Consider the following 56,586-nt stretch of genomic DNA (forward strand, 5'->3'; position numbering starts at 1 on the left):
ATGGACGGGGCCGACAGCAGGATGTCGTTGACGAAGCGGACCACGGTGCCGGCCTTGCGGGCGTTGCCGTACTCGGCCAGCCAGGTGCCGGCCAGCACGCCCAGCGGGGTGCCGATGCCGATCGCCAGCGCGCACATCACGGCACTGCCGAAGAAGGCGTTGGCGAGGCCGCCTTCCTGCATCGGCGGCGGCGTCATCTTGGTGAAGAGATCCCAGTTGATGCCGGCCAGGCCCTTGGAGGCCAGGGTGAACAGGATCCAGCCCAGGAAGAACAGGCCGAACAGCGCAGTGGCGCAGGAGGCGGTGATCGCAACGACATTGCCGATGCGGCGGCGCAGGTACAACGAATCAGCGGTGGTGGACATCAGTTGCCCTCCTTGCGGGACAGGCGCATCAACATCAGGCGGGCGATGGCCAGCACCACGAAGGTGACGATGAACAGAACGAAGCCGAGCAGCAGCAGGGCCGAGCGGTAGGTTTCAGTGGCTTCGCCGAAATCGTTGGCGATCAGCGCGGCGATGGTGGTGCCCGGTTCCAGCAGCGACGGCGACAGGCGCACGCTGTTGCCGATCACGAAGGCCACCGCCATCGTCTCGCCCAGGGCGCGGCCGAGGCCGAGGAAAATGCCGCCGATCACCGCCGAGCGGGTGTAGGGCAGCACGATGTCCCAGCTCACTTCCCACTTGGTGGAACCCAGCGCATAGGCCGATTCCTTCAGGCGGGTCGGCACGGTCAGGAACACTTCGCGCATCACCGAGGAGATGAACGGAATGACCATGATGGCCAGCACGAAACCGGCGGTGAGCATGCCGATGCCGAGCGGCGGGCCCTGGAACATCGGGCCGATGATCGGCCATTCGCCCAGGGTTTCGTTGAGGAACGGGGTGACGTACTCGGTCATCACCGGCACCAGCACGAACAGGCCCCACATGCCGTAGATGATCGAGGGAATGCCGGCCAGCAGTTCGATGGCGGTACCGACCGGGCCACGCAGCCAGCGCGGGGCGACTTCGGTGAGGAAGAAGGCGATGCCGAAGCTGACCGGCACGGCGATGACCATCGCGATGAGCGCGGTGACCAGGGTGCCGTAGATCGGGGCGAGGGCGCCGAACTTGTTTTCGACCGGATTCCAGTCGGCGGAGAAGAAGAAGCTCAGGCCCTGCATCTGCAGGGCATGGCGGCCGCCCCACAGCATCGACAGCGCGGCGCAGGCCAGGGCGATCAGGACGAAGATGACGGTGCCGACCAGCACCCATCGGAACAGTTTGTCGTTGCGGGCATCACGCGCATCACGCGTGGACGGGGCGGCTACAGGCTGGGCGATGGCATTCATGGGGACGGCAGGGCCAGGAAGGGGCGGGGCGGCACGGCGTGGAAGCGGCGGTGCCCGCGCGGGGCGGGCACCGTCGTGTCCATCACTTCAGGTCGGACGCCCAGTAGGCCTCGATCTGCTTGACCAGTTCGGCCGGCAGCGGCACGTAGTGCAGCTCGTTGGCCTGGGCCTGGCCGTTTTCGAAGGCCCACTTGAAGAAGGCCAGGGTGTCCTGGTTGCGCTTGGCGTCCTTCGGCTGCTTCTGCATGAGCATGAAGTTGGTGGCGGTGATCGGCCACGCCTGCTCGCCCGGGGCGTTGGTGATGACCAGGTTGAAGTCCTTGGCGCTGGCCCAGTCGGCGCTGGCGGCCGCAGCGGCGAAGGTTTCCGCGCTCGGCTCGACCCAGTTGCCGGCGGCGTTCTGCATGGCGGTGTACGGCATGCCGTTCTGCAGCGCGTAGGCCAGTTCGACGTAGCCGATCGAGCCCTTGATCTGCTTCACGTAGGAAGCGACGCCTTCATTGCCCTTGCCACCCACTCCGTCCGGCCACTGCACCGAGGTGCCCTCGCCAACCTTGCTCTTCCACTCCGGGCTGACCTTGGACAGGTAGTTGGAGAAGTTGAAGGTGGTGCCCGAACCGTCCGAACGGTGGACCAGGGTGATCTTGCCGTCCGGCAGCTTCACGCCCGGGTTGGCGGCGACGATGGCCGGGTCGTTCCAGGTCTTGACCTTGCCCAGGAAGATGTCGGCCAGCAGGGCGCCGCTCAGGCGCAGCTTGCCGGCTTCCAGGCCTTCGATGTTGACCACCGGCACCACGCCGCCGATGGCGGACGGGAACTGCGCCAAGCCGGCCTGGGCCAGCTCTTCGCTGCTCAGCGGCTTGTCGGAGGAACCGAAGTCGACGGTGCCGGCCTTGATCTGGGCGATACCGCCGCCCGAGCCGATCGACTGGTAGTTGATCTTGGCGCCGGTGCTGGTGTTGTAGTCAGCCGACCACTTGGAGACCAGCGGGAAGATGAAGGACGCGCCCGCGCCGGACACTTCGGCGGTCACCTTGGCACCGGCAGCTGCCGGGGCAGCGGCACCGTCGGCAGCCGGCTGCTGCGCGGCCTGCTTGTCGCCACCGCAGGCCGACAGGCCCAGGGCGATGGCCAGGGAAAGGGCGGCAAGGCCGGCCGAGTGCAGTTTCATGGTCACTCCATAGCGGGGAAGAGCCGACGTGGTCGGCGGATGCGGCTATGAAATGATGTTTTTGTTACAGCCGTATTACGACCATGACAGAGGTGTCCTGGATCACGTTCTGACAAGGGTTTCACGGGGTTGGCGCCGATCCGGCAGGTGCCGGGAAACCCCCGATCTGCGCACCGATATGACGGTCGGTTGGCCCTTGTAGAGTCGAGCCATACTCGACTGCTCCCTGCCCTCGGTAGGTGCGGACCGTTGGTCCGCACGCTCCAGCACCCAGCCGAGCATGGGCTCGGCTCTACAAACGCTCCTGCCTTTGCTCCTGCCTTCCATGACCCCACCGCGCCCGCGATGAACTGTCCAGAGTCGGTGGGCCAGGCCGTGCAGGACCGTCCACGGCATGGATGCCGTGGCCGAGCCCCCAAGGGTGAGGGCGGTTTGCCTGCGAGGCACTGCCTCGCAAGCGCCCGAACGCACAGCCGCCAGCGGCTGGGCCGGACCGCGGAGCGGGGTTTACGGCGTGTCCCGGGCTGGGCCCTGCGCCGACTCCGGGCAGTAGATTGGAAGCGCAGCGCTCTTCACGATCAACCCCCAAAAACAAGAAGAGCGCGAGATCTCGAGGATCTCGCGCCCGGGTGGGATCGGCGGGGGAGAGAGGACCCGCCGACCCCGTTCCTGCGGGGGGAACGCTTACTTCAGGTTCTGCGACCAGTAGGTCTCGATCTGGCGGACCAGGCTGTCCGGCAGCGGCACGTAGTCCAGCTGGCGGGCCTGGGCGTCGCCGCTCTTGTAGACCCAGCGGAAGAACTCCTGGGTGGCCTTGCCGTTGGCAGCGTTCTTCGGCTTCTTGTGCACCAGGATGAAGTTGGTGGCGGTGATCGGCCAGGACTCGGCGCCGGGGGCGTTGGTCATCACCAGGTAGAAGTCCTTGGCGCTGGCCCAGTCGGCGCTGGCAGCGGCGGCGGCGAACGACGCGTCGCTCGGCTGCACGAAGCGGCCGGCGGCATTCTTCATCGCGGTGTACGACAGCTTGTTCTGCAGCGCGTAGGACAGTTCGACGTAGCCGATGCCGCCCTTGATCTGCTTCACGTAGGCAGCAACGCCTTCGTTGCCCTTGCCGCCGATGCCGGCCGGCCACTGGACCGAGGTGCCTTCACCGACCGAGCTCTTCCACTCCGGGCTGACCTTGGACAGGTAGTTGACGAAGTTGAAGGTGGTGCCCGAGCCGTCCGAACGGTGCACGACGGTGATCTTGGCGCTCGGCAGGGTCACGCCCGGGTTCAGCGCGGCGATGGCCGGGTCGTTCCAGGTCTTGATCTTGCCCAGGAAGATGTTGGCCAGCACGGTGCCGTCCAGCTTCAGTGCGCCCGGGGCGATGCCGGCCACGTTGACCACCGGCACCACGCCGCCGATCACCGACGGGAACTGCGCCAGGCCCGAAGCGGCCAGTTCTTCCGGCTTCAGCGGGGCGTCGGAGGAGCCGAAATCAACGGTCTTGGCCTTGATCTGGGCGATACCACCGCCGGAGCCGATCGACTGGTAGTTGACCTTGTTGCTGGTGGCGGCGTTGTAGTCGGCCGACCACTTCGACATCACCGGGTAGATGAACGAGGCGCCCGCGCCGGTGATTTCAGCGGCGTTGGCGGCGAACACGGACGACGCTGCGAAGACGGCAACGGCAACGCGCGACTTGAAGGCGTGGATCACGGGGTGGCTCCTGGGTTGATTGGGATGCGGGGTTACCCGCCCGGCGCACATTCCATAACGGTTCGATGACAGCGCAGGGACCGTTGTATGACGCAACCGTTACAGCGCTGGCCGTTACAGCTGCGGCGGTGTCCGTGAAGGATTGGCGCGCGGTCGAGGGGCGGCAGGGGGGCGCGCCGCCCTCCTCTATATGTCGCTGTCGGAGCCTCCACGCTGGCGCGCACGCATCCCGGGAATGGGCATCCGGCAGCGATGCCATGTCCCGCACCGGGATGCATGGTGCCGCGTTGCGTGTTGAAGCGGATACATCACGCCATGTGCCGCAAGGCCTCGACACAGATGCCGGCGCAAATGCGTCGTCCGCATGACCGCACGAAGAAACCTGTGTTTGGTGCGCAGTTTGTCATTCGACTGTCATGGTTTTAACGGAACGTTCGCAAAACGCTTGACCGGCCTGCCGGCGTGGCGTTCTGCCCAAGCCATTCCAACCCTCTGGAGAGATCCAAAATGCGTTCCCATTTGCTCGCCGCCGCGGTCGTTGCAAGCCTCGGTCTGGTTTCCGCCGACGCCTTCGCAGCCCCCGCCAGCTCGGGCGTATCCCAGGCACAGCTGCAGCAGCTGCAGGCACAGATCGCCGCGCTGCAGGCCCAGGTCCAGCAGTTGCAGAACGATTCGCAGGCGCTGCAGGCGCAGTCCGACGCGCAGTCCGAAGTGAACATCACCCAGGCGCAGGCGCTGGAAGGTGCACAGAAGACCCAGACCAGCGTCGACAAGCTGGCCAAGCTGGTCAATGACAACAAGATCGGCGGTCGCATGTTCTTCGACCTGACCAACATCGACAAGACCAGCAACGGCAAGGACACCGCCGCCAGCGGCACCGGTCTGGACGTCAAGCGCTTCTACCTGACCGTCGACCACAAGTTCAACGACATCTGGTCGGCGAACCTGACCACCGACTTCCAGTACAGCTCGGCCATCGGCAACACCGAACTGTTCGTCAAGAAGGCCTACGTGCAGGGCAGCTTCGACCCGGCCTTCAACCTGCGCGTCGGTGCCGCCGACATGCCGTGGATCCCGTACGTCGAGAAGTTCTACGGCATGCGCTATGTCGAGAACACCCTGACCGACCGCCTGAAGTATGGCAACTCGTCCGACTGGGGCCTGCATGGCTTCGGCAACCTGGGCAACAACTTCAACTACGCCGTCTCGGTGGTGTCCGGCGCCGGCTACAAGAACCCGACCCGCAGCAAGGGCATGGACGTGGAAGGCCGCGTGGCCTACACCCCGAACGAGAACTTCGTGGTTGCCGTCGGCGGCTACAGCGGCAAGCTGGGCAAGGAAACCGACATCCAGAGTTCCGAGAACACCTACACCCGCGCCAACGCGATGGTGGCCTACGCCAGCAGCGACTTCCGCGTCGGTGGTGAGTACTTCCAGGCCAAGAACCTCAACAACGTGATGACCGTTGCCACCGACAAGTCCAGCGGCTGGTCGGTGTGGGGCAGCGTGCGCGTGACCGATGGCGGCATCAACGTGTTCGGTCGTTACGATGACACCGACGTCAGCAAGACCCTGGACCCGACCTTGAGCGACAAGTACTGGAACGTCGGCGTCGAGTTCCCGGTCATGAAGAACCTCAAGCTGTCGACCGTGTACAAGTACACGCACCTGGCCAACGCCGGCGACAAGAAGAACGACAAGACCAAGGAATTCGGCGTATGGGGCGACCTGTCGTTCTGATCTCCTGAAGCACGCTTGTCCTGAAACACAGACGGCGGGCCTCGTGCCCGCCGTCTTCGTTTGGTCACAACAGAGACTGCGTCATGCCTCGGCCGTGGTCTTTTCCTTGAACCGGCACAGATCGGCGATCACGCACCCCGGGCAATCCGGCTTGCGCGCCTTGCACACATAACGACCGTGCAGGATCAGCCAGTGATGCGCGTCGAGCAGGAACTCGGCGGGAATCACCTTCACCAGCTTGTCTTCCACGTCGCGCACATTCTTTCCCGGGGCGAGGCCGGTACGGTTGGAGACGCGGAAGATATGCGTGTCCACCGCCATCACCGGCTCGCCGAACGCGGTGTTGAGCACCACGTTGGCGGTCTTGCGGCCCACGCCCGGCAGCGCTTCCAGCGCATCGCGATCGCGCGGCACTTCACCACCATGCTTTTCCAGCAGGATCGCGCAGGTGGCGATCACGTTCTTGGCCTTGGCGTTGAACAGGCCGATGGTGGCGATGTACTGCTTCAGCCCGTCCTCGCCAAGCGCAAGGATCTTCGCCGGCGTGTTGGCGACCGGGAACAAACGGCGCGTGGCCTTGTTGACGCCGACGTCGGTGGCCTGCGCCGACAGCGCGACCGCCACCAGCAGCTCGAACGGCGAGCTGTACTCCAGTTCGGTCTTGGGGTGCGGATTGAGTTCACGCAGGCGGGTGAACATTTCCACCACGTCGGCGCGCGGCATCGTGCCGCCACGCAGCGCCGGGGCGCGTGGGGTCTTCTTCGTGGTGGCCATTACTGCTCCTTGCCGCTGGCGCGGGCCTTGGCCCGGGCGAGGATGGCGGCCGCCGCAGCGGGCAGGGCGGGCTTCACGTCCGGCGCCGGGGCCGGCGTGCGCCGCGCGTCGCGTTCGGCTTCCCGGCGGGCCAGTCGCACCGCACGGGCGCGGTAGCGTTCGCGTGCCGCCCAGGCGGCCTGAAGCTGCTGCTGGGCCTGCTGCAAGCGCTGCGGGAGTTCCGGGTGGCCGGGCAGCAACTGCGCGTCGTCGGCGCGGGCGACATAGTCCATCAGACCGGCCTGCAGGGCGCCATCGAGATCGTCTGCCTGGACCCGGACGAACAGCTGCGCGGGGTTGGGTCGGGATGCCATGGCGTCAGCGGTTCTGGAAGGCCGGCGGACGGCGCTGCAGGAAGGCGCTGGTTCCCTCGCGCATGTCCTCGGTGGCGAACAGCAGGCCGAACTGCGCGCTTTCGTATTCCAGCCCGGCTTCCAGGCTGCATTCGCCACCCACGTGCACCGCGTCCAGCAGGCCGCGCAGGGCCAGCGGCGCCGAGCGCGCCAGCTGGCGGGCGACGTCATTCACGCGATTGTCCAGCGCGTCGGCCGGCACCACCTCGTTGACAATCCCCAGTTCCAGCGCACGTGCGGCGTTGATCGGTGCACCCAGCAGGCAGAGCTCCAGGGTGGCGGCGCGGCCGCACAGGCGCAGCAGGCGCTGGCTGCCGCCGAAGCCGGGAATCAGGCCGAGATTGATTTCCGGTTGGCCGACTTTGGCGGTATCGGCGGCGATGCGCAGGTGGCAGGCCATGGCCAGTTCCAGGCCGCCACCCAAGGCAAAACCGTTCACGCGGGCGATGACCGGCTTGGGCATGCGCTCGATCTGGCGCATCAGGGCCTGGCCCAGCAGCGAGAAATCACGTCCCTGAACCGCGCTGAGTGTGTTCATCTCGGCAATGTCGGCGCCGGCCACGAACGCCTTCGGGCCAGCGCCGGTCAGCACCACCACGCGCACCCCCGGGTCTGCGGCGGCAGCACTGAAGGCCTCGGCCAGGGCCTGCAGGGTCGCGGCATTGAGGGCGTTGAGCTTGTCCGGGCGCTGGACGGTCACGGTGCGGATGGCGCCGTCGTCGGTGACAGCGATCAGGGCATCGGCCACGGGGAAACTCCTGGAACGTTAAAAAAAAGTGATATTGAACTCCGCGAACGCAGACGGGTCATAGCCTGCATCGTGAGTAGCGGTTACACGTTGCGCCCGTTATCCTAACCCGTCGCCTCAGGGCGGCGCAGAACGTCCCTGAGTTACCACCCCTGGAGAACTGTTTGATGAAGTTGCGTTCTATCGCGGTCGCCGTCGCGGCCCTGGCCCTGACGGGCAATGCCTTCGCCCAGGACGTTTCGTCCGAAAAGGGCAAGCTGAGCTACTACTTCGGTTACGACTACGGCAACAACCTGGCGGAGCTGACCGGTCGTGGTGAGCAGCTGGACATCAACTCGGTGGTGAAGGGCCTGCAGGATGCCTACGCCAAGAAGCAGCCGGCGATCACCGCCGAGCAGCTGAAGCCGGCCGTTGAAGCGTTCCAGAAGCGCGAGCAGGGCCGTGCCCAGGCTGCCAAGGCCGAGTACGAAAAGGCTGCTGCCGAAAACAAGACCAAGAGCGATCAGTTCATCGCGGCGAACAAGGCCAAGGCCGGTGTGCAGTCGCTGCCGAGCGGCGTCCAGTACCGCGTGATCGAGGCCGGCAAGGGTGCCAAGCCGACCCAGGCCAGCACCGTGCAGCTGGAAGTGGCCGGTCCGTTCCCGTACGGCCAGCGCCCGACCGAAGCCCGCCCGGCCCAGCAGATCCCGTCGATCAAGGTCAGCGAAGTCGAAATGAAGGCCATGCGCGAGACCCTGCTGCAGATGCCGGCAGGCTCGAAGTGGGAAGTCACCCTGCCGCCGGACCAGGCCTACGGTGCCGACCCGCGCACCCCGTTCCCGCCGAACGTGGCTGTGCAGTTCGAGATCAAGCTGGTCAGCGTCAAGTAAATCGAAGTCGTAAACGAAACGCGCCGGTGATTCCACCGGCGCGTTTTTGTTTGCGCAGCTCCTGACGGTAGAGTCGACTGTCAGTCGACTGCACTTGGGTCACATCAAGAAAACGCCCGCGGTGCGCGCGCGTCGACTGACAGTCGACTCTACCGTCCGGCCGGGCCACCCGCGCAAATCCAGCCCATTCGCGCTACTGTTGGCGGGTGCAAACAATGGAAGAATCGGCGCGTGTTGTCGCAAGTCCCTGCATCGGAGTGTGCACGCTGGATCCGCACCGGCAGTGCACCGGCTGCGGGCGGCATATCGATGAAATCGCACGGTGGTCGTCGATGAGCCACGACGAACGCAGTCGCATCCTGCATCGCGTGCAGCCGCTGCGCGCGCAACTCCAGCAATCACTGCGCGGCTCGCTGGCCGACCACGAACGACTGATGCGCGCGCTGCACCCCTTGGCCGAACCGCCGGCCGGCGACGGCTGGAACCGCAGCGAGCTGATCGACCTGTTGCCGTCCGGCCCTCCGGTGGAGGCGGCCGTGCTCGCGGGTATCGTGCCGCGTGCCAATGGCGCGCAGGTGATCCTCACCCGCCGCACCGAAACCCTGCGCACGCATGGTGGCCAGGTCGGATTCCCCGGCGGCCGCACCGAGCCCGACGACCGCGACGCTCTGGCGGCGGCATTGCGCGAGAGCCAGGAAGAAATCGCACTGGCGCCCGGCCAGGTGCAGGCGCTGGGCTACCTGGATCCCTTCGTGACGATCACCGGCTATCGGGTCACCCCGGTGGTGGCGGTGGTCGATCCGGACTTCGTGCCGGTGCCGCAGCCCAGCGAAGTGGCCGAGGTGTTCGAGGTGCCGCTGGACTACCTGATGGCGGCCGACAACCTGCGTCAGGTCGAAATCAACCATCGCGGCCGCATCCGCCACGTCCTTGAGTACGGCTGGCCCGGCCAGCGCATCTGGGGCGCCACCGCGGCCATTCTCTACAACCTGCGTCGCCGCCTGGAGCAAGTGCAATGAACCTGATCGATCCGTCGTGGACCACCCTGGTCGATGTCGCCACCCTGGCTGCCACGTTGGGCGAGGGCATCCGCGTGGTCGACGCACGCGCCACCGCCAGCACTGCGGTGCGCGTGGTTGATGCGCGTTCCTCGCTGGCCGACCCGCAGGCGGGAAGCGGCCAGTATCTGGCAGGTCATATCCCGGGTGCGGTGTATGCCGATCTCAATCGTGACCTGTCCGATCTGTCGCGCGTCGGCCATGGTCGCCATCCACTGCCGGACAGCGATGCCTTTGCCGCAAAGCTGGGGCAGTGGGGCATCGGCCCCGACACCCAGGTGGTGGTCTACGACGGCAGCGACGGCAGCATGGCCGCCTCGCGCCTGTGGTGGCTGCTGCGCCTGATGGGTCACAGCAGGGTTGCCGTGCTCGACGGTGGCATCGCCGCCTGGCAGGCGGCTGGTCACGCGCTGGCGAGCGGCCAGACTGAAGTGACGGCGTTGCCTGCCTACCCGGGCCGCTTCGACACCACACAGATCGCCAATGCCGATGAAATCACCGCGCGGCTGAAGCATGCGCAGGGCTGGCTGGTCGACGCGCGCGCGGGTGAGCGCTTCCGCGGTGAAGTCGAGCCGCTGGACCCGGTCGCCGGCCACGTGCCTGGCGCGGTCAACCGCCCGTTCGCATTGAACGTACTCGACGGCCGCCTGCGCGACGCACAGGCGCTGCGCGCCGAACTGCAGGGCGTGATCGGCAACCGTGATCCGCAGCAGGTGGTGCTGATGTGTGGCTCCGGCGTGACCGCCTGCCATCTGCTGCTGGCGATGGAAGCGGCCGGCCTGTCCGGCGCGCGTATCTACGCCGATTCGTGGAGCGGGTGGGTCAGCGACAGCAGCCGCCCGGTGGCGACCGGCGCCTGAGCGATCCGGGCAAAACGCAGTCGAGCGCGGCTCAACTCTACAAAGGCACCCTCCGATCGATTCGACCCCGTGCCGACCAACGGTCGGCACCCACCAACAGCAGCGGGAAACTGTCGAAGGCGGGGTGGGTCCGGTTGCGGGGGTGTCCGCGGCATGGATGCCGCGGCCAAGCCCCCAGGGACGGGTTTACGGCGTCCCCCGCAACCGGATCCACCCCGCCATCCCACCGAATGCCGGCTTTTGACGTTGACGTTGCTTCTGCGGGTGCAGGGCGCAGCCCTGCCGCTTACCCAACAGGCTGCAACGGCACCTTCGCCAGCACCCGCGCCCATGGGAACAACGGCCCCGGATCACGCTTGCGCGCCACCATCAGCGTCGGGTCGTCGCTGGCCGGCACCTGCTCAAGATCCAGCTGGTCGTGCCCGGCAATCCGCCGCAGCGACGGATAGCGCGCCACCAGCGCCAGTAGCAGCGCCTCCAGCGCCACCAGCTGCGCCTCGGTGTAGGCCTCGTCCATCGCCTGGTGACGGCTGTCGAACCAGTGCGGGTAGCGCCCGGTGTTGACCAGCTCGATGCCCAGCGAATGCGCGTTCATGCCGCGTACGTGGTGGGCCACGCGTTCCGGTGCCACGTACTGCACCACGCGGCCATCACGGTCGATGTAGAAATGGCCGCTGTTGCCGGCGCCACTGTCGTACAGCACGCGCTGCCCGTACTCCCGCGCCATCACCAGATCGGGCAGCTCGGTGCAGTGGATCACCACCATCTCCAGCGTGGCCGGGTCGCGCAGCGGCAGACGGTCTTCGTAGGGCAGGGGCTGCAGCTGCAGGCCGGGCAGGAGCGGGTTGGGCATCCGGCGATGCTAGCATTGCGGCATGAACCTGCCTTCCCTTTCCTTGTCGAACCGCGCGCACGGAGCCTGCGCGTGAGCCGCGGCCACTGCATCCTGTCCCACGGCTTCGAGAGCGGCCCGGAAGCGACCAAGGTCACCGCGCTGGCGGAGGTGGCGCAGCGCCTGGGCTGGACCCACGAGCGCCCCGACTACACCGACCTGGACGCCATGAGCGAGGTCAGCCGGGTAGGCGACGTGCCGACCCGCCTGCGCCGCCTGGTCGAACGCACCGCCCTTGCCGCCCGGCAGGGCCCGGTGGTGCTGGCCGGCTCCAGCCTGGGCGCCTACATCTCCGCCATCGCCTCGCTGCAGGTGCCGGTGGCCGGCCTGTTCCTGATGGTGCCGCCGACCACCATGGGTCCGATGCCGGCACTGGATGCCGCCGCGGTGCCGACCACGGTGGTGCAGGCCTGGCATGACGATGTGGTCCCGGCCGCCGGGGTCATCGCCTGGGCACAGGCGCGCGCCGCGCAGCTGCTGCTGGTCGATGACGGCCACCGCCTGGAACGCCACGTGGAGGCCTCCGCGCAGGCCTTCGAGCGCCTGCTACGGCAACTGTGAAGCCCGGGCGCACGGCGCGCCCGCCCGCTTTGACTACAATGGCAGCCCCGCCGCCCCCGGCGCGGGCCTGCCGGCCGTGCCTACGGCCCTCCTTTCCGACTGGCCCGGCCCCTGTGCCGCGCCCGACCACCTGCGAACCGATCCCGTGAAATTCTTCGTCTCCTGCGCCAAGGGCCTGGAATACCTGCTTGCCGATGAACTGTCGGCCCTGGGCCTTGGCAAGGCCACTGCCACCATTGCCGGCGTCAACGCCGAGGGCGAACTGGAGCAGGCGCTGCGGATCGTGATGTGGTCGCGCTTGGCCAGCCGCGTGCTGTGGCCGATCGACGAATTCGAATGCCCGGACGAACAGGCCCTGTACGACGGCGTGCGTGCGCTGCCCTGGCAGGAGCACATCAAGCCGGAGATGACCCTGGCGGTGGACGCGCACGTGTCCGGCGACAAGATCACCCATGCGCGTTTCGCCGCGCAGCGGATCAAGGACGCCATCGTCGACCGCATGCGTGACGAAGGCCTGGAGCGCCCGTCGGTCAACACCGACCTGCCGGACGTGCGCGTCAACCTGTCGCTGCGCAAGGGCCGTGCCTCGCTGTCGATCGACCTCGGCGGTGGCCCGCTGCATCGCCGTGGCTGGCGTGGCGCCGCCCACGAGGCACCGCTGAAGGAAAACCTGGCCGCCGCGCTGCTGCTGCGCGCGCAGTGGCCGCGCCTGCATGCCGCCGGCGGTGGCCTGCTGGACCCGATGTGCGGCAGCGGCACGCTGCTGATCGAAGGCGCGCTGATGGCCGCCGACGTCGCTCCCGGCCTGATGCGCCATGGCAGCCTGCCGCCGAGCCGCTGGCTGGGCTTCGACAAGGCCGCCTGGAAGGCCATCCAGAGCGAAGCGCGTGACCGTGAGGCCGCAGGCCTGGCCGCGCTGAAGCCGGTCATCCACGGCAGTGACATCGACCCGGCCGCCATCCAGGCGGCGCGCGAGAACGCCGAGGTCGCGGGCGTCGCTCATGCGATCCGCTTCACCCGTGCCGACGTGGCCGACCTGGCTGCGCCCGAACAGGAGATCGGCGCGGTGGTCTGCAATCCGCCGTACGACGAACGCCTGGCCGCCGATCCGGCGCTTTACCGTGCACTGGGCAATGCCCTGCAGAAGGCCGTGCCGCAGTGGCGCGCCAGCCTGCTGTGTGGCAACGACGAACTGGCCTTTGCCACCGGCCTGCGCGCCGGCAAGAAGTACCAGATGTTCAACGGTGCGCTGGAATGCGCGCTGATCGTCTGCGACCCGATCGCTGTGCCGGGCCGCGACCCGGCGCAGCCACGCGAACTGAGCGAAGGTGCGCAGATGGTGGCCAACCGCCTGCGCAAGAACCTGAAGAAGTTCAAGAGCTGGCGCACCCGTGAAGACATCACCTGCTTCCGTGCCTATGACGCCGACCTGCCGGAATACGCGGCCGCCATTGACGTCTACGAGGAAGAGGGTGGCAAGCGCCGCACCTTCCTGCATGTGCAGGAGTACGCCGCACCGGCCGCGATTCCGGAGAACGACGTGCGCCGCCGTCGCAACGAACTGCTGGCCGCCGCGCGTGAAGTGTTCGGCGTACCGCCGGAGCAGGTCTCGATGAAGTCGCGCGAACGCGGCAAGGGCGGCAGCAAGTACGGCCGCTTCGAGCAGCGTGACGAATTCATCGTGGTGCGCGAGAACAACGCGCTGCTGCAGGTGAACCTGTTCGACTACCTCGATACCGGCCTGTTCCTCGACCATCGCCCGCTGCGCCGGATGATGGCCGAGCAGGTGCGCGGCAAGCGCTTCCTCAACCTGTTCTGCTACACCGGCGTGGCCAGCGTGCAGGCCGCCGTGGCCGGTGCCGCCAGCACCACCAGCGTCGACCTGTCGGCGACCTACCTGCAGTGGTGCTACGACAACCTGGCCTTGAACGGGCAGGGCGGCAACCAGCATCTGCTGGTGCAGGCCGATGCAATGGCCTGGCTGGAGGGCGACCGTGGGCAGTACGACGTGATCTTCTGCGATCCGCCGACCTTCTCCAACTCCGCCCGTGCCGATGACTTCGACGTGCAGCGCGAGCAGCTGAAGCTGCTGCGCGCGGCGGTGGCACGATTGGCGCCCGGCGGCGTGCTGTACTTCTCCAACAACTTCCGCCGCTTCAAGCTGGAAGAGAACGCCATCGCCGAGTTCGCCCAGTGCCGCGAGATCACCGCGCGCACGATTGGTCCGGACTTCGAGCGCAACGCGCGCATCCACCGCGCGTGGGAGCTGAAGCGGTTGGGGTAATTCCGGTAGTGCCGGCCGCTGGCCGGCAACGGTGTCAGATCCGCAGAGGGTTCATGGGATGCCGGCCAGCGGCCGGCACTACCCATATCTGGCCGGTAGATCCACGCCACGCGTGGATGGTTGTTCAGTAGATCCACGCCACGCGTGGATGGCGGTTACAGCAACGCCACCAGCAGCCCGGCCACGGGCAGCGCGATCGCCAGCGGCGCGATCCAGCGCGGACGATACGGATACAACCCGAACGACAGCACCACGCCGCCCACGGTCATCGCGCCCAGCCACAGCACCGGGCCCATCGCCCAGCCGTGGTCGGCCACGCACAGTGCGAACGCCGCCGTCAGCAGCGCCCAGCCCAGCACCCGCCACTGCATCCGCCGTGCGGGTGCGGCAGCGGCCTTGCCATGCAGGTCGTGCTGGTGCTTTTCCATCGCCAGCGACAGGGCGGTGAACGCAGAGAACGACAGCGTCAGAGCGAGCAGCATCATGCGCTGGCCTCCGCTTCGGTCGCTTCGACTGATGCCTTCGGCGCTGCTGCTGCAGCGGCGCGCTTCTTCTTCTCGGCCGCAGACAGCGGTGGCGTCCAGTGCTGCATGCGCCAGCCGCATAGTGCCAGCATCGCGCCGAAGGCGATCATCGACAGGTCGAAGCCGGCCAGCACCCAATCACCGCTGCGCAGCGTGACGCCCAGGTGGGCGTGCGTGGTCAGGGCATTGACCACTGGCACCAGCGCGAACGCCGCCGCACCGAGGTACAGCTGCCACGCCCACATCATCCGTTTGGGCCAGATGAAGGCCGCCAGCAGTGCCGCGCCCCAGGCATAGAAGAACACGTTGGCCTCGGCGCTGGAGCGCTCGGCGATGTCCAGCGGCAGCAGGCGGTTGCCCCAGAAGTAGGCTGCGAAGGCGATTGGCAGGCCGGCGACGGTGCCGATGTTCAGCGCATCGACCAGGCGCAGGCCGAAGCCGGTGTGTCCACTCTTGGCATGCTTCGGCCGTTCCTTCACCGCCCACAGCACCACGCCGCTGGCCACCATCAGGCAGCCGACCAGGCCGGACAGGAAGAACAACGCGCGCAGGCCCCAGTCGGCAAAACGTGCCAGATGCAGGCCGTACAGCACGCCACGGGTGGCGGTGGCGCCACCGGAGGGCGGTGTTTCTTCCAGCAGCGCACCGCTGACCATGTTGTAGCGCACGGCCGGGGTGTCGGTGGACAGTCGCTTGCCGTCGCGCTGGCGGATATCGATCACCGCATTGGCCGCGCCCGGATTGGACACGGTGAAGCCGGCCACTTCCACGCCGTGCCAATGCGCGCGTGCGCTGTCCAGCAGCTGTGCGATCGGCAGCGGCGCGGCGCGGCCTTCGGCCGGTGCGGTCACCTCCGGCATGCCACCGAAGGCCTCGAAGAAGAACTTGTCCTCATCCTGCGGGTAGGCCACCTTCACCCCCCACGGCAGGTACATGATCATCAACGTCACAATGCCGGTGTAGGTGATCATCGCGTGGTACGGCAGCGCCATCACCGCACTGACGTTGTGGAAGTCGAGCCAGGAGCGCAGGCCCTTGTCCTTGCGGAAGGTGAAGAAGTCCTTGAAGATTTTCTTGTGGGTGATGACGCCGGTGATGATCGCTACCAGCATGAACATCGCGCAGAAGCCGACCAGGTAGCGCGCCCACAGCACCGGGATGTAGTGCAGGTCGAAGTGCAGGCGGTAGAAGAAGTCGCCGCCGCGGGTCTCGCGCGCTTTCAACTCCTGGCCGGTGTTCGGGTCCAGCGTGGCGTCGCCGAAGCGACCGCGGCGGCCACGGCTGGGGTCGGCCAGCTCCGGTGGCAACCGCCAGAACATCTGCATGGCCGGGTTGCGCGGCTGCGGCAGTGTGACGAACCAGTTCTCGGCCTGGCCGGCATTGGCCTGCAGGTAGTCCACCGCGCGCTGCGCGGACACATCGATGCTGACCTTGTTGGCTGGCAGCTCCGGGCGCATCCAGCGGCTGATTTCCTCGCGGTAGTAACTGGCTGTGCCGGCCATGAAGATCAGCAGCAGCAACCAGCCGACCAGCAGTCCGGTCCAGGTGTGCAGCCAGGCCATCGATTGGCGGAATCCGTTCTTCATGCCCAGGCCCCCATCAGGCGCGCAATGCCTGCCATCAGCAGGGCCGGGACGAGGATGCCCACCCATGCGCGCAGCGCGCTGCGGGTGGCGAATGCCCACAGTGCGGCACAGGCGGCGACCAGGATCGCCAGCAGCATGCCGGTCAGCACGGTCTGCCCGCGCGCGCCGGGCAGCGCCACCGCGCAGAACACGCTGGTCACCGAGGCCAGCGCATAGCCGCCGAAGATCGCGGCCAACGAACGTGACAGCACGCCCCAGCGCGGGTTGGAGAAGAAGGTGCGGGGGCTGGCGGTTGCGGGCGAGCGGTCCACGGCATTCCTGCAGGTTTCGGTGGAAGAAGGCCGGCGCACCACTGTGCGCCGGAGGAGGCCATCCCTGGCCTGGCACTGGTCGCAGAACCGGTGCCATCCATCAGGGTCAGAGCTTCCAGCGCAGCGTCACGGTGACATTGCGTGGTTCGCCCCAGTACACGCCGTTGTAGAAACCGACGTTGTTGAAATACTTCTTGTCCAGCAGGTTGTTGATGTTCAGCTGGGCGCTGAAGTTCTCGTTGAAGCGGTAGCCGCCGGCGAGGTTGACCAGGTAGAACGCGTCCTGGGTGATCCTGGCCTTGCTGCGATCGGCCTTGGTGCTGTTGTTCCAGATGCTGCTCTGCCAGGTCACGCCACCACCCAGCCAGAAGCGACCGTCGATACCGCCGGGGCGCCAGCTGCTGTTGAGCCGGAAGGTGTCCTGTGGGGCGGTGGTCCGCTGCAGGACGCCGTCCTTGTTGCGGATGACGGTATGGGCGAAACCGGCCGAGACGTTCCACTGCTCGCCGATGCTGCCCTGGGTTTCGATCTCCCAGCCCTTGACCTTGTTGCCCTTGCCGGTGGAGCGGTAGGCCTGGCTGCCATCGGGCAGCGAGTTCACCGGCACCGAATCATCGATCTCGGCGACGTTGTCCTGCTTGCCCTCGAATACGGCGGCCGAGGCATTGAGCAGGCCGCCGAAGAACTCGGCCTTGACGCCCGCTTCGTACATGTTGCCAACCACCGGCTCCAGGTAGTTGCCATTGCGGTCGCGGTAGTTCTGCGGCTTGAAGATGTCGGTGTAGCTGACATAGCCGCTGAAGATCGAATTGAAGTCGTAGACCAGGCCGGCATACGGGGTGAGCATGTCGTCCGGCCTGTAGCCGGTGCGGGTGGTGCGGTTGCGGTTGCCATTGGCATCGTAGCCATAAGCCCAGCTGCGGGTTTCCCAGCTGCCGTAGCGCGCGCCGACCACCGCCAGCAGCGGGTCGGCCAGGCGCAGGCGCGCGGCAACGTAGGCTGCGCGCTGGCGCAGTTCATTCTGCGACGACAGCCTACCCAGCCGGGTTACCGGAAGCACCGGCACATTGCCGGTCCAGTGGCGCCAGTCCGGCACCATGGCATAAGCATCGTCGTAGTCGAAGTCCATGCCTTCCGACTCGCCCTTGCGCACCGACTGGCCCAGGCCGAACACCAGTTCATGCTCGCGACCGAACAGCTGGAACGGGCCACCGACGTTGACGTCGAACACGTCCATCGTACTGTGCTCGTTGAAGTGCGAGATGTAGGCGGTGACGCCGGTTCCATCGGCACGCGGATTGCCGGCTGCGCCGTACCAGACGCTGCCGTCGGTATCACGCACGGCGTGGCTGATATTGCCCTTCACCGACCAGCCGTTGCCGAGCTGCTGCTCCAGCCGCGCGAAGCTGGTCTTCTCCACGATCGGCCAGGCGCTCCACGAGGCCGACAGGTTGGTCGAGCGTGGCAGGTTGGCTGGCGCGCCATCGGCACCCCAGTACGGCACCACGCCCCAGGTCACGCCGGTGGTACGGGGCGACTGGTATTCGTAGCCCACTTCGAACAGCGTGTTGTCGCTCAGGTCGGCCTGCACGATGCCGTAGAACACATCCTTGTCGAGCGAATAGACATCACGGAACGAATCGCTCTGCTGCTTGGCCGCGACCACGCGCGCACGGATGCGTCCGTCCCAGGCAACCGGACCACCGAGGTCGGCTTCCAGGCGGCGGTTGCCCCAGCGTCCCACGGTGAGGTTGGCGCCCATCTGGAAGGTATCGGTGGGGCGCTTGCGGATCATGCTGATGGTGCCGGAGGGATCGCCGGCGCCGGTGGTCAGGCCAGTGGCGCCACGGATCACCTCGATGCGATCGTAGATCACGTTGTCGGTATTGGTCTTGACCGAGCCACCGAACGTGTTGAGCATGCCGTCGATCTGGAAATTGTCGATGGTGTAGCCGCGCGAGACATAGTTGATGCGCTCGCTGTCGGTGACCGACACGCTGACGCCAGTCACCTGGCCCATCACGTCCGACAGCGAGAACAGGCCCATGTCGTCCAGGCGCTGGCGGGTGATGACCGTCACCGACTGCGGCGTCTCGCGCAACGACAGGTCCAGCCTGGTCGCGCTGCGCGCGTTCTTTACCGTGTAGCTGTTCGGGATCTCGCCATCGGCGGTCACCTTTACGGTGTCCAGCGTGCGCGCGGAAGATTCGGCGGTGCCGTCGGCGTGTGCCAGCGGAGCGATCATCAGTGCGGTCACGGCCAGGGCCAGCAGAGAGGGACGAGGGAGGTTCAGCGGCATTGCCATCGGTGCGATTCCATGCAGGACGAAACAGGCGATGGAATGCGCGGACGCAGCAGCCGTGCGCTCCGCGCACGTCGCCCAGCGAGTCCCATCGACGGTGCGCCACCCGCGCAATGCGGGTGACCCGGTAGTCGGGGGATGTACACGGGCGAAGGGGCGGGTGGGTGCGTGCTTCCGTGCCCCGCTTGGCTAAGCGTACAACCGATTAGCAAATGATAGGCATTCGCATTTCGTTAATCAAGCGTGACGGCGCCCGCTCCCGTGCAGGGAGGCTTCAGAAGCGGAAAAGGACCGTCGCAGCGTGCAGCAGCAGGCCGATCAGCCCGCCGACCAGGGTGCCGTTGAAGCGGATGAACTGCAGGTCACGGCCCACGCTCAGTTCCAGCTGTTCGACCAGGTGCCGCTCGTCCCAGCCCTTCACAGTCTGCGCGATATGCGTGGTCACGCCTTCGCGCAGGCGCCCGGTCAGGCGCTGCGCACCTTCCATCAGATGCTGGTTCAGTGCCTCGCGCAGCGCCGGGTCGGCCTGCAGGCTGGCACCGAGCGAACCCAGGCTGCGCTGCAGGTGGCCGACCAGCGCCGAATCCTCGCGCTGCAGGTCCGCTCGCAGGCTGGCGTGGATGCGCGCCCACAGCCCCTGCACGTACTCCTGCAGGGCCGGGTGGTCGATCATTTCCTGCTTGAGCTGCTCGATGCGCTCGGCCAGCGCCGGATCCTCGCGCAGGCGCTGCACGTAGTTCTGCAACCAGGTCTCGTAGTCCTGGCGCAGCGGGTGCTGCGGCTCGGCCAGCACCTGCTGCAGCTCTTCCAGCACCGCGCGGGCCAGGCGTTCGGCCAGGCTGTCGCCGATCTCATCGATCGGCTTGACCCAGTTCACCGTGCTCGACAGCGTCGGCCATTCGCGCTGGATGTAGCGCACGATCAGCTGCGAGGCGCGTTCTTTCACCTCAGGCTGCTCCAGCCAGCGGCCCAGCCGTTGCAGGCCCTCGTCCAGCACGCGTTGATGGCGACCATCGGCGGTCAGCAGGGCCAGCAGTTCACCGGCAGTGGCAGCTGCATTCCACTGCCGCAGCTGCTGTACCACGAAGCCGTGCAGTTGCCGGCGCACGGCGGTTTCGTCGAAGAAATCCAGCGCCTGCAGCGCCCAGCCGCGGGCCATGTCGGCCAGCATGCGCGAGCGTGCCGGGTCGGCCAGCCAGCTGCCAAGGCGGCTGGCCGGATCGAATACCTGCAGCTTGGCCAGCAGCACGCCCGGCTCCAGGAACTGGTCGCGCACGAACAGCGCCAGGCTGTCGCCGATGCGCTCCTTGCTGCGCGGGATGATCGCGGTGTGCGGAATCGGCAGGCCCATCGGCCGCCGGAACAGCGCGACCACGGCGAACCAGTCGGCCAGCGCGCCCACGGCCGCGGCTTCGCAGAAAGCCGAAACCCAGGCCCAGATGCCGCGCTCGCCCTGCCAGTGGCTGACCGCGAAACCGGCCAGCATCAACAGCAGCAGGCCCAGCGCGAGGGCTTTCAGGCGCCGCAGCTGAGCGCGGCGCGGATCGATGGCAGACGTCATGCGGGAAGTCTAACCGGCACGGCATGAGCATCTGGTAGTGCCGGCCGCTGGCCGGCATCCTCAACGCACCCGGAACGTTCATGGGGTTGCCGGCCAGCGGCCGGCACTACCCGTTGGTTCAGAGCGCTTCGAGCTGCTTGCGCAGCGCGGCCAGCTGCGCGCGCAGGGTGTCGTTCTCGCGGGTCAGGGCGACCACGCGACGGCGCAGCGCCGGTGCATCCTCGCCCAGTTGTTCCAGTGCCGACAGCACTTCGGCATCGCGGCTGGCGATCTCGTCCTCATCCGCTTCCTCGAAATCCATCTCGGCCGGTTCAGGCTTCGGCGCGCGCGGCTTGCGCTTGGACTCGCGCACGCGCTTGGCGGCCTGCTTCAGCTCGTCCTTGCCACCGGCGGCGGCGGCGCGCTGTTCTTCTTCGGGCAGGTCGGCCACGGCCGCGGCGGCGCTGATCGAGATCATGCCGGCCTTCACCGCTTCCACCACCTCGGCCGCGGCCTGGGCATGGATGCGTTCGATCATGCCGACCTGGCTGGTGCTCAGCTTGGCTTCGCGGGCCAGTTCGGCGCGGCTGACCTTCGGTGCCGGCTCCCACGGCGGGCCGTCTTCACCAGCCTCATCAGCCATCTCGGCCGTGCCATCGCTCTCGCGCTGCAGCTGGGCCTGCTCGACCTGCTTGCGGGCGGCCAGGATGTCGCGCTTGCGCAGCGCCAGCACGCCGCGCTGGAAGTCGGATACGCTGCGGCGGCCCAGGTGCTGCTCGATCATCCACAGGTGCACGTCTTCCATGCTCTGGAAGCGGGTGTTCTGCACGGTGTTGAAGGGCAGGCCGTGCTTCTGGCAGATACCGAAGCGGTTATGGCCATCGACCAGTACGTCGCCCCACAGCACCAGTGCATCGCGGCAGCCTTCGGCAAGGATGCTGCGCTCCAGCGCGTCATGTTCGTCCGCGGTCAGCGGGTCGATATAGGCCTTGAGTTCTTCTTTGACGACGATATCCATGGGCACGGCAGCGAGCAGGAGCGGAACCGCCCATTGTACCCGCTCGCCGCCGCCGGCCCGGGCTCAGGCGGTGGCCCGGATCATCTCGCCCAGCGTGCCGGTGATCTGGTCGATCTGCGCCTTGTCCACGATCAGCGGCGGCGACAGCGCGATGATGTCGCCGGTACAGCGCACCAGCAGCCCGCCGTCGTGGAAGCAGCGCCGGAATACCTCGTAGCCGCGGCTGCCTGGGGTATCGCGACGTGGTGCCAGTTCGATGGCGCCGACCAGCCCGAAGTTGCGGATGTCGATCACGTTGGGCAGGCCCTGCAGCGCATGCAGCCGTTCCTGCCAGTATTCGCCCAGTTCGATGGCCCGCTCGAACAGGCGCTCCTCGGCGTAGACCTCCAGCGTGGCCAGCGCGGCCGCACAGGCCAGCGGGTGGCCAGAGCACGTATAGCCGTGGAACAGCTCGATGGCCTGCGGTGGCGCCTGCATCAGCGCGGCGTGCACGGCGTCGCTGGCCAGCACGCCGCCCAGCGGCACCGCACCGTTGCTGACCGCCTTGGCGAACGTCAGCAGGTCCGGGGTGACCCCGAAGCGCTGCGCGGCGAAGGGCATGCCAACCCGGCCGAAGCCGGTGATGACCTCATCGAACACCAGCAGGATGCCGTGGTGATCGCACAGCTCGCGCAGGCGCTGCAGGTAGCCCGGCGCCGGCAGGATCACCCCGGCGGACCCAGCGATGGGCTCGACGAAGACCGCCGCGATGGTCGAGGCGTCATGCAGCGCGATCAGCCGCTCCAGGTCGTCGGCCAGTTCAGCGCCCTGGCGCGGCAGGCCCTTGCTGAACGCATTGCGCTGCAGGTCCAGGGTGTGGCGCAGGTAGTCCACGCCGCCCAGCTGCAGGCCGAACGCCCTGCGGTTGTTGGGCAAGCCGCCTAGTGCCATGCCGCCGAAGCCGACGCCGTGGTAGGCCTTCTCGCGGCTGATGAAGCGCGTGCGCTGGCCCTCGCCGCGCTGGCGGTGGTAGGCCAGCACGATCTTCATCGCGGTATCCACCGCTTCCGAGCCGGAGCTGGTGAAGAACACATGGTTCAGTGGCGTTGGTGCCAATGCGGCCAGCCGCTGCGCCAGCACGAATGCGGGCGGCGAGCCCATCTGGAAGGCCGGCGAGTAGTCGAGCGTGCGCGCCTGCTCGACGATGGCTTCCACGATGCGGGGACGCGCGTGGCCGGCGTTGCAGCACCACAGGCCGGCCGTGCCATCGAGGATCTGGCGGCCGTCGGCATCCTCGTAGTGCATGCCCTCGGCACGCACCAGTACACGCGGCGCTGCCTTGTACTGGCGGTTGGCGGTGAACGGCATCCAGTACGCCTCCAGTGACTGCGGGCGTTGGGTAGCCAGATCGTGCAGGTCGCTCGCGGGACGCTTCATGCCAGCTCCATCAGGTCCGATGGGGAGAATGTAGCGCAGCCACGTCACGGCGGAGTCGCGGCCACGCCGGTATAACCGGGGAAACTGTTCCGAGGAGCCCGACATGGCCGACTTTCCCGACCGCAGCCACTGGCAGGCACTGGCCCAGCAGCTTTCGATGCCCGGACAGGCATTCATTGATGGCCGCTACACCGACGCTGCCAGCGGCGCCCGCTTCGACTGCATCAGCCCGATTGATGGCCGCGTGCTGGGGGCGGTCGCCGACTGCGATGCACAGGACGTGGAGCGCGCGGTGCGGGCGGCACGGCGTGCCTTCGATGTGGGCCATTGGTCGCAGGCCAGCCCGGCCCATCGCAAGCGCGTGCTGTTGGCGCTGGCGGGGCTGGTGGAAAAATACGCCGACGAGCTGGCCCTGCTGGAAACCCTGGACATGGGCAAGCCAGTACGCGATGCACGCCGCATCGACCTGCCTGGCGTGGTGCGCTGCCTGGCCTGGACCGCCGAAGCGGTGGACAAGCTGTACGGCGAGATCGCACCCACCGGGCCGCACGAGCTGGGCCTGGTCACGCGGGAAGCGGCCGGCGTGGTGGCCGCAATCGTGCCGTGGAACTTCCCGCTGCTGATGGCCTGCTGGAAGATCGCGCCGGCACTGGCGATGGGCAATTCGGTGGTCCTCAAGCCCTCGGAGCGATCGCCCCTGACCGCGCTGCGGCTGGCGGCGCTGGCGGCCGAGGCAGGCCTGCCGGACGGGGTGCTGAACGTGCTGCCCGGTCATGGCGCGCGCGTGGGCGAGCCCTTGGCGCTGCACATGGATGTGGACGTGCTGGCCTTTACCGGTTCCACCGCCACCGGCGCGAAGCTGCTGGAGCATGCGGGTCGGTCCAACCTCAAGCGGGTCTGGCTGGAATGCGGTGGCAAAAGCCCGCACGTGGTGTTTGCCGACGCCCCGGACCTGGACGCAGCGGCCAAGGCCGTGGCGCAGGGCATCTTCTTCAACCAGGGCGAAGTCTGCACCGCCGGTTCGCGGCTGCTGGTACAGCGTTCGATCCGTGAGGACTTCGTGCACCAGGTGATTGCCTATGGCCAGCACATGCAGCCCAGGCATCCACTGGACGCCGATGCACCGATGGGCGCGCTGGTGGATGCCGCGCACGTGGACAAGGTGCTGGCCGATATCGCACGGGCCGAAAGCGACGGCGCCCGCCTGCTGCTCGGCGGCCATCGGGCCGAGGTGGAGGCCGGCGGCTGCTACGTGCAGCCCACGGTGTTCGACCGGGTGCGTCCGGACCACGCGTTGGCACGCGAGGAAGTGTTCGGGCCGGTCCTGGCCGTGCTTGGTTTCGACGACGAGGCCGAAGCGGTGCGCGTGGCCAATGACAGCCGCTATGGGTTGGCGGCGGGCCTGTGGACACGTGATCTGGGTCGCGCCCATCGTGTCGCACGCCAGCTGCGCGCCGGCAGCGTCTGGGTGAACGGCTGGGACGGTGGTGACATGACCGCCCCGTTCGGTGGTTACAAGCAGTCCGGCAACGGGCGCGACAAATCGTTGCACGCGTTCGACAAATACAGCGAGATCAAGGCCACCTGGATCCAGTTGTAACGACGCGCTTGCTGGACGGCCATTCGCTCTTTGTGGCGCCGAGCCATGCTCGGCTGTTTTCGCTAGAAGGCAGACAGCCGTCGAGCTACCTGCAGCGTGCGCTCACCTGCAGCACCGCCGCACGCAGCATATCCCGGTCGGCTTCATCGACGGCATTCTGGAAATAATCCATGTCCTGTCTACCCAGTTCGCACGGGTCGACGATGTACCCCGGCGGCCACAGCCCCAGCAGCTGCGCCACGCCATGCACGATCTGCTCCGGGGTCATCTGCCGGCGGATGCGGAAGTAGTTGCGGCGCGGTGCGAACGCGGGATGCATCGCACGACCCGGCCACTGCCCGACAACCACAGCGCCATCAGGCCATGTACCAGCAGCACCACCAGCCACGCCGCCATGCGCGGCAGCTTCGGCGAATCGGACCACGACAACGCAACTGCAGCCATCGGCAAAGCATCCATGCAGGGACCGGTGGCGCAGCCTGGCGGGTGACCAGAAAAATTCCGTTGGCATCGGTGTCGGCTGAAACCATCGCCCCGTGTGGCCACCGTCACGTGGCAGAATCGGCCGATCTACCGTTATCCGTCCTGCCGATGTCGACGATCGCTGCTGCCGCGCCACCCGTGAATTCCCCCCGTCGTGTCCTGCTGGCCAGCCTGATCGGCACCACCATCGAATTCTTCGATTTCTACATCTACGCCACGGCCGCCGTGCTGGTGTTCCCGCATCTGTTCTTCCCGGACAGCAGCGAGCAGGCGGCCCTGCTGCAGTCACTGGCGACCTTCGCGGTGGCGTTCATCGCCCGGCCGGTCGGCTCGGCGGTGTTTGGTCATTTCGGCGACCGCATCGGCCGCAAGGCCACCCTGGTCGCCGCGTTGCTGACCATGGGCCTGTCCACGGTATTGATCGGTTTGCTGCCTACCCACGCTCAGATTGGCCTGTGGGCACCGGCGCTGCTGGCGCTGTGCCGCTTCGGCCAGGGGCTGGGGCTGGGTGGCGAATGGGGGGGGGCGGTGCTGCTGGCCACCGAGAACGCCCCACCGGGCAAGCGCGCCTGGTACGGCATGTTCCCGCAGCTGGGCGCGCCCATCGGTTTCCTGCTGTCGGCCGGCATCTTCCTGGTGCTGGGCCGCTGCCTGAGCCAGGACGACTTCCTGCAGTGGGGCTGGCGCATTCCGTTCGTGGCCAGCGCGCTGCTGGTGGGTCTGGGACTGTGGGTGCGGCTGAACATCCACGAGACGCCCGACTTCAAGAAGGCGCTGGAGCGCAAGGCGCCAGTGCGGCTGCCGATGTGGACGGTGCTGCGTGACCATCCGGTGCCGATGCTGCTGGGCACCCTGGGCGCGTTCGCCACCTTCGTGCTGTTCTACCTGATGACGGTGTTCAGCCTTGGCCACGGCACTGCGGTGCTGGGCTACAGCCGCGAGCAGTTCCTGCTGATGCAGATGGTCGGCATGTTGTTCTTCGCACTGGGCATCCCGCTGTCGGCACGCTATGGCGACCGCTGGGGCACGCGTCGCACCATGATCGTCGCCAGCGTGCTGATCGTCGGCTTCGGCGTTCTGTTCGCGCCGTTGTTCCAGCCGCACAGCCCATGGCTGGTCACCGCCTTCCTGTGCCTGGGCCTGTTCCTGATGGGCCTGACCTACGGCCCCTGCGGCACCTTCCTGGCCGAGATCTACCCGGTGGAGGTGCGCTACACCGGTGCATCGCTGTCATTCAACCTGGCCGGCATCCTCGGTGCGGCACCGGCCCCGTACCTGGCGACCTGGCTGGCCGAACGCTTCGGCCTGGTCGCGGTCGGCTACTACCTGTGCCTGACCGCGGTGGCGACCCTGTGCGCGCTGGTCGCACTGCACCGGCGCGCGCTGAGGCTCAACCAAAGAAGCGCTTGAGCGTGCGACCCAGCCAGCCACCGCCCTGGTGTTCGCGGGCGAACTGGTTCAGGTGCGCCTTGACCTGCTCGGCATAGGCCTGGTCGTCGCCGCGGATGTGGTTGAACAGCCAGCGCGAGAGCATGGTGCGAAGTTCGTCGCTGATGTCCTCTCCGGCCTGGAAGCGCATGCGGTACTCCGATACCCGCTTGATGAAGACCTCATGCACGCGCTTGTGCGCCGCACAGAACGGGTAGCCCGCTTCCTCCATCAACTCTTCCTCGAACGCGAAGTGCGACATGGTGTAGTCCACCACCTCGTCGATCACTTCACCCACCGCAGCACGCTGCATGCTGGCCTGGGCCACGTGCAGGTGGTTGAGCATCTCGATGATGCGGCGGTGTTGTTGGTCGATCACATCGATGCCGATGTTCAGATCGTCCTGCCAGACCAGTAGTGCCATCCCGGCTCCCCTTCATGCGTATGTCGGGGCCGACTGTAGGACCGCCACCCCTCGATGGCGTTGATCTGGATCAAGGCGCCGCGGTCAGGGCAGGGCAGGCTCGCGTGGGCGCAGCGGGCTGGCCACCGTGGTGCAGCTGACCCGGTTGCGGCCACCGGCCTTGGCCAGGTACAGCTGGCGGTCGGCCTCGGAGATCAGCCGGTGCAGTGCATCGCGCTGCGGGCGCAGGCAGCACAGGCCGATGCTGACGGTCATGCGCAGAGTCGCGGTACCGATGTCGACCTCCAGCGCGGCGATGCGCTGGCGCAGTTCCTCGAAGTACAGCAGCGCCTCGTCCTGCTCCATGTCCGGCACCAGAAGGCAGAACTCCTCGCCGCCGAAGCGTGCGATCAGGTCCTGGCTGCGCGCGTGTGCGGCCACCGCGCCGGCCACCGCCCGCAGTGCATCGTCGCCGGCTTCATGACCATGGGTGTCATTGATGTGCTTGAAGTGGTCGATGTCGATCATCGCCACCGCCACGCACTGGCCATGCAGCTGCAGCTGCGGCAGCTGGCGCTGGCTCTGCTCCAGGAAGCAGCGGCGGTTGGGCAGGCCAGTGAGGAAGTCACGGGTGGCCAGGTCCTGCAGGGTGCCGATCAGCTCCAGCTGGTCCACATTCTGCGAGACACGGCAGAAGAATTCCTCGCGCGAGAACGGCTTGCGCAGGAAATCGTTGGCGCCATTCTTCAGGAAGCGCGGGATCAACGACGCATCAGTATTGCCGGAGATGCCGATCACCGCCACCTTGTCGCGCGAGCGCAGGGTGCGCAGGCGCCGGGTGAACTCCACGCCCTGCATGCCCGGCATCTCCTGGTCGACCACCGCCAGGCGGATCGCAGGATGCGCTTCGATCGCAGCCAGGCCCTCATTGCCATCGGCCGCCTCATGTACCTCGTGCCCATACATGCGCAGCAAGGCTGCGGCATAACCGCGCGCGGACGGTGAGTCGTCCACCACCAGCGCGGCGATGCGCCGGTTGCGCTCCAGCCGCTGCACCAGCCACACCAGGTAATCGATGCTGCCGGGCGTGTTCTTCAGCACGTAGTCGATGATCTGCTGCTGCAGCACGCGCTTGCGCAGGTCCTCGTCGTAGACGCCGCTGACCACCACGGTGGGCAGATCGCGCTTGAGGAAGAACTCGACCACCGCGTCGCGGTCGCCATCGGCCAGGACCAGTCCGGTCAGTACCAGGAACCAGCCGCCACCTTCGCTCAGCAGGCGGTCGGCCTCGGCCAGGGTGGAGGCGATCACCACCGGCAGCTCCAGGCGCTGTTCGATGGCCTCGCGCAGCATGCCGGTGAAGGCACGGGAGTTTTCGACCAGCAGGATCCGCTGCGGCAGCGGATCGGCCAGGTCGCCATCGACGGCGGCCTGCGGCAGGACGGGCATGATGCGGTGGCTCACGAGGGAGGGGCTCGGCACGGATAGCGGCGGTTTCGGCTGCAACTTTAGCTGCGAACGCCACTGGCCGGGTGGGATTGCGTGTCAGGCCACCGCGGGCGACGCGTGGGTGATTGGTTCATGCAGGACCAGCCGCAGCCGATTGCCGCGGCAGTGGACCGTTCCGCCGTAGGCAAGCATCCGCCCGGCCAGGCGCTCGACGGCCTGGTGGGTAGTGCGCGTGGACAGCGTGCAACCACGGTCGAGCAGGCTCACCACAGCAACAATGCCGCGACGTTTGCCTGCCCGGCCGCTTCGGGCGCGCACGCAGACCTGCCCGGTCTCCAGTTCCAGCAGAAGTGAAACCGCCTCGATCAGCGAGCGATAGATGGCCAGTTGCAGATCCACGGTCAGCAGGCAGGGATTGCCCGCCAGCCGGGGCGGAATGACGCGATGCGTGTTGTTCCAGATTTCGCATGCACCGCCGGCTTGCAGCGCGATGTAGAGCCCGACCTGCTCCAGTCCAGTGGGATAGACCAGGCTGGCCTGTTCACGGAACAGCCGTGAATGTACCGACGACGCGTGCTGCAGGCTGTTTGCGACCGCATGGTGGCCTTGGGACTTCAGCCAGCTGACCATCTCGCTGAGCGAACTGTCCATGCCCTCGCCCAGGTGCTTCAGGTGGACGGCCCGTTCACGCAGCTCGCGCTCGCTGGTCTGATGCGAGCCGCGTGCCAGGCGCAGCGTGGTTGCCTCGGCCAGGCCGCGGGACCGGGCGCGCTGATGGTGATAGCTGATGCTGGAACCGAGTGCCAGCAGTGCGACACTCATCACCGCCATGTTCTGTTGGGTGGCGAACGTGCCCAGGTCGAATGAGGACGGCAGGCCGGTGCTGGGCGTTGCACCGTGCAGGGGGAGGTTCAACAACGGAATCGCGATGGCTGCGCCACGCCACCCGTGCATGAAGGTCAGGGCGATGGCGGGCAGGGCGGCCAGCAGCACCATGTGCGTCCGCGTCGTGTGGGCGCCGGCGCTTGTCAACTGCATGCACAGGCCCAACACCAGCATCACGAGGATCGCCGATGCGGTAGGGGCGACGAAACGGTCGGTCCAACCGGGATCGGCCTGCCGTCGCGACCAGAGGAATGCCAACGGCACCAGGGTGATGATGGCGGCGAAGTGACCAAAGATCGTCCGGTCGGCCGCGTCCAGCAGATTGCTGGGTGGTGGGTTCGACCATAGGACATATGAAATGCCCAGGTTGAGACCCGGGACGAACAGGGCCGTGCAGAAGGACAGCGACAGCAGCCAGAGACCGGTGGCTGCTTCGGACGGCATTCTCAACCGATGCAGGTAGACCACCAGCATCGCCATCGGCATCAGCAGCGTCGAAGCCAGGATGACCCAATCCAGGCCATAGGTGTCGATCATGGGGATGCGCAGCGTTGCGAAGTACGCGTACTCGCCCAGCAGCAGGTAGGGCCACAGGCGGGTCGGGACGATCAGCAGTGCCGCTGCGCGGATGCCCGCCGGCAGGAAGAACTGATCCAGCGAGAACTGACGCGAGCCGAGGCAGCCCAGCGCATAGACGGCCGCGAGTGCGATTCCGGCTGGCCGGATACGGAAGCTCAGTTCAACTGCCTTTTTGAATCGGTCCAAACCCGAGCCTCCCTTGCTCGTGACATGGCAGCGGCCGTGCGGGTTGCTTGAACGCGCCATGACGCGCCATTGGATGGACAGTATCGATAGAAGCATGGGGGCGCAATTGCACGCCGGCGCCAGATCCTGACGGGGTGGGTTCGGCATCGACCAGGGATTACTTTCGAGTAGTGATCTGCATCTCCTTTCATCGGGAAAGTCAGATCGCGGCCCGGGGGGCGCCTGGGTCAATGGAACGTGTGCTTTCCCTCAACGCTTCAGTAGCGCCTGCCTGGCGGGGAGCATCCCGTGCTTCGGTCAACACCATCCTGAGCCTGTTGCCACTCACGTCCATGTGGCCCGCGTGTGCGAGGACCCGGCCCAGCAGCTGCTCGTTCGCCAGTTCCTTCGCCCTGCTTCCCAGTGATTCGTGGCGGTCCAGAAGAGCCACGCAGATGAAGGCACCACGCTTCCGGATGGAACTTCCGCAGCGGATACTGACTGAGATCTGCCCAGCCTCGCATTTCAGTAGAAGCGAGACCGCATCGACCACGAGTCGATAGGCAGCAAGCTGCAGGCCGACCCCGAGCGCGCAGGGGTCACCCGTCAACCTCGGCTGGCCGATTCGATGCGTAGCATTCCACGCCTCGCGCACCCCGCCTGCCTGCAACGCCACGTACAGGCCCAGTTGTTCCAGGGCGGCGGGATAGATCATGCTGGCCTGGGCCCGGAACAAGCGTGAATGCACCTCCGAGGTATGCCGCAGGCTGTCGGCCACGGCGTGATGACCCTGGGCATGCAGCCAGTTCACCATCTCGTTCAGGGACAGGTCCATGCCATCGCCCAGCTGGCGCAGGTGAGCCGCCCGTTCACGCAGGTCCATCTCGCCGGCCAGGTGCGAATTGCGGGCAAGCTGAAGGGCCGCTTTGCCATCTTCCTCGCGCAACCGGTGCTGGCTCTGGAAGTGGGTGATGCGCGCGCCCAGCAGCAGCAGGGCGATGCTGGCGACGGCCATGGCCTGCTGGGTGGCGAAAGTGGCCGGGTCGAATGCCGTCGGATGGTCGGCCGGGGCGCTCAGGCCAAGGATCATGTTCACGGCGGCGACACCGATGGCCGCACCGCGCCATCCCAGCAGGCAGGTCAGGGCGATCGCGGGAATAGGCAGGATCAGCAACAGCTGCAGCGAGCCAGGGGCCGTGATCGAGGCAGGTACCGGCGTTGCCTGCAGGCCAATGACCAGCATGGTGCCAAGTGCTGCGACCGTGGCCACTACAGACCGGGTTGTCCATTTTTCTTCGGCGCGGCGGATCCACAGCAGTGCCAGAGGCGCCAGGATCAGGATGCCGGTGAAGTCGCCCAGCGCATAGCGCAGCACGTTGGTGAGAAATGTCTCTTCATGCAACGGTTCCCAGATCAGGTACGAGATCCCCAGGTTGAGCAGGCTGATGACCGTGGCGGCGCATACCGCAATGGAGATCACGCCGACGACCGTGGTGCGCGCCAGCAGCTTCCGGTGCAGGCGCACGATCAGCATCACGGCAGGCATCAGGAACACCGAGGCGAGGATCACCCAGGTCAGGTTGTATTTGCTGATCAGGGGGATGCGCAGATGCGCGAAGTAGGCGTATTCACCGATCAGCAGGTAGGGCCAAAGACGGGGCGGGCACAGCAGCAGCGCGGCCACCCGCACGCCGGCAGGCAGGAAGAACTGGTCCAATGACAGCTTGCGCGCGCCCCAGCAGGCGAAGGCATAGAGCAGCGCCAGCACCAGCCCCTCGGGGCTGACGCGTATCCTCACCTGCAGGCCGTCCTTCCACCACTGCATCCACGTGCTCCCCAGCTCCTGCGCCGATTATGTGGCTGGGAAGGGTCCCGCTACCACAACGCATCCCGCAGCTTGTACCACGACATCGCCGCCACCAGCAGGGGCGTGCGCAGCAGCCGGCCGCCGGGGAAGGGCGCATGGCGCAGGCGCTGGAACACGTCCAGGCGCTCGCTCTGGCCGGCGATGGCGGCGGCGATCACCTCGCCGGCCAACCCGGCGGCAGCGACGCCATGCCCCGAGAATCCCTGCGCGAAGTACAGGTTGCCGTCCAGCCGGCCCCAGTGCGGGGCGCGGTTGCGGGTGATGTCCACGTAGCCACCCCAGACCTGGTCCAGTACCACGTCGGCCAGCTGCGGGAAGACGTCGTGCATGCGTCGCTGCATCACCCCGCGCAGGCCGGGCGGGGGCAGTGCCGAGTAGCTGGCGCGGCCGCCGAACAGCAGCCGGTGGTCGTGGCTGAGGCGGAAGTAGTCCAGTGCCCAGGCGGTGTCGGCCACGGCCATGTTGTTGCCGATGAGGGCACGGGCGCGTTCGGCGCCCAGTGGCTCACTGGCACCAATGTAGGTGCCCACCGGCATGATCCGCCGCTCCAGCTCGGGCAGCAGGCCCTGCAGCCAGGCATTGCCGGCCACCACCAGATGCGCGGCGTGCACGCGACCCTGTGCAGTGTGCAGGGTTGGCTGCGCTCCGCGCTGGATGCGCACCACGGGCGAATCCTCGTGGATGACCACTCCCGCCGCGCGCGCCGCATCGGCCAGGCCACGTGCATACGCCAGCGGGTGCAGGTGCGCGCTGAGCGGGTCGAACATCGCGGCTCGATAGCGCGGGCTGTCCAGCTGCGCGCGCAGGGCGTCTCGGCTCCACCACTGCATGGGGTAATCGTAATGGCGTTGCAGGTGCTCGCAGTTGGCCTGCAGGTCACGCTCGTGGCGTTCACGGATGGCGACGCTGGCGTGGCCTTCCACCCAATGGCAGTCGATGCGGTGGCGATCGATGCGCGTGCGCATCGCCTGCACCGCGTCGCGCGACCAGTCGAACAGATGGCGTGCATCGTCGCGACCCAGCTGACGCTCCAGTTCGTCCACCTCGCAGCCGTAGCCGACCAGTGCCTGGCCGCCGTTGCGGCCGGAGGCGCCCCAGCCGATCCGCTGCGCTTCCAGCAGCACCACGCGCTGGCCGCGCGCGGCCAGTTCCAGGGCAGCAGTAAGGCCGGTATAGCCGGCGCCGAGCACCGCGACATCGGCCTGCACATCACCCTGCAACGGAGGCAGTGCGGGTGGCTCGGGCAGGCTGGCCACGTACCAGCTGGGCGGGAAGGCGGCGCTCACTGCGGGCCTCGCGGGCACAGGGCGGCAGGACGGTGCGGGGCAGGACGATCAGCGTTCACGCGTCTAGTTTCGCCGATGCGCGACGGCCGTGGCGTGACGGCGACGACTTGCCGCATTCGCCGGGCGACGGGTAACGTGGCGGCACGCCAAGGAGTTTTCCCATGCGCCGCCTGCCCTGGGTGGGCCTGCCCACCGACAGCACCGTACTCGGCCATCATCGTTTCGCGGTGGTCGGCGAGAAGTACGTGCGCGCGCTGGTGGTGGCGGCCGAAGCAACCCCGGTGGTCCTGCCCAGCCTGCAGCCGCCGTTGCCGGCTGCGGAGTGGTTGCGCGGGCTCGATGGCCTGCTGCTGACCGGTGCGGTCAGCAACATCGAACCGCAGCACTACGAAGGTGGCCGCAGCTGGCCGGGGAACCCGCATGATCCGGCCCGTGATGCCAGCGCCTTCGCACTGCTGCACGAGGCGCTGGCGTTGGACCTGCCGGTGCTGGCGATCTGCCGCGGCTTCCAGGAGCTGAACGTTGCGCTGGGTGGCACGCTGCATCCGCAGGTTCACGCGGTGCCGGGTCTGTCGGATCATCGTGAAGACCCACAGGCGCCGGTTGAGGTGCAGTATGGGCCGGCCCAAGCGGTCGCGCTGGCGGCGGATGGCTGGCTGGCGCAGTGGCAGGGTGGTGATCGCGCACAGGTCAATTCGGTTCACGGGCAGGGCATCGATCGACTGGCACACGGGCTGCAGGTCGAGGCCGTGGCCGATGATGGACTGGTCGAGGCGGCGCGCAGCACACGCCATCGTTTCGTGCTCGGCGTACAGTGGCACCCGGAGTGGCGTGTCATGGATTCGCCGTTCTATCACGCTATTTTCCGTGCGTTCGGCCAAGCTTGCCGGCAGCACCAACAGAACCGACTGGATTCCCGATGAGTTCCCGAACGCGCCCGCGCAAGACGGCCACGCCCCCCGCACCGCAGGAAAGCAGCTTGCTGCGCTGGCTGAAGGAGCGACGCATCACCGAGGTCGAATGCCTGGTGCCGGACATCACCGGCAACGCGCGCGGCAAGATCATTCCCGCCGACAAGTTCTCGCACGACTACGGTACGCGGCTGCCCGAAGGCATCTTCGCCACCACCGTCACCGGCGAGTTCCCTGATGACTACTACGAGCTGACCTCGCCGTCGGACTCGGACATGATGCTGCGCCCCGATCCGGACACGGTGCGCATGGTGCCGTGGGCGGCCGACGCCACCGCGCAGGTCATCCACGACTGTTACACCAAGAACGGCGAGCCGCACGAGCTGGCGCCACGCAACGTGCTGCGCCGCGTGCTGGCGGCCTACGCCGAGCTCGGCCTGCGCCCGGTGGTGGCGCCGGAGCTGGAGTTCTTCCTGGTGCAGAAGAACACCGACCCGGACTTCCCGCTGCTGCCACCGGCCGGCCGCTCCGGGCGCCCGGAGACCGCGCGGCAGTCGTACTCGATCGACGCGGTCAACGAATTCGACCCGATCCTCGACCTGATGTACGACTACGCCGATGCGATGAAGCTGGACGTGGACACGTTGATCCACGAATCCGGCGCGGCGCAGCTGGAGGTCAACTTCACCCACGCCGATGCGATGGACCTGGCCGATCAGGTGTTCCTGTTCAAGCGCACCATGCGCGAGGCCGCGATGCGCCACGGCGTGTATGCCACGTTCCTGGCCAAGCCGATGGAGAACGAGCCGGGCAGCGCCATGCACATCCACCAGAGCCTGGTGCGGGTGAGCGACGGCAGCAATGTGTTCGCTGGCGAGACCGATGCCGAGGGCGAGTTCAGTCCGGTGTTCGGCCACTACCTGGGCGGCCTGCAGAAGTACGTGCCGCAGGCGATGGCCTTCTTCGCGCCGAACGTGAACTCCTATCGGCGACTGGTGTTCGGCGAGGTCTCGCCGAGCAACGTGCACTGGGGCTATGACAACCGCACCTGCGGGCTGCGCGTGCCGCTGGACACGCCGGAGAACATGCGCGTGGAAAGCCGTTTCGCCGGCTCCGACGCCAACCCCTACCTGGCGATGGCGGCGACCCTGGCCTGCGGCCTGCTGGGCATCCGCGAGCGGCTGGCACCGGATGCGCCGGTGACCGGCAGTGCCAAGGAACTGGGCTACAACCTGCCGCGCTCGCTGGGCGAGGCGCTGGACGGGCTGGAGCAGTGCAGCGAGCTGCAGGCCCTGCTGGGCGAGCGCTTCTGCCGGGCCTACATCTCGGTGAAGCGCAAGGAATACGAGACCTTTTTCCGTGTCATCAGCTCGTGGGAGCGTGAGTTCCTGCTGCTGAACGTCTGAGCATCTGGAATAGAAAAATCCGCCGCCGGGGGGTAGGCTGGCACCCGTCGCCGGCTCCCGCCGGCCCCCCTTCCCGCATTCTGGAGCACCCGATGAAGCTGCGTATCCTCACGCTCGGCCTGGCCTCCGCCATGCTTGCCGCCTGTGGCGGTGGCAACGGCGGCGCGCAGGACAGCCAGGTCCTGAACGTCTACAACTACAGCGATTACATCGCCGAGGACACCATCCCGACCTTCGAGAAGGAGAGCGGCATCAAGGTGACCTACGATGTGTTCGACAGCGATGAGATGGTCGAGACCAAGCTGCTGGCCGGCAACAGCGGCTACGACGTGGTGGTGCCGACCCTGAACTTCTTCGGCCGCCAGATCCAGGCCGGCGTGTTCCTGCCGCTGGACAAGAGCAAGATTCCGAACCTGGCCAATCTCGATCCGGCGGTGATGAAGCGCATTGCCACCCAGGACCCTGGCAACCAGTACGGCGTGCCGTACATGATCGGCACCACCGGCATCGGCTACAACGTGGAGATGCTGAAACAGCGTTTCGGTGGCAGCACCGACATCGCCAACAGCTGGGACCTGGTGTTCAAGCCGGAGAACATCAGCAAGATGAAGGACTGCGGCGTGACCATCCTGGACACGCCGGCGGACATGATCCCGATCGCGCTGCACTACCTGGGCCTGGACCCGCACAGCGGCGATCCGGCCGAGCTGCAGAAGGCGGCCGACCTGCTGAAGTCGATCCGCCCGTACGTGCAGAACTTCCACTCCTCGCAGTACGTGGGCTCGCTGGCCAACGGCGGTACCTGCCTGGTGGTCGGCTGGTCGGGTGACATCATCCAGGCCCGTGACCGTGCCGAGGAAGCCAGCAATGGCGTGCACGTGGCCTATTCGATCCCGAAGGAAGGTGCACCGCAGTGGTTCGACATGCTGGCGATCCCGAAGGACGCCAAGCATCCGGAAGCCGCGTACGCGTTCATCAACTACCTGCTGCAGCCGAAGGTTGCCGCGGCCAACACCAACTTCATCCATTACGCCAACCCGGTGCCGACCGCGACCCCGCTGGTGGATGAGGCGATCCGTACCGACCCGACCATCTACCCGCCGGCCGATGTGGCCGAGAAGATGTTCACGTACTCGATCAACACGCCGGAGACCGACAAGCTCTACACCCGGCTGTGGACCGAGGTGAAGACCGGCCGGTAAGCGGCCCGGGTAGCGCCGGGCCATGCCCGGCGGCTGCCTTACCCTGCGTCGGAGTCGGCCCTGTCGCTCCGGCCAAGGTGATGCAGGATGGCAGGCAGCAGGTCGCGTGCATCGCGACCGCCGTTGCACAGGAATGACGAACTCATCCGCTGCAGGTTGTGCATGCCGATGAAGAACAGCCCCGGTTGTGGTGAAACACCGAACTCGCCGAGCGGGTAGCCATGTGCATCCAGCGCGCCCGGTACGTCGAGCCAGGGCCATTCGGCGACGAAGCCGGTGGCCAGCACCACCGAGCGGATGCCCGCGGCCTGCAGATCCAGTTCGCGCGGGGATGCGTCCGGTTCCCAGTGCAGATAGACCTCCTCCGGAATGTAGCGGGCATCGTCGGTGCGTGGCTCGGGACGCGTGGCGTAGTACGCGCTGGCCAGCGAATCGAGATAGTCGTATTCGGTCCGTGTCGCCTCGATCGCGGTGCGCAGCTGCGGGCGGACATCGGCGAAGCGGGCGATGTTTCCATTGAATTCCTGCAGCCGGCCCAGCAACCTGATGCCTGCGCGATGCATCGCCAGCAGGCTGATCGAGCTGCCCAGGCCGGCACTTCCCTTGCCGGAGATCAGCGGGAACTCCGCGGTGCGGGCCTTGCGCAGCGCATCCGGTTGTCCGGCCAGTACGGCGGCCGCTTCACTCACATGCTGGTGGATGCGCCCGGCCATGTCCCACCAGGTCATCGAGTCCTTGCCGCGCAGCCGGCGGGTATGCGAATGACGCTGGGCCAGTGACCAGTGCACGCTGCGACCGCTGTCGCGCAGGTCCTGGGCGATCTGCGCACCGGACTGCCCACCACCGATGACCAGCACTGCGCCATCGGGCAGCTGGTGGGCACTGCGGTAGTTGCCCGAGTGCAGCACGGCAAGGCCGGGCGCGGGCGCGAAGGGGACCCGGGGCATCCGCGCACGGCGGTACTCACCGGTCGCGACCACCACCGCGCGGGCATGGATCAGCCCCTCGCTGCTGTCGATGGCATAGCCGCCGCACTCGGGTGCGACCCGATGTACCGCGCACCCCTCGCTGATCGGCAACACGCGCTCGTCGGCATAGTCGCGGAGCCGGCGGATCACCTCCGGGGCACCCATGAAGCCTTCCGGGTCATCGCCCGCATAGGCATGACCGTGCAGGGCCATGGTCGCGTTGGCGGTGTTGGTCTGGAACGAATCCCAGCGCCGCTGCCAGCTGGCACCCACGGTTTCGGCCTCCAGCACGCGATGCTCGACGCCGGCCTCCTGCAGGAGTGCGCTGAGGGACAACCCGGCCTGGCCGGCGCCGATGATGGCCAGCGGCAGCCCTGGGGGCACGGATGACGACGGACGGGAAGGGAGAGGGGAGGGGCTGACGGGGGGAATCAACGGGATGGGTCCATGCAAGGCCTTGATCGGAGGCATTGCGCGGGGAATGCCCCGGGGCCTTCAACAGATCCCGCTCCGAAAAACGTTGCAGATCGGGTCGTTGCCCGTGGTGTCTGGCCGGGACGCCGTAGGCTCGACCGGGCAGCCCCGGATTTCTGCGCGGACGGGCCCTGATGGCGGGGTAAAGCCGACACCCCTTCCGGCCCGGGAGCGGGCCGCTGGCGGCTTCCGCCCGTCGCCGTCATATCCCCTGCGGCCCCCGGCCGTTAGAATGGCGGCCGCTGTCCACCGCCCGCTCCCGGAGCCCCCATGCCCGTTGAAGCCCAGCCGGTAGCCGCCGTCGTCGACACGACCGGTGCGCCCGGCTATCTCTCCATTCGTGATTTGCGCAAGGAATTCGACGGTTTTGTCGCCGTCGACGACGTCAATCTGGACGTGCGCAAGGGCGAGATCTTTGCCCTGCTCGGTGGCTCCGGCAGCGGCAAATCGACCCTGCTGCGCTGCCTCGGCGGCTTCGAGACACCCACCAAGGGCAGCATCACCCTTGATGGCCAGCGCCTGGACGCGCTGCCGCCGTACCAGCGGCCGGTCAACATGATGTTCCAGTCCTATGCCCTGTTCCCGCACATGACGGTCGAGCAGAACATCGCCTTCGGCCTGAAACAGGACGGCCTGGGCAAGGACGCGATCAGCAAGCGTGTCGGCGAGATGCTGGACCTGGTGCAGATGGGCCATCTGGGCAAGCGCAAGCCGCACCAGCTGTCCGGCGGCCAGCAGCAGCGCGTGGCGCTGGCGCGGTCGCTGGCCAAGGGGCCGAAGCTGCTGCTGCTGGACGAGCCGATGGGCGCGCTGGACAAGAAGCTGCGCTCGCAGATGCAGCTGGAACTGGTCAGCATCATCGAATCGTCGGGCGTGACCTGCGTGATGGTCACCCACGACCAGGAAGAAGCGATGACCATGGCCACCCGCATCGCGGTGATGGATGCCGGCTGGATCCAGCAGGTCGGCAAGCCCGACGAGGTCTACGAGCAGCCGGCCAACCGCTTCGTCGCCGAGTTCATCGGTTCGGTCAACCTGTTCGACGGTGTGATCGACGAGGACCTGCCCGAGTACGTCACCGTGCGCTCGCCGCTGTTCCCGGCGCCGATCTACATCGCCCATGGCATCACCGGCTATGAAGGTCAGCCGGTCGCGTTCGCGCTGCGCCCGGAGAAGGTGATGATCGGCAAGGACGAGCCGGAAGGGCACACCAACAAAGCGCAGGGCGTGATCGAGGACATCGCCTACTTCGGCAGCCATTCGGTCTACCACGTGCGCCTGCCCAGCGGCGCCAAGGTACTGGCCAACTTCGCCAATTCGCAGCGTTGGGCCAGCGATGGCCTCACCTGGGGCGATGAGGTGTGGGTGCACTGGCGCGACAACGACGGCGTGGTGCTGACCTCATGAGCACGGCCGGCCTGAAGCGCTGGCTGCCGGGGCTGCGTGCCACGGTGATCGGCATTCCGTACCTGTGGCTGCTGCTGTTCTTCGCAGTGCCGTTCCTGATCGTGCTGATGATCAGCTTCTCGCTCAGCCGGGTCGGCTCGCCGCCGTACACCTGGCTGCTGCAGTACGCGGACGGCGGCTTCTCGCTGAAGCTGAACCTGGAAAACTACCTGGCGCTGTTCCGCGATTCGATCTATGCCCAGGCCTTCCTGAGCTCGATCAGGATCGCAGCGATCTCGACTTTCCTGACGCTGCTGATCGGCTACCCGATGGCCTATGCCATCGCCCGCCTGTCACCGGCCGCGCGCAATGTGGCGATGATGCTGGTGGTGCTGCCTTCGTGGACCTCGTTCCTGATCCGCGTGTATGCGTGGAAGGCGATCCTGGACCGCAACGGCCTGCTCGACCAGTTCCTGCAGTTCACCGGCCTGCAGACGCTGATGACCAGCCTGGGCCTGCCCAAGCTGCAGCTGATCGATACGCCGACCGCCGCCTATATCGGCATCGTCTACTGCTACCTGCCGTTCATGGTGCTGCCGCTGTACGCCAACCTGGTCAAGCATGACCACCGGCTGCTGGAAGCGGCCTACGACCTCGGTGCCAAGCCGTGGCAGGCGTTCCTGCGCATTACCCTGCCGCTGTCGAAGGCGGGCATCATCGCCGGCTGCATGCTGGTGATGATTCCGGCCATCGGTGAATTCGTGATCCCGGAAATGCTGGGCGGCTCGGAAACGCTGATGGTCGGCCGCCAGCTGTGGAACGAGTTCTTCAACAATCGCAACTGGCCGGGCGCCTCGGCGATGGCGGTGGCGATGATCCTGTTGCTGCTGGTGCCGATCCTGCTGTTCAACCGTTCCCAGCAGCGCCTGCTGGAAGGGAAGCAGGCATGAGCCCGCGTAGCGCCAAGGGCCTGGGGCTGGGCGTGCTGCTGCTCGGCTTCGCCTTCCTGTACCTGCCGATCCTGCTGCTGATGTTCTACTCGTTCAACAGCTCGCGGCTGGCGATGGTCTGGGCCGGGTTCTCCACCCGCGCCTACAGCGACCTGTTCGCCGACCGCGCGCTGATGGACGCGATGTGGACCAGCCTGGTGGTGGCGTTCTGGACCGCCTGCACCGCCACCGTGCTGGGTACGCTGGCGGCGATGGTGATGACCCGCTTCAAGCGCTTCCGTGGCAAGCCGCTGTTCGGCGCGCTGGTGACCGCGCCGCTGGTGATGCCGGATGTGATCCTCGGCTTCTCGCTGATGGCGCTGCTGGCTTCGATGGGCGCGATTCCCGGGTTCCCGGCACGCGGCCTGACCACCATCTGGATCGCCCACGTCACCTTCACCCTGTGCTTCGTCACCGTGGTGGTGTCCTCGCGCCTGCAGGAAATGGACCTGTCGCTGGAAGAAGCGGCGATGGACCTGGGCGCGAGCCGGCTGACTGTGTTCGGCCGCATCACCCTGCCGATCATCGCGCCGGCGCTGGTGGCGGGCTGGCTGCTGGCCTTCACCCTGTCGCTGGATGACGTGGTGGTGGCGAGTTTCGTCGCCACACCGGGTTCGACCACGTTGCCGATGAAGGTGTTTGCCTCGGTGCGCATGGGCATCAGCCCGAAGATCAACGCGTTGGCCACGCTGCTGGTGTCGGCGGTGTCGATCGCCGCAGTGATCGGCTGGTACATCAATGCGCGTGCGGAGAAGCGGCGCCAGCGCGACCTGCAGCTGGCACGCCAGGACAACGGCTGAGCACACGGTTTGTCGACAGTGCCGGCAACACCCGGCTCACGGCCGGCGGCGCACAATGGGGGTCTTCCAGAGGGAGATCCCCCATGACCGTCGAGATCGTCGACCCGGCCACCGGCCAGGTGACCTACCGCCATGAACTGATGGGCGCTGCCGATATCGAGCAGCGCCTGCAGGCCGCTGCCGATGCCTTCCCCGGCTGGGCCGACCACTCGCTGCAGGATCGTGGTGCCATCCTGCGCCGGATCGCCGAGCAGCTGCGCACGCGCCGCGACGATCTGCAGCAGGCGATGACCCACGAGATGGGCAAGCTCAAGGCCGAGGCGCTGGCCGAGGTCGACAAGTGCGCTGCCGCCTGCGAGTACTACGCCGACCACGCAGCCGACTATCTCAAGCCGCAGCTGATCGACACCGAAGCCCAGCGCAGCTACGTGCGCTACGAGCCGATCGGCTGCGTGTTCGCGGTGATGCCATGGAATTTCCCGATCTGGCAGGTGTTCCGCTTCCTGGCCCCGGCGTTCATGGCCGGCAACGTGGCCCTGCTGAAACACGCCAGCAACGTACCGCAGTGCGCCGACCTGATCCTGGCCGTGTGCCGTGACGGGGGTCTACCCGATGGTGTGTTCGACGTGCTGCACATCGACAACGACCAGGCTGCCGAGCTGCTGCGCGACGCACGGGTGAAGGCGGTGACGCTGACCGGCAGCGAGCGGGCAGGGCGCTCGATCGCTTCCAACGCCGGCAGCCAGTTGAAGAAGTCGGTGATGGAGCTGGGTGGTAGTGACGCCTTCGTGGTACTCGACGATGCCGATCTCGACAAGACCGTGGCGGCGGCAGTGAAGTCACGTTTCGACAACAGCGGCCAGACCTGCATCGCGGCCAAGCGCTTCATCGTGGTCGAGGCGGTGGCCGATGAATTCACCCGTCGCTTTGTGGAAGCGGCGGCAGAGCGCCAGTACGGCGATCCTGATGAGCGGGGCACCACGCTGGCGCCAATGGCGCGCGCCGACCTGCGCGACGAACTGCACAAGCAGGTGCAGGCCAGCGTGGCCAAGGGCGCGCGGGTGCTGATCGGCGGCGAGCCGATTGCCGGCACCCATGCCGGCTATCCGGCCACGGTGCTCGACCAGGTGGGTCCTGGCATGCCGGCCTACGACGAGGAACTGTTTGGACCAGTTGCGGCGGTGATCCGGGTCAAGGATGAAGCCGAAGCGCTGCACGTGGCCAACGACACCCGCTTCGGCCTGGGCGGCAGCGTGTGGACCGGCGACCCGGTGCGCGGCGAAGGGTTTGCCCAGCGCATGGAATGCGGTGCGGCATTCGTCAACGCCATCGTCAAGAGTGATGCGCGGCTGCCGTTCGGTGGCAGCAAGCAGTCGGGTTTCGGTCGCGAACTGGCCGACCACGGCATCCATGAGTTCATGAACATCAAGACCGTCTACGTGGCTTGATGCCGAACGGCAGTGCCGGCCGCTGGCCGGCATTGCCTGGTTGCCGGCCAGCGGCCGGCACTACCAGAAGCGGGTCACAACCATTTGGCCCGCTTGAACAACCGGTACAACCCCACGCACACACCGCCCACGCCAACGATCATCAGCGGGTACGACCACGGCTCACTCAGCTCCGGCATGTGGCTGAAGTTCATGCCGTACCAGCTGGTGATCAGCGTCGGCGCGGCCAGCAGTGCAGCCCAGGCACCCAGTCGTTTCACCGTCTCGCCCTGCGCCAGTGTCACCAGCGACAGGTTCACGCTCAGCGCGGTGCCCAGCATCTCGCGCAGAGTGTCGATCACATCGCTGATGCGTACCGCATGGTCATGCACATCACGCACGTACAGCTTCACTTCGTCGGGAATCAGATCGCCCTGGTAGCGGCGGATCTGGGCCAGCACATCCTGCAGCGGTGCCACCGCCATGCGCATCTTGTTCAGTTCGCGCTTGAGCTCGTACAGCCGCACCACCGTGCTGCGCTTGTAGGTGTCGGCGAAGATGTCCTTTTCCAGCAGGTCCAGGGTGTCGCGGAAGCGGTGCACGATCGGCAGGTAGTTGTCGACCACGAAGTCGGTCACCGCGTACAGGCAGTACGACGGGCCCATCTTCAGCAGCTGCGGCTCGCGCTCCACGCGCGCACGTACCGGGGCGTAGGACAACGAGGCACCGTGGCGCACCGTCACCAGGAAGCGCGGGCCGAGGAAGGCATGGGTTTCGCCATACTGGATGCGTTCGTCGACCATCTGCGCGGTGGTCACCACCACGAACAGCGAATTGCCGTAGGTCTCGACCTTGGGCCGCTGGTGCGCATTGCGCGCATCCTCGATGGCCAGGTCGTGCAGGCAGAATTCTTCCTGCAGTTTCAACAGCACGTCTTCATTGGGGTCGTACAGGCCGACCCAGACGAAGCCGTTGCCACTGGCAATGACATCGCTGATGGCGTCCAGGCTGATGTCGTGGCGCTTGCCTTCGTCATCGTAGTGGACGCAGTTGATGACGCAGGTAGGGTTGGCCGAAGCCGGGGCGGAAGCGGAGGCGGGCAATGACATGCCCGCCATCGTGCGTCAGGGCCGTGTTTCGGACAAGTGAGGACGACGCGCCAGCACCCACGCCAGGGCGACGTGCACCGGCAGCAGCAGCACGATCCACTGCACGTTGTACTGCGCCTGCAGGCTCAGCCAGTGCAGCACCAGCGCGGCCACGGCCTGCACTGCCAGCAGCCACAGCACCACCCTGAACATGCGGCCCGGCACGCGCCGGCGCAGCAGGGCGATCGCACCCGGCAGCAGCAGCACGGCCAGTGGCGAAAGCAGCAGCAGGTTGCGGTTGGCCCACGCGGCGTAGTGGATGCTGAAGCCCCACAGGAACACCAGCACGCCGCCGAACAGGGCACACAACAGCCAGAACGGCAACGCCAGCCCGGCCAGCAGGCGCGGACGGCGGCGCAGCGCCAGCACGCCGGCGGCGATCACCAGGCCGCACAGCAGCCACGGCCACCAACGGCGCGCGAACTCCTTCGGCTCCGGGGCGATGCGGTGCGGCAGCAGTTCCTGTTCGGACTGCACCAGCGGCCGGCCATCGCTGTTGCGCGCCTGGCGCAGGGCATCGGCCAGGCGCATCGGCACAAACGCCTCCTGCCAGCGCGACAGTGGCTGGTCGGCGAACGGCCCCAGGCCGACGTCGAAGCCCAGCCACATCCACGGGGCCGGCGAGGCGAGGCGCACCGACTCGCTGCGGTAGGTGTTGCCGCGCGAGCGACCGGCCAGCTGCGACTGCAGGCCGCCACCCAGTGCCTTGTCCACCGTGTCGCGCACCATCGTGGCGCAGTTGGCGGTGTAGTAATCGTAGTGGTACCGCGCGTTTTCCGGCTTGGCCCGTTCGGCCAGGTCGGCGGCCAGCGAGCGGGCCTGGTCCGGGCGCAGGTCCAGCCACTGCACGCTGGCGCCACGGCCGGTCTCGTCGTAGTAGGACAGGTCCTGCTGCAGCGGCAGCGCCACCAGGTAGTACATCATGTCGCCGCGTGCGAAGCGGCTGATGAAATCGTCTTCGGACGGATCGAAGTAGCCGAAGTTGTACGAGGTCGCTTCACCGCTGAGCGGATCGACCACGACGATGGCGTCATGGCCGAATCGCTCGAAGAACACCGTGCCCGGTTGCATGGTCACCACGCCGATACGAGGCGCAGGGGACTCGGCGCTTGCGATGGACGCTGCAGGTGTGGCCGCCGCCGGCTGCGCGAACGCGGCCAGCGGCAGGGCCATGGCCAGCACCCACAGTGCCAGCCACAGCGTCAGGATCAGGCCGCGGCGCTTCAAGCGTCGTCCTGCGCGTCCGGCGGCAGCACGGTCACATGGAAGGCCTGCACCCGGCGCGCATCGGCGCGGGCCACGCGGAACATGAAGCGGTCCAGCGCCAGTTCGTCGCCGACTTCCGGCAGGTGGCCCACGGCCTCGGTGACCAGGCCACCGATGGTGTCGTAGTCCTCGTCGGAGAAGGTGGCACCGAAGCGTTCGTTGAAGTCGCCGATCGGGGTCAGTGCGTCGACCACGTACTGGCCGTCGGACTGGATCGCGATCTGCGCCGACGGATCCTCGGCCTCGTCATGCTCGTCGTCGATCTCGCCGACGATCTGTTCCAGCACGTCCTCGATGGTGACCAGGCCGGCGACACCGCCGTACTCGTCCACCACGATGGCCATGTGGTTGCGCGACAGGCGGAACTCCTTCAGCAGCACGTTGAGCTTCTTCGCCTCCGGGATCAGTACCGCCGGGCGCAGCAGCTCACGCACGTTGGCCGGGCCGTTGTCGGCAACCACGCCGCGCAGCAGGTCCTTGGCCAGCAGGATGCCGAGGATGTCGTCCTTGTTCTCGCCGTGCACCGGGAAGCGCGAATGGCCGGATTCGACCACCTGCTTCATCAGTTCCAGGAAGGGTGCTTCGACCGGCAGCGAGACCATCTGCGAGCGCGAGATCATCACGTCGCCCACGGTCAGCTCGGCCACCGAAATGGCGCCTTCCATCATCTTCAGGGTATCGGCGGCGATCAGGCCCTCCTCCTGCGCGGTGTGCAGGACAGCGACCAGCTCGTCGCGGGTATGGGGTTCGCCGGAGAAGGCGGAGGTCAGGCGTTCAAGCCAGCCGCGCTTCTTTTCACTGTGCTCCGCAGGGGAGCTACTACTGTCGTCTTCTGACATCTCTGGAAAAAAGGCACCCGGCAGGCCGGGCGTTGGCCCAAGTCTAGCAGGATGTGGCGGCCTGTCAGTGACTGCTGGTGGCCGGGGCAGGGGAGCCCGGGGCTGCCGCTTCCTCGGGCAGATCCAGGCTGTAGGTGCAGCCGGCCAGGGTCTTGCCGGGGTGGGAGGCCACGGTGGAGACACTGAGGATGATCGACTCGATCTGGGCCTCGCCGGTCCTCGGGTCGGTCACATCGCGGCTGACCACCTCGCGGCCGGCCATGAACTTGCCGTCCTGGTCGTAGCCCGTCTCCAGGGCCAGGCGCTTGGCCAGCGGGCGTGGGTCGGCCTGGTCGAGGACGGCCATGACGCTGGCGCCCGCCACCGCCACCCGCTCGGTGTTCACGCCGAATACGCTGATCGGCTGGGCCAACCGGTATTCGCTCATGAACTGGTTGCCCTGCGGCAGCGGCTGCAGGCCCTGGGCCACGGCCTTGAGCGGGTCGGACAGCAATGGTGCCAGCGCGGCCTGGTCGGCCACGCCCTGGCGGCATTCGATCAGGGCCGGGAGGTCCAGGCTGGAGGCGAAGGCGGAGGGAGCGGCGAGGGCACAGAGCAGGGGCAGGCAGCAGCGCAGTGACACGGTCGGTTTCCGCAGGCGAAGGGCCGCCATCATAGCCCCGGCGAGCGCCTGAACAGCCCGCTGGGAAGGCGCAGGAAACCGGTCATCGCCAGCCGCACGACCATCAGTGAGAGGGTCAGCACGACCGCAAGCATGGCGACCTGCATCGATTGCCCCGCGATGCGCGCCACCGCCGGCCACAGGCCCGGGCTGGTCAGCCAGGGCATCAGTTCCGCTGCGGCGGTCCTGCCCACTTTCATGTAGATCACGGCCAGCACGAACAGCACCAGCAGCGAGGTGCGGCTGGCATGGAAGAACGGGAGCGCGTTGACCGGCCTGCCAAGCCGCTGCTGCAGCAGCGTTCGCCACAGCACCGGCAGGGTCAAGGCACCGACCAGTACCAGTACCATCGAGTTTCCCACAGCCCGGGCAGGTGGGCGGGTTCCGCTCTATCTGTGAGGTGGGGGCCGATCATGCCGATCGCCAGCCCGGCCAGCAGGCACACGGGCGAGAGCAGGGCCAGGCTGCGCAGCAGCCAGTGCCTGCCGCTCGGGTCGCGGGCGCTGAGGCGGCGCACGGTGTAAGCGCCCAGCACCAGCAGGGTGGCGAACAGGCCGGCGCCCATCGCAAACGTCGTGAAGCTGTTCCCTGGGTTCATCCTTTTTCCTTCCGCGTCCTGGCCGGTGTTGAACAGTAGCTCAGCGCATGGGCTGACACTCCAGCCGTGGCGCAGTCAGGGCGGATTCCAGCGCGTGGCCGCCGGGTACCAGCGCAGCCTGACCGGGTAGCCCAGTCGCGCCTGCAGGTGGTCACGCACGGCCGCCGCCGTCGCGCGGTTGGCTGGGGTATCCCGCAGCTCCACCTCCAGCTCCCCGGTCGTGACATCCAGGCCATAGCCGAACAGGTCAGGCAGCTGGGCCCGCAACCAGTCCCGCTGTGCGCGCAGGCGGCGCGTCATCTCCGCTTCGGTCATCGCGGCGCCGGTGATGTAGCGCACACGTTGCGGGCCATCCGCCCCTGGATGTGTCTCATCGGCCTCGGGTGCGGCGCCTGCCAGTCGCACGACAACGTTCCAGCCCCTCGCATTGTCCACCCAGATGCCGGCCAGACGTGCCGCGTGCCGCGCTTCCAAGCGCTCGATCAGTGCCCGTTGCTGGGCAGTGGCGACGATGTTGCGGGTGTCGCGCTCGCTGCTGCCGAAGAACGCCCGTAGTTCGGCGATCTTTGCGGCGATGTCGGCCTCGCTGTCGCTGGTGGGGAACGGTGAGGGACGGTCAGGATCGGGCATCAGGCCTGCCCCGGACTGCAGTAGCGCGGCAAGCACAAGTGCGGGCAGGGTCATGCTGCGCTCCTCTTCCGTGAGTGCGTGGGCTCGGAACAGGGCCCGGTGTCAGCGCTCGCCGGCGTAGGGGTCGGCGATGCCCAGCTCGGCCAGGATCTCCCGTTCCAGCTGCTCCATCGCCTCGGCTTCCTTGTCGTCCTCGTGGTCCCAGCCAAGCAGGTGCAGCACGCCGTGTACGGTCAGATGCGCGTAATGGGCATTGAGCGCCTTGCCCTGTTCGTCGGCCTCCCGTGCCACGACCGGAGCACAGATCACCAGGTCACCCAGCAGCGGGAACTTGACGCCCTTGGGCAGGCCTTCGGGCACTTCGGCCGGGAAGCTGAGCACGTTGGTGGCGTAGTCCTTGCCGCGGTAATGGCGGTTCAACGACTGTCCTTCCTTGGCATCGACCACGCGGATGGCCAGATCGGCCTCGCGGATGCGGCCCTTCAACGCGGCGGCCACCCACTTGCGGAAACTCACTGCCGCCGGCAGGCCGGCACGCGGCAGGGCATAACTGACGGCGACGTCCAGTCGCACGGGACCACGGGTCATGGAGTTGCTCCAGGTTGGATCTGATGCAGGTCGCGGCGGTCGTAGGCGCTGACGATGCGCGCGACCAGCGGGTGGCGGACCACGTCACGGGATTCGAAGAAGGTGAAGCTGACACCCTCGACCTCGCGCAGCACGTCGATGGCGTCGCGCAGGCCGGACTTCACGTGCTTGGGCAGATCGGTCTGGGTCAGGTCGCCGGTGACCACCGCGGTGGATCCGTAGCCCAGGCGGGTCAGGAACATCTTCATCTGCTCGATGGTGGTGTTCTGTGCTTCGTCCAGGATCACGAACGCATCGTTGAGCGTGCGGCCGCGCATGTAGGCCAGCGGCGCGATCTCGATGACGTTCTTCTCCAGCAGCTTGACCACCTTCTCCACGCCCATCATCTCGTACAGGGCGTCGTACAGCGGTCGCAGGTAGGGATCGACCTTCTGGCTCAGGTCGCCGGGCAGGAAGCCCAGCTTCTCGCCGGCTTCCACTGCGGGGCGGACCAGGATCAGCCGCTGCACCCGCGATTCGTTCAGTGCTTCGACTGCGCTGGCCACGGCCAGGAAGGTCTTGCCGGTGCCGGCCGGGCCGATGCCGAAGTTGATGTCGTGGGTAGCGATCTGGTGCAGGTAGCGGGCCTGGTTGGCACCGCGCCCACGTACCGTGCCGCGCTTGACCTTGATCGCCACCTCCTGTGCTTCGTAGGAGCGCTCGGCGATCTGCTCGACATTGGCCTGCGCCAGGCGCAGGTGGATGGCGTGGTTGTCGAAGGTGGTCTCGGTGGTCTCGGCGTAAAGTGCCTCGACCAGCTTCTGCGCCTCGACGATGGCCTCGTTCGGCCCGCTGATGCGGAACACGAAGCCACGGTTGGCGATTTCCACGCCGAGTTTCAGTTCGATCTGCCGCAGATGACCGTCGAACGGGCCACACAGGTTGGCCAGCCGTTCGTTGTCTTCCGGCGACAGGGTGAAGTCTCGATGCTCGATGCTTTTCATTGCTTCGGGTGGGGCGGACGCCTTCCACCGCAGTGTATTCAGGGGAGACAAGGGTAGCGCGCGCACGGGGCGCGCGGCCAGCAGCGGGCCGATACGCGGTTTTCCACACCCGGTGTGGACGGGGTGCGCGAAAACCTGTGGATAGGCCCTCGCAGTGCTTGTGCCACAAGGACCATGAGGTGGTGGTGAAAAAACCGTCACGGTCGGTCGGCCCGTGTGACGGCAGCGCATGTTCCGCTGCCAGGCACCCAACACGGACACCGCCTGCCGGTTTTCCACACCGGCTGTGGAATGATGCTGAACCAAGCTGTGGATAGGTGGCGCAGAGCCTTGCGGTAAAAGGCCGGGCAGCCGGCGGTGAAAAAAACACCATGGCTGATTGCAATCATTGTGGGTGCACGGGGCGCATGGCACCGTGGCGCCGTCGCAGGAGGGGATGGCATGGACACCGGTAGCTGGACACGTGGGATCGGACTGGCAGGCCTTGCCCTGCTGGCAGGCTGTGGCAAGGCGCCTCCGGTTGCACTGGGGACACTGGAGTGGGACCGGATCACAGTGCCGGCACCGGCGGCCGAGGTGATCGCTACGGTGGATGTGCGCGAGGGCCAGCAGGTCACGGCCGGTACCGTGCTGATGCAGCTCGACCCGGCGCGCGGCGATGCGCAGTTTGCCGCCGCCCAGGCCGACACGGTGCGCGCGCAGGCGCAGCTGGAGGAATTGAAGATCGGGCCGCGCCCGGAACAGATCGCACAGGCCCAGGCACAGCTGGCCGCGTTACGGGCGCAGTCTGCCGAAGCCAGTGCCTACTACCGCCGCGTGCAACCGCTGGCACGCCAGCGCCTGGTCGCCGCCGCCGAGCTGGACCGCGCACGGGCTGCGGCCGGCAATGCCGAAGCCAGTGCGCGTGCCGCCGAGCAGGCCTGGCTGGAGCTGGTGCATGGCAGCCGGGCGCAGGACATCGCCCAGGGCAAGGCTGCGGCTGACGCCGCGCAGGCGCAGCAGGCGGTGCAGGGCGTCAACCTGCAGAAGCTGCAGCTGCGCGCGCCCCGCGATGGCGTCGTCGATGCCTTGCCCTACCGGCAGGGCGACCAGGCGCCGATCGGCGCACCGCTGGCGGTGATGCTGGTCGGCGAGCGTCCCTATGCGCGCGTCTACCTGCCGCAGCCATTGCGGTTGCAGGTCAAGGTCGGGCAGGCCGCGCAGGTGCATCTGGAAGGGCAAGGCGTTGCGTTGAAGGGGCATGTGCGCTCGATCCGCAGCGAGCCTTCGTTTACTCCGTACTACGCATTGACCGGTGACGACGCCGCACGCCTTAGCTACCTCGCCGAGATCGAAGTGGACGACGCCGCCGACATGCAGAAGCTGCCGGCGGGAATGCCGGTACAGGTGAGCTTCTGAACACCGGTGACGACATTGCGGTGCATGCGCAGGGCCTGACCCGCCGCTTTGGCGACCTGCTGGCCGTGGACAACGTCGACCTGACCGTACCGCGCGGACAGGTGTATGGCTTTCTGGGTCCGAACGGGTCGGGCAAGTCGACCACCATCCGCATGCTGTGCGGCCTGCTGGAACCGAGTGCCGGCCAGATTGAGGTACTGGGCCTGGCCGTGCCGGAGCAGGCCGAAGCGCTGCGCCGGCGCATCGGCTACATGACCCAGCGTTTCTCGTTGTATGAAGACCTGTCGGTGCGCGAGAACCTGGAGTTCCTCGCCGCCATCCAGGACATGCCGCGCACGCAGGCGCGGCAGCGCGTCGATGCACTGCTGCAGCAGTACCGGCTGCAGGATCGGCAGCCGCAGCTGGCCGGCACGCTCAGTGGTGGGCAGAAGCAGCGCCTCGCCCTGGCGGGTGCCGTGGTGCATTCGCCCGAACTGCTGTTCCTGGACGAGCCGACCAGCGCGGTCGATCCGGAATCGCGCCGCGATTTCTGGGAGGCCCTGTTCGAGCTGGCTGATGCGGGCACCACGGTGCTGGTGTCGACCCACTACATGGACGAAGCCGAGCGCTGCCACCGGCTGGCGATCCTCGATCGAGGCGCGCTGGTTGCCGATGGCACGCCGGCCGAACTCTGCGCACGGCTGGACGGCCGCACGTTGCAGGTCACGTCGGCGCAGCCGCGCCAGGCCAGCCGCGCGCTGGCCGAACTGCCTGGCGTGCTGAGCGTGGCACAGATCGGCACGCAGCTGCGCGTACTGTGCAGTGAAGGCGCGGCCGACATGCCCACGTTGCACCACGCATTGGCTGGTGCCGATCCGCGGGCCCGCATCGATGCGGTGGCCCCGAACCTGGAAGACGTGTTCGTCGCTGCCACCCGCGGCCGTGGCAGGGAGCCAGCAGCATGAACCTGCGCCGGCTGTGGGCGATCATGCTCAAGGAGCTGCGCCAGCTGCGCCGCGACCGCATCACGCTGGCGATGATCGTCGGCATTCCGGTGATGCAGCTGCTGTTGTTCGGCTATGCGATCAATCTCAACCTGCGCCACCTCGATGCCGGTGTCGCCGACCAGGCCAACAGTGCGGCCTCGCGCGCGCTGGTGCAGGACATGGTCGCCACGGGGGTGGTCACGCCGCGCAGCGAAGCCTATACGCCTGACCAGCTGATGCAGGCGCTGCGCCGGGGCGAGATCAGCGTTGGCATCGTGGTGCCGGCCGATTTCGAGCGTCGCCGTTTCGATGGGCGCGAAGCGGTACAGGTGCTGGTCGATGGCAGCGACACCGTGGTGCAGAGCGCGGCGATCCAGCTGGCGCAGGTGCCGCTGGAGACGCGCCCGACCAGCAACACGCGGCCGCTGCGCGAAGGCAGCATCGCCGGTGGTCCAATCAGCGTGACCAGCTTCTACAACCCGCAGCGGCGCTCGGCGGTGAACATCGTGCCGGGCCTGATCGGGGTGATCCTGACCATGACCCTGGTGATGTTCACGGCCGTGGCGGTGGTGCGTGAGCGCGAGCGCGGCAACATGGAACTGCTGATCGCCACGCCGGTGTCGCGCAGCGAACTGATGGTCGGCAAGGTGCTGCCCTATGCGGCCATTGGCCTGCTGCAGACCACCCTGGTGCTGGTGCTGGGCACCTGGCTGTTCCAGGTGCCGATCCGCGGCAGCCTGCTCGATATCTACCTGGCTGCGGTACTGCTGGTGCTGGCCAACCTGGCGCTGGGCCTGCTGATTTCCACGCGCGCTCGCTCGCAGTTCCAAGCGATGCAGATGACGTTGTTCCTGTTCCTGCCGTCGATCCTGCTGTCGGGCTTCATGTTCCCGTTCGCGGGCATGCCGCGGCCGGTGCAGTGGCTGGCCGAAGTGCTGCCGCTGACCCACTTCCTGCGCCTGGTGCGCGGCATCATGCTGCGCGGCGCCTCGCTGTGGGAACTATGGCACGACGCGCTGGCGCTGCTGGCCTTCATCGTGGTGATGATGACGCTGGCGATCCTGCGTTTCCGCAAGCGGCTGGATTGAGGGATGCCGACCAATGGTCGGCACACCCAGACCTTACTCCGCCACCACCCGCGCGCGCAGCGAATTGGTCAACGCTTCGGTGATCACAACATCCACGAACTGGCCGATCAACCGTGCCGGCGCCGGGAAGTTCACCGAACGCATGTTCTCGGTCTTGCCGGTCAGCTCGTTCGGGTTCTTGCGCGAGGGCCCTTCCACCAGCACGGTCTGCACGGTGCCGACCATCTTCTCGGAGATGCCGGCAGCATGTGCATTGATGCGCTCCTGCAGGCGCGACAGGCGGGCATGCTTCTCGGCATCGCTGATGGTGTCCTCCAGATCCGCAGCCGGGGTGCCCGGGCGACGCGAATAGATGAAGGAGAAGCTGTGGTCGAAGCCGATGTCTTCGATCAGCTTCATGGTCTTCTCGAAGTCGGCATCGGTCTCGCCGGGGAAGCCGACGATGAAGTCCGAGCTGATCGAGATGTCCGGGCGCACCGCGCGCAGCTTGCGGATCTTCGACTTGAACTCCAGCGCGGTGTAGCCGCGCTTCATCGCCGACAGTACGCGGTCGCTGCCGGCCTGCACCGGCAGGTGCAGGAAGTTGGCCAGCTGCGGTACGTCGCGGAACGCATCGATCAGCGAATCGCTGAACTCCAGCGGGTGCGAGGTGGTGAAGCGGATGCGGCCAACGCCATCAATCTCGGCGATGGTGCGGATCAGCAGGCCGAGGTCGGCGAATTCGCCATCCCCATAGGGCCCGCGATAGGCGTTGACGTTCTGGCCGAGCAGGTTGATCTCGCGCACGCCCTGCGCGGCAAGCTGGGCCACTTCCACCACCACGTCCTCGAACGGGCGGCTGACTTCGGTGCCGCGGGTGTAGGGCACCACGCAGAACGAGCAGTACTTCGAGCAGCCTTCCATGATCGACACGAACGCCGAGGCGCCATCGGCGCGCGGTTCCGGCAGGCGGTCGAACTTCTCGATCTCGGGGAAGCTGATGTCCACCTGCGGGCGCTTCTGCTCGCGACGGGCGCGGATCAGCTCCGGCAGGCGGTGCAGGGTCTGCGGGCCGAACACCAGGTCGACGAACGGCGCGCGCTTGATGATCGCTTCGCCTTCCTGCGAGGCGACGCAGCCGCCTACGCCGATGATGACCTCACGGCCCTTGTTCTTCAGGCCCTTCCACACGCCGAGCTGGCTGAACACCTTCTCCTGCGCCTTCTCGCGGATGGAGCAGGTGTTGACCAGGATGACGTCGGCGTCGTCCGGGCTGTCGGTCAGTTCCAGGCCATCGCTGGCGGCGAGCACGTCGGCCATCTTGGCCGAGTCGTACTCGTTCATCTGGCAACCGTGGGTCTTGATGTACAGCTTGCCCTTGACCTGGTCGGGCTTGCGCGGACCAGCGGGCAGGGCAACGAGCGGGGTACCGCCCGGCGTGGCGGGCGGAAAGACGTCTGGCGTCCCGGTCATGGCGCTTAATCCATTCGGGTGGCGGGAAAGCCGGCAATTCTACCCGCATCCCGCGCCACCCGCCGCGCTGTGCGCTCGCGGGGCACGGCCCCGCGCTACCCGCATCCCGCCGGCCCCGGTAGCGCCGGGCGGTGCCCGGTGGGCGCCCTTACGCCGCCGCCAGCTCCGCATCGATCTGCCGGGAACGGTCGAAGGCGGTCATCGCGCTCATCCGTGCAATGTAATCAGCCGTGGCCGGCGCAGGCTGCACCAGGCCGAAGGCCGTGGTCCAGGCCAGCGCATTGCCCCACAGCACATCGGCGGCGCTCATCGTCTCGCCGAGCAGGTAGGGGCCCTGCGCCAGCTGGGCCTCGACCACCTGCAGCACGGTTTCGGCGTCGTTGTACGGCGACATCAGGCGCGGCGGCGGCTCGCGGTGCATCGCCTTGTCGATCATTGCCGGCTCGAAACAAGCACCATAGAAGGCCATCCAGCGCAGGTAGGGCCCGCGCAGGGCGTCGCCGATCGGCGGGGCCAGTCCGGCTTCCGGATACAGGTCGGCCAGGTACAGATAAATGGCCACCTGTTCGGTCACCAGCGCGCCGTTGTGGACGATGGCCGGCACCTTGCCCATCGGGTTGATGGCCAGATAGGCCGGGGCCAGGTTGGCGCCGGCCTTCAGGTCCAGCACCTGCATGCGGTAGTCGGCACCCAGCGCTTCGAGCAGGGCCACGGCGCCGCTCGAGCGGGAACGGGCGGCGTGGTACAGCGTGATCTGACGGGAATTCATGGCATTGCTCCTTGCGGTGGGTGGTGAACTGGAGGCCATCCTGAGGCACTATTGCGGACGACTTCTGTCCTCGATCCTTCATGCGCCATACCGCCCATCGACTGCTGCGCCTGATCGCCCTGCTGCAGGCCCGCCGCCAGTGGTCCGGGGCAGAGCTGGCCGAGCGCATGGGTGTGGACCGGCGCAGCATCCGTCGCGATATCGAGCGACTGCGCGAACTGGGCTATCCGGTGCAGGCCTCGGCCGGGGTAGGGGGCGGCTACCAGCTGGGGGCCGGGGCACCGGTACTGCCGATGCTGCTGGACGAGGAGGAGGCGACCACTCTGGCGATCGCGCTGCGTGCCGCGTCCGCGACCGTTGCCGGCATCGACGACACCGCCCGTGGCCTGTTGTCCAAGCTCGACCCGCTGGTGCCGACCCGTCGCCGCCAGCAGGCCGGCGAGGTGCATGCGGCGACGGCCACCCTGTCTGACCTTCCGTCCACCGACGCACGCCTGCTCGGGCGGCTGGCCCAGCACTGCCGGCAGGCGTCGCGGCTTGCCTTCGAGTACCGCAGTGCGCAGGACGCGGTCACCCAGCGCGAGGTCGAGGCCCAGCACCTGGTCAACTATGGCCGGCGCTGGTACCTGCTGGCCTGGGACCTGGGACGGCAGGACTGGCGCACCCTGCGCGTGGACCGGATGGGCGCGGTGCGCGAATGCACCGAGCCGGGCCTGCATCGGCGCACGCCAGCGCCCCCGGACGTGATGGTGCGGCAGGCAGTCAGCCAGGCGCCGTTCGCGTTGCAGGCCATCCTCCGCCTGGCCGGCAGCCACGCCGAGCTGGAAGGCCGCATCCCGCCGTGGTGTGGAGTACTGGAAGCGGATGGCCCCGACCACTGCCTGCTGCGCATGGGCGCCGAGAGCCGCGGCATGATGCTGGCGCAGATTCTCAGCCTGGACCGCATACCTGTGGCGCTTTGGACCACCCCGCCGGGGCTGCGCGACGAACTGGCACAGCGCCTGGCAGGCCTCGGCCAGCTGCTGGCTGTGCCGCCGGTCACAGGCTGAGCCACATCGCTTGGCAAGCCCCGGCGAAGCTGGGACACTCGCCGCCATGAAGGGGATACTGGGGACAACGGCGATCATCATCGCTGCGCTGACCGCTGCGCCGGCCAGCGCTGGAACCCTGTACAAGTGCCAGGGGGCGGACGGCGTCACCAGTTATGTGAGCAAGCGGGTGGTCGGCGCGCGCTGCAGCACCATCAGCTACAGCCGTGACACCCGCCCGGCGCCGCGCCCGGTTGTGGCTGCACCGAAGCCTGCGCCGACCACTGTCGCCAGCATCGAACGCAATCCGGTCGCCGTGGCGGCCAGCGCCGCTGCGCCAGCCCCGGTCGCGGCACCGGCGGCCTCGCGGGCCGGTCGCATGGTC

50 protein-coding genes and 2 pseudogenes (2 of these 52 only partly in view) are annotated in these 56,586 nt (G+C 67.2%); 20 read left to right on the forward strand and 32 right to left on the reverse strand.

Features of this window, described 5'->3' with window-relative positions; genetic code table 11:
• The 4 genes from pstA to pstS (ACZK4H_RS07080) all read right to left on the reverse strand — a co-directional run.
• Positions 1-365 carry the beginning of a phosphate ABC transporter permease PstA gene (gene pstA, locus ACZK4H_RS07065; RefSeq protein ID WP_032127902.1) on the reverse strand. It extends 499 nt beyond the left edge of the window, so the window shows 365 of its 864 coding nt (coding positions 1-365); its start codon is at positions 363-365; its stop codon lies beyond the left edge, outside the window.
• Positions 365-1,333, reverse strand: coding sequence for a phosphate ABC transporter permease subunit PstC (pstC, locus tag ACZK4H_RS07070; protein ID WP_008267250.1), 969 nt, complete (start codon positions 1,331-1,333; stop codon positions 365-367). Before pstC ends, pstA begins: the two co-directional genes overlap by 1 nt.
• Before the next feature lie 82 nt (positions 1,334-1,415).
• Positions 1,416-2,504, reverse strand: coding sequence for a phosphate ABC transporter substrate-binding protein PstS (pstS, locus tag ACZK4H_RS07075; protein ID WP_099552602.1), 1,089 nt, complete (start codon positions 2,502-2,504; stop codon positions 1,416-1,418).
• A gap of 684 nt (positions 2,505-3,188) precedes the next feature.
• Positions 3,189-4,205: a phosphate ABC transporter substrate-binding protein PstS gene (gene pstS, locus ACZK4H_RS07080; RefSeq protein WP_014646540.1), complete on the reverse strand. Its 1,017-nt coding sequence runs from the start codon at positions 4,203-4,205 to the stop codon at positions 3,189-3,191.
• Between the two features lie 507 nt (positions 4,206-4,712).
• Between pstS (ACZK4H_RS07080) and ACZK4H_RS07085 the strand changes: the two genes are divergently transcribed.
• Positions 4,713-5,945 (forward strand): porin, encoded by a 1,233-nt coding sequence (locus ACZK4H_RS07085; protein ID WP_099552603.1) that lies wholly within the window; start codon positions 4,713-4,715, stop codon positions 5,943-5,945.
• Positions 5,946-6,026: 81 nt separating this feature from the next.
• On the opposite strand, the gene nth is transcribed toward ACZK4H_RS07085, so the two are convergent.
• The 3 genes from nth to ACZK4H_RS07100 are packed head-to-tail and all read right to left on the reverse strand — an operon-like array spanning position 6,027 to position 7,859.
• A complete protein-coding gene (gene nth / locus ACZK4H_RS07090) occupies positions 6,027-6,719 on the reverse strand; it encodes an endonuclease III (RefSeq protein ID WP_099552604.1) in 693 nt (230 codons plus the stop codon).
• Positions 6,719-7,072: a hypothetical protein gene (locus tag ACZK4H_RS07095; RefSeq protein ID WP_099603912.1), complete on the reverse strand. Its 354-nt coding sequence runs from the start codon at positions 7,070-7,072 to the stop codon at positions 6,719-6,721. Before ACZK4H_RS07095 ends, nth begins: the two co-directional genes overlap by 1 nt.
• 4 nt (positions 7,073-7,076) lie before the next feature.
• Positions 7,077-7,859 (reverse strand): enoyl-CoA hydratase/isomerase family protein, encoded by a 783-nt coding sequence (locus ACZK4H_RS07100; protein WP_099552606.1) that lies wholly within the window; start codon positions 7,857-7,859, stop codon positions 7,077-7,079.
• Between the two features lie 167 nt (positions 7,860-8,026).
• On the opposite strand from ACZK4H_RS07100, the gene ACZK4H_RS07105 reads away from it, so the two are divergent.
• From ACZK4H_RS07105 to ACZK4H_RS07115, 3 genes are all read left to right on the forward strand, one after another.
• On the forward strand, positions 8,027-8,728 hold the full coding sequence (locus ACZK4H_RS07105; RefSeq protein WP_005408797.1) for an FKBP-type peptidyl-prolyl cis-trans isomerase N-terminal domain-containing protein: 702 nt from the start codon (positions 8,027-8,029) through the stop codon (positions 8,726-8,728).
• Between the two features lie 215 nt (positions 8,729-8,943).
• The gene (locus tag ACZK4H_RS07110) at positions 8,944-9,747 is read left to right on the forward strand and encodes a CoA pyrophosphatase (protein ID WP_099552607.1); all 804 of its coding nucleotides are present in this window, start codon (positions 8,944-8,946) and stop codon (positions 9,745-9,747) included.
• Positions 9,744-10,646, forward strand: a complete 903-nt coding sequence (locus ACZK4H_RS07115) for a sulfurtransferase (protein WP_099552608.1) — start codon at positions 9,744-9,746, stop codon at positions 10,644-10,646. Before ACZK4H_RS07110 ends, ACZK4H_RS07115 begins: the two co-directional genes overlap by 4 nt.
• Positions 10,647-10,932: 286 nt before the next feature.
• Here ACZK4H_RS07115 and ACZK4H_RS07120 read toward each other — a convergent pair whose 3' ends face one another.
• A complete protein-coding gene (locus tag ACZK4H_RS07120) occupies positions 10,933-11,499 on the reverse strand; it encodes an N-acetylmuramoyl-L-alanine amidase (RefSeq protein WP_099552609.1) in 567 nt (188 codons plus the stop codon).
• A 72-nt stretch (positions 11,500-11,571) separates the two neighbouring features.
• Here ACZK4H_RS07120 and ACZK4H_RS07125 point away from each other — a divergent pair, with 72 nt between their 5' ends.
• Both ACZK4H_RS07125 and rlmKL read left to right on the forward strand, forming a co-directional pair.
• The gene (locus ACZK4H_RS07125) at positions 11,572-12,099 is read left to right on the forward strand and encodes an alpha/beta hydrolase (RefSeq protein ID WP_099552610.1); all 528 of its coding nucleotides are present in this window, start codon (positions 11,572-11,574) and stop codon (positions 12,097-12,099) included.
• A 145-nt stretch (positions 12,100-12,244) separates the two neighbouring features.
• On the forward strand, positions 12,245-14,383 hold the full coding sequence (gene rlmKL / locus ACZK4H_RS07130) for a bifunctional 23S rRNA (guanine(2069)-N(7))-methyltransferase RlmK/23S rRNA (guanine(2445)-N(2))-methyltransferase RlmL (RefSeq protein ID WP_099552611.1): 2,139 nt from the start codon (positions 12,245-12,247) through the stop codon (positions 14,381-14,383).
• Positions 14,384-14,538: 155 nt separating this feature from the next.
• Here rlmKL and ACZK4H_RS07135 read toward each other — a convergent pair whose 3' ends face one another.
• From ACZK4H_RS07135 to aptA, 7 genes are all read right to left on the reverse strand, one after another.
• The gene (locus ACZK4H_RS07135) at positions 14,539-14,868 is read right to left on the reverse strand and encodes a DUF3325 domain-containing protein (RefSeq protein WP_099552612.1); all 330 of its coding nucleotides are present in this window, start codon (positions 14,866-14,868) and stop codon (positions 14,539-14,541) included.
• On the reverse strand, positions 14,865-16,493 hold the full coding sequence (locus ACZK4H_RS07140; protein WP_099552613.1) for a PepSY-associated TM helix domain-containing protein: 1,629 nt from the start codon (positions 16,491-16,493) through the stop codon (positions 14,865-14,867). The genes ACZK4H_RS07135 and ACZK4H_RS07140 overlap by 4 nt, the downstream gene beginning before the upstream one ends.
• On the reverse strand, positions 16,490-16,804 hold the full coding sequence (locus tag ACZK4H_RS07145) for a DUF3649 domain-containing protein (protein ID WP_099552614.1): 315 nt from the start codon (positions 16,802-16,804) through the stop codon (positions 16,490-16,492). The genes ACZK4H_RS07140 and ACZK4H_RS07145 overlap by 4 nt, the downstream gene beginning before the upstream one ends.
• Before the next feature lie 106 nt (positions 16,805-16,910).
• Complete coding sequence (locus tag ACZK4H_RS07150; protein WP_099552615.1) at positions 16,911-19,109, reverse strand: TonB-dependent siderophore receptor; 2,199 nt, start codon at positions 19,107-19,109, stop codon at positions 16,911-16,913.
• Positions 19,110-19,380: 271 nt separating this feature from the next.
• Positions 19,381-20,667 (reverse strand): DUF445 domain-containing protein, encoded by a 1,287-nt coding sequence (locus ACZK4H_RS07155; RefSeq protein WP_099552616.1) that lies wholly within the window; start codon positions 20,665-20,667, stop codon positions 19,381-19,383.
• A 118-nt stretch (positions 20,668-20,785) separates the two neighbouring features.
• Complete coding sequence (locus ACZK4H_RS07160; RefSeq protein WP_099552617.1) at positions 20,786-21,664, reverse strand: ParB N-terminal domain-containing protein; 879 nt, start codon at positions 21,662-21,664, stop codon at positions 20,786-20,788.
• A 63-nt stretch (positions 21,665-21,727) separates the two neighbouring features.
• Positions 21,728-23,080 (reverse strand): omega-aminotransferase AptA, encoded by a 1,353-nt coding sequence (aptA, locus tag ACZK4H_RS07165; RefSeq protein WP_099552618.1) that lies wholly within the window; start codon positions 23,078-23,080, stop codon positions 21,728-21,730.
• 103 nt (positions 23,081-23,183) lie between these two features.
• Here aptA and ACZK4H_RS07170 point away from each other — a divergent pair, with 103 nt between their 5' ends.
• Positions 23,184-24,680: an aldehyde dehydrogenase gene (locus ACZK4H_RS07170; protein ID WP_099552619.1), complete on the forward strand. Its 1,497-nt coding sequence runs from the start codon at positions 23,184-23,186 to the stop codon at positions 24,678-24,680.
• Positions 24,681-24,765: 85 nt separating this feature from the next.
• Here ACZK4H_RS07170 and ACZK4H_RS07175 read toward each other — a convergent pair.
• Positions 24,766-25,124 (reverse strand): annotated as a pseudogene (locus tag ACZK4H_RS07175) (hypothetical protein).
• 147 nt (positions 25,125-25,271) lie between these two features.
• Here ACZK4H_RS07175 and ACZK4H_RS07180 point away from each other — a divergent pair.
• Positions 25,272-26,573, forward strand: coding sequence for an MFS transporter (locus tag ACZK4H_RS07180; protein WP_197577875.1), 1,302 nt, complete (start codon positions 25,272-25,274; stop codon positions 26,571-26,573).
• Here ACZK4H_RS07180 and ACZK4H_RS07185 read toward each other — a convergent pair.
• From ACZK4H_RS07185 to ACZK4H_RS07205, 5 genes are all read right to left on the reverse strand, one after another.
• On the reverse strand, positions 26,554-27,015 hold the full coding sequence (locus tag ACZK4H_RS07185; protein ID WP_004151683.1) for a bacteriohemerythrin: 462 nt from the start codon (positions 27,013-27,015) through the stop codon (positions 26,554-26,556). The genes ACZK4H_RS07180 and ACZK4H_RS07185 overlap by 20 nt on opposite strands.
• Before the next feature lie 84 nt (positions 27,016-27,099).
• Positions 27,100-28,443: a diguanylate cyclase gene (locus ACZK4H_RS07190; RefSeq protein WP_012510568.1), complete on the reverse strand. Its 1,344-nt coding sequence runs from the start codon at positions 28,441-28,443 to the stop codon at positions 27,100-27,102.
• Between the two features lie 96 nt (positions 28,444-28,539).
• Complete coding sequence (locus tag ACZK4H_RS07195; RefSeq protein WP_099555102.1) at positions 28,540-30,093, reverse strand: MASE1 domain-containing protein; 1,554 nt, start codon at positions 30,091-30,093, stop codon at positions 28,540-28,542.
• Positions 30,094-30,292: 199 nt separating this feature from the next.
• On the reverse strand, positions 30,293-31,897 hold the full coding sequence (locus ACZK4H_RS07200; protein WP_099555100.1) for an MASE1 domain-containing protein: 1,605 nt from the start codon (positions 31,895-31,897) through the stop codon (positions 30,293-30,295).
• Positions 31,898-31,947: 50 nt separating this feature from the next.
• A complete protein-coding gene (locus ACZK4H_RS07205; protein ID WP_099555098.1) occupies positions 31,948-33,225 on the reverse strand; it encodes an NAD(P)/FAD-dependent oxidoreductase in 1,278 nt (425 codons plus the stop codon).
• Between the two features lie 161 nt (positions 33,226-33,386).
• Here ACZK4H_RS07205 and ACZK4H_RS07210 point away from each other — a divergent pair, with 161 nt between their 5' ends.
• From ACZK4H_RS07210 to ACZK4H_RS07220, 3 genes are all read left to right on the forward strand, one after another.
• A complete protein-coding gene (locus ACZK4H_RS07210; RefSeq protein WP_099555096.1) occupies positions 33,387-34,148 on the forward strand; it encodes a gamma-glutamyl-gamma-aminobutyrate hydrolase family protein in 762 nt (253 codons plus the stop codon).
• The gene (locus ACZK4H_RS07215; protein ID WP_099555094.1) at positions 34,145-35,542 is read left to right on the forward strand and encodes a glutamine synthetase family protein; all 1,398 of its coding nucleotides are present in this window, start codon (positions 34,145-34,147) and stop codon (positions 35,540-35,542) included. Before ACZK4H_RS07210 ends, ACZK4H_RS07215 begins: the two co-directional genes overlap by 4 nt.
• Positions 35,543-35,634: 92 nt before the next feature.
• Positions 35,635-36,744 (forward strand): polyamine ABC transporter substrate-binding protein, encoded by a 1,110-nt coding sequence (locus tag ACZK4H_RS07220; protein WP_071228406.1) that lies wholly within the window; start codon positions 35,635-35,637, stop codon positions 36,742-36,744.
• A 38-nt stretch (positions 36,745-36,782) separates the two neighbouring features.
• On the opposite strand, the gene ACZK4H_RS07225 is transcribed toward ACZK4H_RS07220, so the two are convergent.
• Positions 36,783-38,183 carry a flavin-containing monooxygenase gene (locus ACZK4H_RS07225; RefSeq protein ID WP_099603917.1) on the reverse strand — a complete coding sequence of 467 codons (1,401 nt, stop codon included), beginning with the start codon at positions 38,181-38,183 and terminating at the stop codon, positions 36,783-36,785.
• A 273-nt stretch (positions 38,184-38,456) separates the two neighbouring features.
• On the opposite strand from ACZK4H_RS07225, the gene ACZK4H_RS07230 reads away from it, so the two are divergent.
• The 4 genes from ACZK4H_RS07230 (at position 38,457) to ACZK4H_RS07245 (ending at position 42,809) form a co-directional block, all read left to right on the forward strand.
• Positions 38,457-39,593, forward strand: a complete 1,137-nt coding sequence (locus ACZK4H_RS07230) for an ABC transporter ATP-binding protein (protein ID WP_019337141.1) — start codon at positions 38,457-38,459, stop codon at positions 39,591-39,593.
• Positions 39,590-40,522, forward strand: a complete 933-nt coding sequence (locus ACZK4H_RS07235; protein WP_099552715.1) for an ABC transporter permease subunit — start codon at positions 39,590-39,592, stop codon at positions 40,520-40,522. Before ACZK4H_RS07230 ends, ACZK4H_RS07235 begins: the two co-directional genes overlap by 4 nt.
• A complete protein-coding gene (locus ACZK4H_RS07240) occupies positions 40,519-41,361 on the forward strand; it encodes an ABC transporter permease subunit (protein WP_008267688.1) in 843 nt (280 codons plus the stop codon). Before ACZK4H_RS07235 ends, ACZK4H_RS07240 begins: the two co-directional genes overlap by 4 nt.
• An 83-nt stretch (positions 41,362-41,444) precedes the next feature.
• Complete coding sequence (locus ACZK4H_RS07245) at positions 41,445-42,809, forward strand: NAD-dependent succinate-semialdehyde dehydrogenase (RefSeq protein ID WP_099552714.1); 1,365 nt, start codon at positions 41,445-41,447, stop codon at positions 42,807-42,809.
• Positions 42,810-42,883: 74 nt separating this feature from the next.
• On the opposite strand, the gene ACZK4H_RS07250 is transcribed toward ACZK4H_RS07245, so the two are convergent.
• The 8 genes and pseudogenes from ACZK4H_RS07250 to ACZK4H_RS07285 form a co-directional block, all read right to left on the reverse strand.
• Positions 42,884-43,906 carry a magnesium and cobalt transport protein CorA gene (locus ACZK4H_RS07250; protein WP_049431296.1) on the reverse strand — a complete coding sequence of 341 codons (1,023 nt, stop codon included), beginning with the start codon at positions 43,904-43,906 and terminating at the stop codon, positions 42,884-42,886.
• A 6-nt stretch (positions 43,907-43,912) separates the two neighbouring features.
• Entirely contained in the window at positions 43,913-45,163 is a 1,251-nt protein-coding gene (locus ACZK4H_RS07255) for a lipoprotein N-acyltransferase Lnb domain-containing protein (RefSeq protein ID WP_099552713.1), read from the reverse strand.
• Positions 45,160-46,041 carry an HlyC/CorC family transporter gene (locus tag ACZK4H_RS07260; protein WP_005408827.1) on the reverse strand — a complete coding sequence of 294 codons (882 nt, stop codon included), beginning with the start codon at positions 46,039-46,041 and terminating at the stop codon, positions 45,160-45,162. Before ACZK4H_RS07260 ends, ACZK4H_RS07255 begins: the two co-directional genes overlap by 4 nt.
• Before the next feature lie 64 nt (positions 46,042-46,105).
• The gene (locus ACZK4H_RS07265; protein WP_099552722.1) at positions 46,106-46,693 is read right to left on the reverse strand and encodes a hypothetical protein; all 588 of its coding nucleotides are present in this window, start codon (positions 46,691-46,693) and stop codon (positions 46,106-46,108) included.
• Positions 46,693-47,300 (reverse strand): annotated as a pseudogene (locus ACZK4H_RS07270) (hypothetical protein). The gene ACZK4H_RS07265 and the pseudogene ACZK4H_RS07270 overlap by 1 nt, the downstream one beginning before the upstream one ends.
• Positions 47,301-47,375: 75 nt before the next feature.
• Entirely contained in the window at positions 47,376-47,984 is a 609-nt protein-coding gene (locus tag ACZK4H_RS07275; protein ID WP_099552711.1) for a hypothetical protein, read from the reverse strand.
• A 48-nt stretch (positions 47,985-48,032) separates the two neighbouring features.
• Positions 48,033-48,518: an rRNA maturation RNase YbeY gene (gene ybeY, locus ACZK4H_RS07280; RefSeq protein WP_032130232.1), complete on the reverse strand. Its 486-nt coding sequence runs from the start codon at positions 48,516-48,518 to the stop codon at positions 48,033-48,035.
• Positions 48,515-49,501, reverse strand: coding sequence for a PhoH family protein (locus tag ACZK4H_RS07285; protein WP_099552710.1), 987 nt, complete (start codon positions 49,499-49,501; stop codon positions 48,515-48,517). Before ACZK4H_RS07285 ends, ybeY begins: the two co-directional genes overlap by 4 nt.
• A gap of 441 nt (positions 49,502-49,942) precedes the next feature.
• Between ACZK4H_RS07285 and ACZK4H_RS07290 the strand changes: the two genes are divergently transcribed.
• Genes ACZK4H_RS07290 through ACZK4H_RS07300 form a run of 3 tightly spaced genes read left to right on the forward strand, consistent with a single transcriptional unit; the run spans position 49,943 to position 52,952 of the window.
• The gene (locus ACZK4H_RS07290; RefSeq protein WP_099552709.1) at positions 49,943-50,899 is read left to right on the forward strand and encodes an HlyD family secretion protein; all 957 of its coding nucleotides are present in this window, start codon (positions 49,943-49,945) and stop codon (positions 50,897-50,899) included.
• 20 nt (positions 50,900-50,919) lie between these two features.
• On the forward strand, positions 50,920-51,843 hold the full coding sequence (locus ACZK4H_RS07295; RefSeq protein ID WP_099552708.1) for an ABC transporter ATP-binding protein: 924 nt from the start codon (positions 50,920-50,922) through the stop codon (positions 51,841-51,843).
• On the forward strand, positions 51,840-52,952 hold the full coding sequence (locus tag ACZK4H_RS07300; RefSeq protein WP_099552707.1) for an ABC transporter permease: 1,113 nt from the start codon (positions 51,840-51,842) through the stop codon (positions 52,950-52,952). Before ACZK4H_RS07295 ends, ACZK4H_RS07300 begins: the two co-directional genes overlap by 4 nt.
• 33 nt (positions 52,953-52,985) lie before the next feature.
• On the opposite strand, the gene miaB is transcribed toward ACZK4H_RS07300, so the two are convergent.
• Positions 52,986-54,404 carry a tRNA (N6-isopentenyl adenosine(37)-C2)-methylthiotransferase MiaB gene (miaB, locus tag ACZK4H_RS07305; protein ID WP_004151967.1) on the reverse strand — a complete coding sequence of 473 codons (1,419 nt, stop codon included), beginning with the start codon at positions 54,402-54,404 and terminating at the stop codon, positions 52,986-52,988.
• 148 nt (positions 54,405-54,552) lie between these two features.
• Entirely contained in the window at positions 54,553-55,173 is a 621-nt protein-coding gene (locus tag ACZK4H_RS07310; protein ID WP_005415942.1) for a glutathione S-transferase family protein, read from the reverse strand.
• 80 nt (positions 55,174-55,253) lie between these two features.
• Here ACZK4H_RS07310 and ACZK4H_RS07315 point away from each other — a divergent pair, with 80 nt between their 5' ends.
• Together ACZK4H_RS07315 and ACZK4H_RS07320 are read left to right on the forward strand one after the other, a co-directional pair.
• Positions 55,254-56,222, forward strand: coding sequence for a helix-turn-helix transcriptional regulator (locus ACZK4H_RS07315; RefSeq protein ID WP_099552706.1), 969 nt, complete (start codon positions 55,254-55,256; stop codon positions 56,220-56,222).
• Positions 56,223-56,268: 46 nt separating this feature from the next.
• Positions 56,269-56,586, forward strand: partial view of a lytic transglycosylase domain-containing protein gene (locus ACZK4H_RS07320; protein WP_099552705.1) — the 5' end (the start) only. It continues 573 nt past the right edge of the window; 318 of the gene's 891 nt are visible here — the first part of the coding sequence; its start codon is at positions 56,269-56,271; its stop codon lies beyond the right edge, outside the window.

This window comes from Stenotrophomonas sp. 78350_Sma, from assembly GCF_056482105.1.

Bases quoted from the DNA above. Each gene is read 5' to 3' on its own strand.
- ACZK4H_RS07155 (WP_099552616.1), bottom strand. From the start codon at position 20,667: ATGACGTCTGCCATCGATCCGCGCCGCGCTCAGCTGCGGCGCCTGAAA.
- ACZK4H_RS07180 (WP_197577875.1), top strand. From the start codon at position 25,272: ATGTCGACGATCGCTGCTGCCGCGCCACCCGTGAATTCCCCCCGTCGT.
- ACZK4H_RS07275 (WP_099552711.1), bottom strand. From the start codon at position 47,984: ATGACCCTGCCCGCACTTGTGCTTGCCGCGCTACTGCAGTCCGGGGCA.
- ACZK4H_RS07240 (WP_008267688.1), top strand. From the start codon at position 40,519: ATGAGCCCGCGTAGCGCCAAGGGCCTGGGGCTGGGCGTGCTGCTGCTC.
- aptA (WP_099552618.1), bottom strand. From the start codon at position 23,080: ATGAAGCGTCCCGCGAGCGACCTGCACGATCTGGCTACCCAACGCCCG.
- pstS (WP_099552602.1), bottom strand. From the start codon at position 2,504: ATGAAACTGCACTCGGCCGGCCTTGCCGCCCTTTCCCTGGCCATCGCC.
- ACZK4H_RS07285 (WP_099552710.1), bottom strand. From the start codon at position 49,501: ATGAAAAGCATCGAGCATCGAGACTTCACCCTGTCGCCGGAAGACAAC.
- ACZK4H_RS07265 (WP_099552722.1), bottom strand. From the start codon at position 46,693: ATGGCGGCCCTTCGCCTGCGGAAACCGACCGTGTCACTGCGCTGCTGC.
- ACZK4H_RS07235 (WP_099552715.1), top strand. From the start codon at position 39,590: ATGAGCACGGCCGGCCTGAAGCGCTGGCTGCCGGGGCTGCGTGCCACG.
- ACZK4H_RS07215 (WP_099555094.1), top strand. From the start codon at position 34,145: ATGAGTTCCCGAACGCGCCCGCGCAAGACGGCCACGCCCCCCGCACCG.
- ACZK4H_RS07140 (WP_099552613.1), bottom strand. From the start codon at position 16,493: ATGAAGAACGGATTCCGCCAATCGATGGCCTGGCTGCACACCTGGACC.
- nth (WP_099552604.1), bottom strand. From the start codon at position 6,719: ATGGCCACCACGAAGAAGACCCCACGCGCCCCGGCGCTGCGTGGCGGC.
- ACZK4H_RS07110 (WP_099552607.1), top strand. From the start codon at position 8,944: ATGGAAGAATCGGCGCGTGTTGTCGCAAGTCCCTGCATCGGAGTGTGC.
- ACZK4H_RS07190 (WP_012510568.1), bottom strand. From the start codon at position 28,443: ATGCCCGTCCTGCCGCAGGCCGCCGTCGATGGCGACCTGGCCGATCCG.
- ACZK4H_RS07120 (WP_099552609.1), bottom strand. From the start codon at position 11,499: ATGCCCAACCCGCTCCTGCCCGGCCTGCAGCTGCAGCCCCTGCCCTAC.
- ACZK4H_RS07230 (WP_019337141.1), top strand. From the start codon at position 38,457: ATGCCCGTTGAAGCCCAGCCGGTAGCCGCCGTCGTCGACACGACCGGT.
- ACZK4H_RS07290 (WP_099552709.1), top strand. From the start codon at position 49,943: ATGGACACCGGTAGCTGGACACGTGGGATCGGACTGGCAGGCCTTGCC.
- ACZK4H_RS07225 (WP_099603917.1), bottom strand. From the start codon at position 38,183: ATGCCTCCGATCAAGGCCTTGCATGGACCCATCCCGTTGATTCCCCCC.
- ACZK4H_RS07260 (WP_005408827.1), bottom strand. From the start codon at position 46,041: ATGTCAGAAGACGACAGTAGTAGCTCCCCTGCGGAGCACAGTGAAAAG.
- ACZK4H_RS07150 (WP_099552615.1), bottom strand. From the start codon at position 19,109: ATGGCAATGCCGCTGAACCTCCCTCGTCCCTCTCTGCTGGCCCTGGCC.
- ybeY (WP_032130232.1), bottom strand. From the start codon at position 48,518: ATGACCCGTGGTCCCGTGCGACTGGACGTCGCCGTCAGTTATGCCCTG.
- ACZK4H_RS07245 (WP_099552714.1), top strand. From the start codon at position 41,445: ATGACCGTCGAGATCGTCGACCCGGCCACCGGCCAGGTGACCTACCGC.
- ACZK4H_RS07250 (WP_049431296.1), bottom strand. From the start codon at position 43,906: ATGGCGGGCATGTCATTGCCCGCCTCCGCTTCCGCCCCGGCTTCGGCC.
- ACZK4H_RS07185 (WP_004151683.1), bottom strand. From the start codon at position 27,015: ATGGCACTACTGGTCTGGCAGGACGATCTGAACATCGGCATCGATGTG.
- ACZK4H_RS07310 (WP_005415942.1), bottom strand. From the start codon at position 55,173: ATGAATTCCCGTCAGATCACGCTGTACCACGCCGCCCGTTCCCGCTCG.
- ACZK4H_RS07200 (WP_099555100.1), bottom strand. From the start codon at position 31,897: ATGCAGTGGTGGAAGGACGGCCTGCAGGTGAGGATACGCGTCAGCCCC.
- ACZK4H_RS07300 (WP_099552707.1), top strand. From the start codon at position 51,840: ATGAACCTGCGCCGGCTGTGGGCGATCATGCTCAAGGAGCTGCGCCAG.
- ACZK4H_RS07220 (WP_071228406.1), top strand. From the start codon at position 35,635: ATGAAGCTGCGTATCCTCACGCTCGGCCTGGCCTCCGCCATGCTTGCC.
- ACZK4H_RS07095 (WP_099603912.1), bottom strand. From the start codon at position 7,072: ATGGCATCCCGACCCAACCCCGCGCAGCTGTTCGTCCGGGTCCAGGCA.
- ACZK4H_RS07115 (WP_099552608.1), top strand. From the start codon at position 9,744: ATGAACCTGATCGATCCGTCGTGGACCACCCTGGTCGATGTCGCCACC.
- ACZK4H_RS07210 (WP_099555096.1), top strand. From the start codon at position 33,387: ATGCGCCGCCTGCCCTGGGTGGGCCTGCCCACCGACAGCACCGTACTC.
- ACZK4H_RS07170 (WP_099552619.1), top strand. From the start codon at position 23,184: ATGGCCGACTTTCCCGACCGCAGCCACTGGCAGGCACTGGCCCAGCAG.
- ACZK4H_RS07160 (WP_099552617.1), bottom strand. From the start codon at position 21,664: ATGGATATCGTCGTCAAAGAAGAACTCAAGGCCTATATCGACCCGCTG.
- ACZK4H_RS07105 (WP_005408797.1), top strand. From the start codon at position 8,027: ATGAAGTTGCGTTCTATCGCGGTCGCCGTCGCGGCCCTGGCCCTGACG.
- ACZK4H_RS07135 (WP_099552612.1), bottom strand. From the start codon at position 14,868: ATGATGCTGCTCGCTCTGACGCTGTCGTTCTCTGCGTTCACCGCCCTG.
- pstC (WP_008267250.1), bottom strand. From the start codon at position 1,333: ATGAATGCCATCGCCCAGCCTGTAGCCGCCCCGTCCACGCGTGATGCG.
- ACZK4H_RS07315 (WP_099552706.1), top strand. From the start codon at position 55,254: ATGCGCCATACCGCCCATCGACTGCTGCGCCTGATCGCCCTGCTGCAG.
- ACZK4H_RS07085 (WP_099552603.1), top strand. From the start codon at position 4,713: ATGCGTTCCCATTTGCTCGCCGCCGCGGTCGTTGCAAGCCTCGGTCTG.
- miaB (WP_004151967.1), bottom strand. From the start codon at position 54,404: ATGACCGGGACGCCAGACGTCTTTCCGCCCGCCACGCCGGGCGGTACC.